The sequence below is a fragment of the Saccharibacillus sacchari DSM 19268 genome (assembly GCF_000585395.1).
GTDB classification, from domain to species: Bacteria; Bacillota; Bacilli; order Paenibacillales; family Paenibacillaceae; genus Saccharibacillus; species Saccharibacillus sacchari.
Genome location: NZ_KK073875.1, coordinates 2,423,873 through 2,479,916 on the forward strand (window position 1 = coordinate 2,423,873; position 56,044 = coordinate 2,479,916).

A 56,044-nucleotide genomic window follows, 5' to 3' on the forward strand; every position below is an offset into this window, starting at 1 on the left:
TCGGATCAACGCTCACTTACAGCTCCCCGAAGCACTATCGTGGTTCGTCACGTCCTTCATCGGCTCCTGGTGCCTAGGCATCCACCGTGCGCTCTTACTTGCTTAACCAAGTCGCTCCGTAATCACGCTGATCGCTCCGGTTGTTTTTCCTGACGGAAAAGCCAAAGGTCGCTCTCACCCTGATTACTTCGCTCTTCGATTTTATGAATCATTTCTTCATACACCCTCGCTGACAAGCAGCTTAGGTAGAAAGAAATATTCAAGACGCGAATTTATCGTTTCGGTATCCAGTTTTCAAAGGACAAATCTTGCAAATTGAAAGAGTTTCCTCTCTCAAAACCGAACAGTAAGTGAGTCTCTCATTTTTAACTCCCGAGAGAGACGGGACTGAATGCTTCCGTTGCAGGAAGCGATTCTCCATAGAAAGGAGGTGATCCAGCCGCACCTTCCGATACGGCTACCTTGTTACGACTTCACCCCAATCATCTACCCCACCTTCGGCGGCTGGCTCCTTTGCAGGTTACCTCACCGACTTCGGGTGTTGTAAACTCTCGTGGTGTGACGGGCGGTGTGTACAAGACCCGGGAACGTATTCACCGCGGCATGCTGATCCGCGATTACTAGCAATTCCGACTTCATGCAGGCGAGTTGCAGCCTACAATCCGAACTGAGACCGGCTTTCTGGGATTGGCTTCACCTCGCGGCTTCGCGACCCTCTGTACCGGCCATTGTAGTACGTGTGTAGCCCAAGTCATAAGGGGCATGATGATTTGACGTCATCCCCGCCTTCCTCCGGTTTGTCACCGGCAGTCACTCTAGAGTGCCCATCTTAAAATGCTGGCAACTAAAGTCAAGGGTTGCGCTCGTTGCGGGACTTAACCCAACATCTCACGACACGAGCTGACGACAACCATGCACCACCTGTCTGGCATGTCCCGAAGGAAAGGCCTATCTCTAAGCCGGTCATGCCGATGTCAAGACTTGGTAAGGTTCTTCGCGTTGCTTCGAATTAAACCACATACTCCACTGCTTGTGCGGGTCCCCGTCAATTCCTTTGAGTTTCAGTCTTGCGACCGTACTCCCCAGGCGGAGTGCTTAATGCGTTAACTTCGGCACCCAGGGTATCGAAACCCCGAACACCTAGCACTCATCGTTTACGGCGTGGACTACCAGGGTATCTAATCCTGTTTGCTCCCCACGCTTTCGCGCCTCAGCGTCAGTTATAGGCCAGAAAGTCGCCTTCGCCACTGGTGTTCCTCCACATCTCTACGCATTTCACCGCTACACGTGGAATTCCACTTTCCTCTCCTACACTCAAGCTTGCCAGTTTCGGATGCGAATCGGGGTTGAGCCCCGATCTTAAACATCCGACTTAACAAGCCGCCTGCACGCGCTTTACGCCCAATAATTCCGGACAACGCTTGCCCCCTACGTATTACCGCGGCTGCTGGCACGTAGTTAGCCGGGGCTTTCTTCTCAGGTACCGTCACTCCGGGTGCAGTTACTCACCCGGACGTTCTTCCCTGGCAACAGAGCTTTACGATCCGAAAACCTTCATCACTCACGCGGCATTGCTCCATCAGGCTTTCGCCCATTGTGGAAGATTCCCTACTGCTGCCTCCCGTAGGAGTCTGGGCCGTGTCTCAGTCCCAGTGTGGCCGTTCACCCTCTCAGGTCGGCTACGCATCGTCGCCTTGGTGAGCCGTTACCCCACCAACTAGCTAATGCGCCGCAGGCCCATCTCTCAGTGACAGCTTGCGCCGTCTTTCCTCATCCTCCGATGCCGGAAGATGATGTATTCGGTATTAGCATCCGTTTCCGGAAGTTATCCCAAACTGAAAGGCAGGTTGCCTACGTGTTACTCACCCGTCCGCCGCTAACCTCGGTGAAACAAGTTTCACCTTAGTCCGCTCGACTTGCATGTATTAGGCATGCCGCCAGCGTTCGTCCTGAGCCAGGATCAAACTCTCCATTAAGGTGGCGACCGAAGTCGCCGTTTAAAAGAAAGCACGATGTGCTCGTTTAAAACGTTGGCGATTCTTGATTGCTCAAGAATCTTATATTCTCACAATGATCTTCATCATCGCGACTCACTTACTGTTCAGTTTTCAAGGAGCAAACGGTGTTTCTCGTTTCTGCCGTTCAGCGTTTCGCTCGCAGCAGCAACTCTTATATATTAGCACGTTCGTTTTCGTTTTGCAAGTCTTTTTTGAAATCTTTTTTTCAGCTTCGTTTGAAGCTTCCTTTTCGATCTCCTGTTGACTCGCTCACTTGTTCGAACCGCACCGGCGCTCTCTCAAGGCCGTTCCTAGAATATATCATGCTGATATGCAGATAGCAAGCTTTTTTTCAAAAAAGATCTTCAAATACGTCCTTTTCTTATTATACCCCATATTTTCCGCCTGTTTCCCCAAAGCAATCGCTCCAAAAGCCCGATGAGGACAAGCGATTCCCACCCTCATAGCGTCGCACTCTGTTATTCGCACATACGGTTCACCGGTTTCTTCTATAGTTCCTTCCTTTATCTATGGCTCGTTTCTTCATTCGATTCTTCAAGCCTGCTGTTTGTTCTCCATCTTCTCGCTTTTCGGCCATAATGTATAACTAAAGCTGATCAGGAAGTCGACCCCTAGCACCACTCCCCATCTTACGATCCATGATCTCAGCGCTTGGGACTTGTCCGCATCCCCGATCAAGAAGATCATCCCCGCCAGCAAAATACTACCGATTGCCCAAGCCATTAAATGACGGTACCAACCCTGTCTTTGCAACGTCGCATGGGCATGTCCGGTCTTCGCTTTTTCAACCGGCTTTGGCCCATTCGCATAACGGTACGCAAAGCGTTCGTCGGCCCACTTGATCATTCCATGTCCGAACGCGACGGTACATCCGATATATACGGCGGCCAAACCGTGTACGAAACTCGCCGTCGCACCCTGCCTGATATCGACGATAGTCGCACTTAACAGAATCAGATCGATAACAGGCGTCATGGCCAGCAGGATAGCGCCCGCTTTCTTTTTCTTCCATACATAACGAGTCAACAGTCCCGCCAATACGATGACCCAAAACCCGACTTCGCAACTTACGATCAACCAACCGATCATTCCCATGCTCCTCACTCCTTTTTTAACACAAGTGTATGATATAAAATATACTAGCACAGTCGTATTAAAAAGAAAACTATTTTCGGCTTCGGTGCTATAATTGAGGCATGCCAAAAATCGTCGATCATGAACAACAAAAAATAAAAGTCGCTGAAGCTGCCTGGAGAGTCATTCGCCGGGCAGGCATCGAAAATGCTTCAGTTCGCAATGTCGCCCAAGAAGCAGGAATCTCGCCGGGATCGATGCGCCACTACTTTTCCACGCAAGCGGAGTTGTTTTCCTTTTCCATGAGTCTGGTGTCCGAACGGGTAACCGCAAGAATCACTTCTTTGAACTATGATCGTCCGATGCCGGATATCGCGCGGGACGCGCTGCATCAACTGGTACCCTTGAATGAAGAAAGCCGGGCGGAGATGGAGGTGTGGCTCGCTTTCGTTTCCAAGTCGTTGTCCGAACCGTCACTGCACGATCATGCGCAAAAGGTCTACGGAGAATTGAGATCCGCGATGCTGCTTGTGGTGCGGGGGTTGGTGGAATACGGCTTTGCTTCGAAAAAACTGGATATCGAGCAAGAAGCGGAGCGGATGCACGTATTCGTGGACGGGATCGCGTTGCACGGATTGACCTACCCGGATCGGATGCCGCCTGAACGAATGGGTCAACTGCTGGATGAGTATCTGGATATGTTATGTAAAAAGCAAGACTGAAACCTGTAAGACACACTTCTATGGACGAATAAAGGAGGAACACAAAAAGAGAAGGCGCAATTCGCGCCTTCTCTTTCGTTATTTCATAACCCTTACAGATTACGCATATGCGGGAACAGCAGCACGTCGCGGATCGATGGCGCGTTGGTCAACAGCATCACCAGACGGTCGATGCCGATACCCAGTCCGCCTGTAGGCGGCATGCCGAATTCCAGCGCACGGATGAAGTCTTCGTCCATTTCGTGTGCTTCGTCGTTGCCTTGTTCTTTCTCCTGAAGCTGCGATTCGAAACGCTCGCGTTGATCAATCGGATCGTTCAATTCGCTGAACGCGTTCGCATGCTCGCGCGCCACGACGAATAATTCGAACCGGTCCGTGAAGCGCGGATCTTGATCGTTCTTTTTCGCAAGCGGAGAGATTTCGAGCGGGTGGCCCGTTACAAAGGTTGGCTGGATCAGCGTTTCTTCGACAAACTGTTCAAAGAAAGCGTTCAGGATGTGACCGAACGTCATATGCTTCTCAACCGGCACTTTGTGTTCTTTTGCCAATGCGTGTGCTTCTTCGTCGGTCATGTGAACGCCGAAGTCTACGCCTGTTACTTCTTTAACCGCATCAACCATCGATACCCGGCGCCACTGCGGCTTGAGATCGATCTGTTGGCCTTGATACTCGATGGTCGTCGTGCCGAGCACTTCTTGCGCGATATGAGCGACCATGTTTTCTACCAGGTCCATGATGTCTTTGTAGTCGGCGTAAGCTTCGTACAGTTCGATCATGGTAAATTCCGGATTGTGGCGCGTCGATGTGCCTTCGTTACGATATACGCGGCCGATTTCGTACACTTTTTCCAAACCGCCGACGATCAGACGCTTCAGATGAAGCTCGATCGCGATTCGCATGTACAGTTCCATGTCGAGCGCGTTATGGTGCGTCACGAACGGACGAGCTGCCGCGCCGCCCGCGATGGAGTGCAGGGTTGGCGTCTCGACTTCGAGGTAGCCGAGCGAGTCCAGATAACGGCGCATCGATTGAATGATCTTCGAGCGCAGGATAAAAGTTTGTTGAACTTCCGGGTTCACGATCATGTCCACGTAGCGCTGACGGTAACGCAGTTCTACGTCTTTGAGGCCGTGGTATTTGTCCGGGAGCGGTTGGAGCGACTTGGTCAGAACGGTCAGTTCGGCCACTTTGATCGTCGTCTCGCCCGTCTTTGTCTTGAATACCGTTCCGCGCACGCCGACGATGTCGCCGAGATCAAGAATGGTAAACGCATCGTACTGTTCTTCGGGCACGCTGTCTTTACGTACATATAATTGAATACGGCCAGTCAGATCTTGAATATGCGCGAAGCTGGCTTTACCCATGGCACGCTTGGCCATGATGCGACCTGCCAGTGTAACTTCGATCGCTTTTTCTTCCAGCTCGTCTTTTTCGATCGTATCGTACTTGGCAATGATACCCGCCGCTGTCTCGTTGCGTTCAAACTTGGCGCCGAATGGATCGATGCCCAGCTTCGTCAATTCGCCCAGTTTTTCACGACGTACCTTGAGCAGTTCGCTCAGTTCGATTTCCTGGTTTTCTTGGTTTGTGTTTTCTTCAGACACTTGGGGTTCAGCTCCTGTCCTTATCGTCAACCTATATTATCGTTCCAAATCGCCTTGTTCGTCAACCGCGAAAGCCGCTTGACTACAGGGGGAATCCGCGTCTGTAGAGCTTTTTATAATAAAAGAACTTCCTGCTTCCGTTCAGGCGAAAGCCGAAACGGTCACAGGAAGCCGAGTACCCGAAGATGCCAAACGGCATCGGATCGGAAACGTCATTATTTTTTGATCTCGATAATTTCGTATTGAAGAACGCCTGCCGGAACAGTAACGTCGACTTTTGCGCCTTTGGACTTGCCGAGAAGTGAGCTGCCGACCGGACTTTCGTTGGAAATACGGTTTTCGAGCGGATTGGATTCTGCCGAACCCACGATCGTATATTCCATCTCGTCACCGAACTCCAGGTCTTTGACCAATACGGTCGATCCCACGCTAACGATATCCGTACCGATTTCGTCAGCATTGATGATCCGCGCATTGCGCAGCATTTTTTCCAATGTAATGATTCGACCTTCAATGAAGGCTTGTTCGTTCTTGGCGTCTTCGTACTCGGAGTTTTCGCTGATATCTCCGTAACCGATTGCGACTTTAATACGCTCCGCAACTTCGCGGCGCTTTACGGATTTCAGGTTTTCCAACTCGTCTTCCAGCTTCTTCAGCCCGTCCGGGGTGAGAATGACCTCTTTATCGCTCATCTGTACCGATTCTCCTGTCATGTGAATAGTAGATTTTCGCACTCTCACATCCGGTTAATTACGAAATCCCTTTGAAGACGGCAACGGCAAAATAGAAACGACCACGCCTTAAAGACATAGACGTGTTCCGTTTCTCGAATGAAGAAATATAGTGACGGGCAGCCAGGGCCAAAGCCGTTATATCTCCAAGAACGTCGGTGACTTCTATTGACCGATTGGTCAACGCAGACCACCACTCGCGTCTATCGAATGCCGCATCCAGACAAAGCGTGCATATTCCGCATTTTGGAATTTATGTTGCTGAGGCGAATTTTATACTGACAAATTATATGGGAAGGACTACGAAAAGTCAATGCGTTTCCTTGCTCAATTGTAACCGTTTTATTCCAACAAAAAAGGACCAAATACGCTGGCCCTTTTCGTCGAAAGTTCGAGAATTTTGCCTAAAGCTGTTCCACGGGGAGCATTTAAGCTTCCGCAGCGACCAATTCCGGAAGGTTGGCGAGATAATGATCCAATACTCCGATCATTTCGCTGCGGGTCGTGCCTTCCATAATGGAGTCTTTGATCCGCGACGAACCTTTCAGTCCTTTGAGGTACCACGACAGATGCTTGCGCATTTCGCGAATCGCTACATGTTCTCCCCGAAGCGCGATCAGACGATCCATATGCAGCACGGCAATCCGAATTTTTTCTTCCGGTTCCGGGTCTGCGATGAGTTCGCCCGTTTCCAGATAATGAATGGTGCTGTACAGCATCCAAGGGTTGCCCAGCGCGCCGCGTCCGATCATGACGCCGTCGCAGCCGGTCGTGTCCAACATGCGCTTGGCGTCTTCCGGAGTGTTCACGTCGCCGTTGCCGATGACCGGAATGTTTACCGATTCTTTGGCCAGCTTGATCCAACTCCAATCGGCCGTACCGGTGTACAGCTGTTCGCGAGTACGCCCGTGTACGCTGATCGCACTGGCTCCGGCAGCTTCCGCGGCTTTGGCATTTTGCTCGATAAAAATATGCTCGCTGTCCCAGCCGATCCGCATTTTCACGGTAACCGGCTTTTGCACGGCGGCGGTAACGGCGCTCACCATCTCGTAGATTTTTTCCGGATTGAGCAGCCAACGCGCACCCGCATCGCATTTGGTAACTTTCGGAACCGGACAGCCCATGTTGATATCGATGATATCGGCATTGGTGTCCTGATCGACGACTTTGGCCGCTTCGACGAGCGAATTACGGTCGCCGCCGAAAATTTGCAGGCTCAGCGGCTTTTCCCGATCGTCGACGAACAGCATTTCGCGCGTACGCTTGTTACCGTTCAGGATCGCTTTGTCGCTGACCATCTCCGCGCAGACCAGCCCCGTTCCGAACTCTTTGGCGATCAAGCGGAAAGCGGGGTTGCAGACACCGGCCATAGGAGCCAGCACGACGCGGTTTTTCAATTCGATATCGCCAATCTTTAGCATTGCGAAATCACCTCTTTAGATAGAAAAAAATAAAATGAATCAAATTTGAGATATAGGAGCTACTTGGATTGAAAAGTGGAGCTACGGGAACAACGGACTGCCAAAACGAATAATGCCTAGCGCTTCGCCAAGCTCAATAAGCGAATCGTCCACCAGCTTGCGCAAACCGGAAGGCTCATCCTGCGGCACGATATCGTCAAGCGGCACCAGTACAAAAAAGCGTTCATGCATCCGTGGATGCGGAAGCGTCAAATCTGTGCTCTCAATCGCAAGCCCATCCATCCACAATAAATCCAGATCTGCTGTACGTGGTCCGTAACGGATATCCCGGACCCGGCCAAGCCGATTCTCCACATCCTGCATCACGGCCAGCAGTTGATGAGGAGCGAGTGCTGTCCGAAGTACCGCGGCCATATTTAAAAAAGCAGGCTGGTCCGCGTATCCCACAGGATCCGTCTCATAGACATCCGAAGCGCGAAGCACATCAATCTCCGAATGTTCATTTAACATCCGGAGTGCTTCGCGCAACGTCTCTTCGCGGCGACCGAGGTTGGCCCCCAAAGCAATATAAGCCTCTGATCGCTCAGAGGTGAAATTTGGCGTCTTGTCTGTCATCATCTACCGGTCTCTCTTTCGGCTGCGTCGGATTTCTACCGTTACGCCTTCGAAGTGGATATCGAACGGCGGATGCGGCTTTGTTACGCGTACCGTCGCAGCGTCCACCCTAGTATACGTGCCGAGTACGGCGGATGCAATACGCTCAGCCAGCGCCTCGATCAATTGAACGGACTCTCCTTCAACGACCCCTTTTACCGTCTCGTGCACTTCTGCATAGTTAACCGCCTGAGTGAGATCATCCGTCAATCCGGCCGCGGACAAATCCATCTCAAGCTCCAATCCGATATAAAAACGCTGCCCCAATCGGCGTTCTTCCTCGAACACGCCGTGGCGTCCGTAATATTCCATGCGTGAAATGATCATTTTATCCATAGAGTGAGCCCCGCCTTTTCATAAAAAGTCATTGGTGATTTCGTTAAGTCCGCGCCGTGTAAGATCGACCGGACTCTGCATACAGCATGGCGTCGCACATCGCGACGGTACGCTTGATGGAAGACACGTCGTGCACGCGCACGATCTGACAGCCCTGGGCAATACCGAAAGCAACCGTCGCAGCCGTACCTTCAACGACGTCGTTGACCGGAAGATCGAGCACTTCTCGGATGAACCGCTTGCGCGAGGTGCCGAGCAACATCGGGAATCCCAGCTCCACAAGCGAGTCAAGCTGTGTCATCAGACGCAAATTTTCCGCACCGTTTTTAGCAAATCCGATCCCGGGATCGAGAATGATATGAGCATCCTGCACGCCGGCGGCGCGAGCGATTTGGACACTCTCCATCAAGTCGGAAGCAACATCCGCATACAGATCGGCGTAATCCGCTTCCGGCCGATTATGCGTCAGAATGACCGGACAACCTGCATCGGCGGCAACCTGTGCCATACGGGTGTCCGCTTTGCAGCCCCAGACGTCATTGATGATATGCGCGCCCGCAACCAACGACTGACGCGCGACCTCGGCTTTGTATGTATCGACCGATAACGGAATGCTGGGCAGCTCGCGACGCAGCGCTTCGACTACGGGCAGAATGCGCGACAATTCCTCGTCCAGCGATACCGGATCGGCTCCCGGACGCGTGGACTCTCCTCCGATATCGATCAAGTCGGCTCCGGCTAACACCATCTCTCGCGCATGCCGCACGGCCGATTCCACGTTCACGTAGCGGCCTCCGTCGGAGAAAGAGTCCGGTGTCGTATTCAAAATACCCATGATGCGAGTGGCGCGTCCCAGATCCAGACGAACGTCCTCCCAAGCGTAGTGGCGGATATGAAGGGTAGGCTTCATGTTCAATTCCCCGTTTCTTTCGTATAGTGGCGGTACTTCTCGGTCAGCTTGAGGGTAAGTGGGCCTGGGCATCCTTTGCCAATCAGCATTTCTGTACCCTCGGCGCCTAACCCTCGAAGCAGACGCACTGGAACGATCTCCTGCACCGAGCCGGTCAGGAAGATTTCATCAGCCTGCGTTAAGTCGTCCAACGCGTAAATTCCTTCTTCGGTCTCGATCCCCGTTTTGGCGGCAAGCTCTAATACGAAAGCTCGGGTGATGCCGGGCAAGATGCCGGTATCGATGGTCGGCGTGCATAATCTTCCGCTTTTCACAAAAAACAGATTGCTGACAATGCCTTCCGCGACATGTCCCTCGCGAGTCAGCATCAACCCTTCCGCGCCTTGCGCGCCGGGAATGCCGCTCAGTTCGCGCCGACCCAGGATGCCGTTCATATAATGGAGCGATTTTAATCGTTGCGCCCCTTCCGGCGTATTACGGGGCGTACGCAGCACCTGAAGAGTCCGCCCCTGGGCATACCAGGATTCCGGCGATTTCGGCAGCTCCTTGATATACACAATGCGAGTCGGCGATTCGTAGAGCGGACCTGTCGGCAGGCCCATCTCGTCTTCGCCCGCGGTGTAGGTCAGGCGGACATAGGCTTCGGCGAGCTGATTGGCTTTTAAAAGAGAGGCAATCTCGGCATGCAGTTCATCGGCGTCGACGTTCCATGCGATTCCCAGCTCGGCTGCCCCCTGCTCCATCCGATCCAAATGGCGTTGCAGCAGAAAGGGCTTGCCGTTATAGGTGCGAAAAGTCTCGAATAGCCCCATGCCGTACATCAGTCCGTGATCCATCACCGAGACGGACGCAGACGCGGCTTCGACGATCCGGCCATTTAGGCCGATAAGGTTCGCGCCTTTGCTCATAGCGGTGCGCCTGCCAAACGTTCACGTCCTAAAAAGCGGGCAAGCATCCGGTGTCCATGTTCGGTGACGATCGATTCCGGATGAAACTGAACGCCTTCGATCGGATATTCGCGATGGCGCAGTCCCATAATCTCGCCTTCCGCCGTCCAAGCCGTGATCTCCAGACAGTCCGGCAGACTGCTCCGCTCCACAATTAGCGAATGGTATCTTGCCGCGGTCAGCGGCGAAGGAAGCTTTTCGAAAACGGATGTACCGTTATGGAGTACAGGCGATGTCTTGCCATGCATCAAACGCTCGGCCCGAATGACCTTTCCTCCGAATGCCTGACCGATCGCCTGATGGCCGAGACATACGCCGAGAATCGGAATTTCTCCTTTGAACGCCTCGATAACCTCAAGCGTGATTCCGGCCTCATTCGGCGTGCAAGGACCCGGCGACAGCAAAAGGCGATCCGGAGCAAGCTCCCGAATACCGTCAAGATCGATCTCGTCATTACGCCGCACCGTCACCTTTTCGCCAAGTTCGCCCAAGTACTGCACAAGGTTATAAGTGAAGGAATCATAGTTGTCGATGACCAGAATCAATGTACTTTCCCTCCCTCATCAGCACCAGCCGCCGCACGTTCCGCACACCAGACGGCGCGACCTACAGACCTTGCTTTGTTATGACACTCCCGATATTCCCGATACGGCTCGGAGTCGATGACGATCCCCGCTCCGGCCTGCATATGACCTACGCCGTCTTGAACGACGAGGGTACGAATAATAATATTTAATTCCATATTGCCTGCGTAGTCAATCCAACCCATCGAACCTGTATACGGCCCGCGTCGTACCGGCTCCAGTTCTTCGACAATCTGCATGGTGCGAACTTTCGGGGCTCCCGTGATCGTTCCGCCGGGGAAGACTCCGGCGATGACGTCGTACGCCGTTTTGCCCGGCGCCAGATCCGCTTCGACTTGGGACACCAAATGCATCACGTGCGCGTAACGCTCAATCGTCATCAGCTCCGGCACGCGAACCGAACCGTAAGCCGCTACCCGTCCCAGATCATTGCGTTGCAGGTCAACGAGCATGATATGTTCGGCCCGTTCCTTTTCGCTGCCGCTAAGTTCTTCGGCCATGCGCCGATCTTCTTCTCCGTTAGCTCCTCTTCGTCTCGTGCCTGCAATTGGCCGGGCCGCCAAACGACCTTCCTCCAATCGAACGAGCAGCTCTGGCGATCCCGACACCAGTTGGAAATCCGGGAAGCGAAGAAAACCCATATATGGCGAAGGGTTCACGATACGCATCCATTCATAGATTTGCTCGGGCGAAGCTTCAAGTTTACGCTGTTTGCGGAGCGACAGATTGACCTGGAATACGTCGCCGCTGCGAATATATTCCTGAATACGAAGCACCGCGTCCTGAAACGCTTCTTGTCCGAAAGTCGTCTCGAAGCCGTCGACGTCACTGCGCCCGGACATATGTTGTTCCGCTTCGGCGATCACCTCGTCGCGGCGCGCCTCGTCCCACGGCAATTCTGCCTGTTCAAAGCTCCGCCAGCGGTCCAGCATATGCTGGGCTTCTTGGGCTGCGCGTTCATAAGCAGCGGCAAGTTCTTGTTCGCGAGAAATCGAGTCCGTTTGCGCAAGTTCGTTGATCGGCACGGAAACGCAGGCATATACCGTTTGCTGTTCGTGGTCGATTACCCACAACTGCCGCAGCCGCATAAAAGCATAATCCGGCAGCCCGGCCTGAGCCAGATCGTCATCTGCCAGCAGCGGCAGCTTTTCGAGCGAACGCGCTACGTCATACGCCAGGTAGCCGACTGCGCCGCCGAAGAACTTCGGTGCATCAGGCAGTCGCGGCGAACGGTGGGGTTCCATCCATTGACGAATCACATCAAGAGGAGCACCTTCGTTTTTTAACGACCCCGATTCGGAGTGAGTCTTCGGATTCTCTGCTCCCGATGTATGGTGTTTATATTCGTAATCCGTAACTTTCGCTTCTTCTCCCCGTCCGCGAAGCACAGACTCGGCTTCCAACCCCAGAAACGTATAACGGCCTTCTTTGCCGCTTTCCAGTACGAAGGCATGCGGAGAAGCTTCGCTCCAGGCCTTTAACCAAGACTCCGGCCTTCTTTGCAATTGATCACGCAATAGATAAGGAAAACGGGTATACCCCTGTTCCTTCCACTCTGCCCAGCGGGCAAGAGTTGTCAGATTCTCGCTCAATCTGTCCGCACTCCTTCGAATATCAGCTCAATGATCCGATTTGATTTTTGTTCATTATACGATGAAGGTGCCGGATACGGTAGCCGTAAACGAAAAGTGAAAGCCCCCGACTCATGCAATCGCACGAATCAGGGGCTTGCCATTCGATTTTGTATAACGCTGTTCGTCGGAAAACGAATTAAGCTTCGAAGTTGTACAACGGCGTGCTGAGGTAGCGTTCGCCGTTACTTGGCACGATCACGACGATCCGTTTGCCTTTGCCCAGTTCCTTCGCTACTTTGAGTGCCGCGAATACGGCTGCGCCGGACGAGATACCCGACAGAATGCCTTCTTCTTTGGCTACATTGCGCGCAGTCTCGAACGCTTCGTCATTTTCCACGTGCAGAATTTCGTCGTAGATCTTCTGATTCAAAATATCGGGAACGAAGTTCGCGCCGATCCCTTGAATTTTGTGCGGGCCCGGCTTGCCGCCAGCCAGAATCGGGGATGCTGCAGGCTCAACCGCGTAAATTTTCACTTCAGGGAAGCTTGCTTTCAACACCTCGCCGGCGCCGGAAATCGTACCGCCCGTACCGATACCCGCGATGAATGCATCCAACGTACCGCCGATCGACTGAATCGCTTCAACGATCTCGGGTCCTGTCGTCTCGCGGTGAATCTTGACGTTCGCTTCATTCTTGAACTGCTCCGCCATGAAGTAATCCGGGTTCTCCTTGAGCAGCTCTTCCGCTTTGCGTACTGCGCCGTTCATGCCTTCCGCTCCCGGCGTCAACACAAGTTCCGCTCCGTAAGCACGAAGCAAGTTGCGACGCTCCAAGCTCATCGTTTCCGGCATGACGATTACGGATTTGTATCCCTTCGCCGCTGCTACCATGGCCAGGCCGATCCCCGTGTTGCCGCTGGTCGCTTCAATGATCGTGCCGCCCGGCTTCAGACGTCCGTCCGCCTCCGCAGCTTCCACCATGCTGATCGCGATCCGGTCTTTCACGCTTGCGCCCGGGTTTTGGTATTCCAGTTTGACATAGATTTCCGCGCTGTCTTCCGGTACGATCCGGTTCAGTCGGACAAGCGGTGTATCTCCGATCAGATCGGTAATGCTGTTAACGACTTTGGCCATGGTAAATCCTCCTTCGGAATGGGTGAACTTGTACGCATCTTGTTTGTATTCGATACCTTTGCCAACTTAATCCGAGTGAAAAAGTAGGCTTTTAACTTTCTTTATATTAGCAAATCCCGACATAGGCTGTCAACGAACCTAAGGCTGTATCGGCGACGTATTTCAAACTTTATTCCATTTTGGATTTATTTATCGACGTTTAAAATCGGGAGCAGCGGGTAATTTTCCAATAAGAAATTCACGCAACCCAAATTATCCGTACGCAAAAGGAGGACGACAACATGAAACGGAAAAACACACTGCTTGGAGTCGCTGTCGGTCTGGGAGCCGCTTACCTGCTTCGCAACAAGGATTCTCGCGGCAAACTGATGAATCAGATTCAATCGATGGGTCGCAGCAAATCGGACAAGACCAGCGATAGTACGGTGATCTAAAATCAAGATATGTTTGATCGGAATAGTAAAAGACCGTTCCTTCCCGGGAACGGTCTTTTTGTATGTTCTCGATTTATGATCGTACAAACTTTCCTCCGTACCGCGTAAAAATAGGCTGCGGCGAGGTTAATCGGATATTTTTAAGCGCGAGTCTGTTCCAAAATATGCTCAAGGTCTTCGCGTTCGAATTGGTAGGCTTCGTTGCAGAAGTGGCAAACCACCTCCGCCACGCCCTGTTCGTCGATAATCGCCTGAATCTCTTCCGATCCCAGACTGATCAGCGTCCGTTCGACGCGTTCGCGCGAGCATTCGCACTTGAATTGGACGTCCATCGACTCCTGAATCTGCACGTCCGGCAGTACCCATTTGATCACTTCTTCCGGAGACAGGCCCTGGTCGATCAGAGCGGATACCGGAGGCAAGGTCGAAATGGCGCGCTCGATCGCGTCGATTTCGTCATCCGCCAATCCCGGCAACAGTTGGACGATCAATCCGCCCGAACTGATCACCGCGCCGTCAGGAGCAACCAGGACGCCGATTCCCACTGCGGAAGGCGTCTGCTCGGAAGCTGCGAAATAATAGGTGAAGTCTTCGCCCAGTTCGCCCGATACGATCGGCACGCTGCCGCGGTAAGGTTCTTTGAGACCCAAGTCCTTAATCACATACAGGAACCCTTCCGTACCGACTGCGCCTGCGACGTCCAGCTTGCCCATTGCATTACTGGGAAGATGTACATGAGGGTGATCGACATAACCGCGCACATCGCCTTTTGCATTGGCGTCAACGACGATCTGTCCGAGAGGACCGTTGCCTTTGACTTGAATGGTCAGCTTCTCTTCGCCCTTCAACATAGCTCCCATCATGGTTGCGGTAGTCAAAGTGCGCCCAAGCGCTGCCGTAGCGGTCGGGAACGTGTCATGCCGGCGGCGCAGCTCTTCAACCAACTTTGTACTGCGTACGGCAAAAGCACGAACCTTACCTCCAAGTGCCGTACCTCTTACCAAATAATCGCGCTCTTCCGTGTTCTCCGAACCGTCGTTATGCGTATGCTCCAGATTTTCCATCTATATTCTCCTCCATTCCGGTTACCGGCAGCTTTTCTCGCGAAGCTGCTCGGCAGCTAGATTTTTTGGTTTATGCTTTGACGATGCGATTACGCTCATAAATCAAACGCAGTCCTTCAAGGGTAAGCAGCGGATTCACTTCGCGAACGGATTCGGTCTCCGCACAAATCAAAGGGGCCAAGCCTCCCGTTGCGACGACCTTAAGATCCTCGGCATCCATTTCCTTGCGTATGCGTTTAACGATTCCGTCCACTTGTCCGGCATATCCGTAAATAATCCCGGCCTGCATGGCATGAACCGTATTGCGTCCAATGACCTTCTTCGGCTTTTCCAGCTCGATTCTCGGCAGCTTCGACGCGCGCTGATAAAGCGCCTCGGTAGAGATGCCGACCCCGGGCACGATCGCGCCTCCCAAGTAATTCCCCTGCGCGTCAACACAGTCAAATGTCGTTGCTGTACCGAAATCGACCACAACCAGCGGACCCCCATATAATTCGACGGCGGCTACGGCGTTGACGATTCGGTCTGCGCCGATCTCCCGCGGATTTTCGTAACGCAGGTTTAGTCCGGTTTTGATACCGGGTCCCACGATGAGAGGCGTCTTTTTCAAGTACTTCCGGCACATCTGCTCGATGACGCCGACAATCGGCGGTACGACCGAAGAGATCATCACGCCTTCGATCCTATCCGCATCCACGCCCGACATGCGAAATAGATTATGAATCATTACTCCATATTCGTCGCTCGTCGCCTGCCGACTGGTACTGAGACGAAAATGATGCAGCAGCTCACCGGCCTCGTACATACCGAGCACGATATTGGTATTCCCGATATCCACTACAAGAATCACGCGGTTGTTGTCCTCCTTCACGGTCACTTTGACCGCCTTCTGCATTGTACCATTATCCGGGGAAGGTGGCACTAGTGCCACCTTCCCCGGCATACGAAAAGACCGGAAAACGAGGGTTCGTTTTCCGGTCTTGCTTAATCATAACGCTGCACCTGGCTTGAGAAGAAGATCAGTATCCGAAATAGGGGCCAAGCGGCCAGTTCATTAGGATTGTGTCGTTCCGCCGCCGGAATCGCCGCGTTTATTCAACGGATCGTTCGGAATATCGCCGTCTTTGCCGAGGTCTACCGTATCGGATTCATCCAAACGAACTTTGGATTCACCGATACTATCGAATGTCGGTTCAGCAGCCGGCTCGGAGCCTTCGCCTTCCGGTTTGTTCGTTACGCCTTCCGGCGCTTCGAGCGAACCGTACTCGATCAGATTGCGGATCTGATCCAGTTCCAGCGTTTCGACTTCAAGCAGCGTATTGGCGATCAAATGAACTTCTTTCGCCCGTTCGGTCAGAATCTGGCGCGCTCTTTCGTACGATTCGTTGACGAAGCGCTGCATTTCCTGATCGATCTCGTGAGCTACGGCGTCGCTGTAATTCGGCTCGTGTCCAAGATCGCGGCCCAAGAAGACCTGACCTTGACCGGTTCCGAACTGCATCGGGCCGAGCTTCTCGCTCATGCCGTATTCCATGATCATGCTGCGCACGATACCTGTGGCTTGTTGGAAGTCGCTATAAGCGCCCGTACCGATTTCGCCGATGAAGATTTCTTCCGATACGCGTCCGCCCAGCAAGCCGGTTACGCGGTCAAGCAGTTCCTGCTTGGTCACGAGCATCCGATCTTCCTTAGGCATCATGATCACGTATCCGCCTGCGCGTCCGCGCGGGATGATCGTAACCTTATGCACGGTATCGGCATGTTCCAAGAAGTAACCCACGATGGTATGACCCGCTTCGTGGTAAGCCACGATGCGCTTCTCGCGATCGCTGATCACCCGGCTCTTCTTCTCCGTGCCGACGATTACGCGATCGATCGCTTCATCGATTTCGCTCATCGAAATATCTTTGCGGTCGCGGCGAGCCGCGATCAATGCCGCTTCGTTCAGAAGGTTCTGAAGATCCGCGCCGGAGAATCCGGTCGTGCGCTTCGCGATTTTGTCCAGCTGAACGTCTTTCGTCAGCGGCTTGTTGCGCGCGTGAACGTGCAGTACCGCTTCGCGTCCTTTCACGTCCGGACGGTCAACCGTAATTTGACGGTCGAAACGTCCCGGTCGCAGCAAGGCCGGGTCGAGGATATCTGCGCGGTTTGTTGCCGCGATGATGATAATGCCTTCATTTTCGCCGAAACCGTCCATCTCGACGAGCAATTGGTTGAGCGTTTGCTCGCGTTCGTCGTGTCCGCCGCCGAGGCCTGCGCCCCGCTGACGTCCTACGGCGTCGATTTCGTCGATGAAGATGATACAAGGCGCATTTTTCTTCGCATTCTCGAACAAGTCGCGAACACGCGAGGCGCCGACGCCGACGAACATTTCGACGAAGTCGGAACCCGAGATACTGAAGAAGGCTACGCCCGCTTCACCGGCTACCGCACGGGCAAGCAATGTTTTACCCGTACCCGGAGGACCCACGAGCAGCACGCCCTTAGGAATCCGTGCACCCAGCGCCGCAAATTTGCGAGGGTCTTTGAGGAACTCGACGACTTCGACCAGTTCCTGCTTCTCTTCGTCCGCACCCGCAACATCGTTGAAGGTGACTTTTTTCTTTTCTTCATTGTACAGTTTGGCTTTGCTCTTGCCAAAGTTCATCACTTTGCCGCCGCCGCCCTGAGATTGATTAAAGAGGAAGAAGAACAACACGAACATCAGAATGAGCGGAATGAACGAAGTGAACAAGGTTACCCAAATGCTTTGTCCCTTCATCGGCTTCCACGACACCTCTACGCCGTTCGTTTGCATTTGATTCGTGAGGCCGTCGACCACCGCTTCGGTAGATGGAATATACGTCGAGAACGTTTTTGGACCGTCTGCTTCCAACGGTTGTTTATACGTACCGGTTACCAAATAAGCATAGTTTTCGAATTGGAACGTGGCATCTTCCACGTTATTCGCTTCAACCTGCTGCACCAGTTCGTCGTATCTTGGAGCTTGGGCCGTATCCCGACCGCCGTTCAAAAATTGAATGATGCCTACCACAACAAGAAAAAGGATTAAATAAAAGCCAGAATTCCGGATGAACCGATTCATCCCCAACCTCCTCTCAAGACACTGAAGTTATTTTAACATAGTCGGTTCACACATCACAAATTCAGATATGGAGCGGACTTCGAAGAAAAAACATCTGATCCCGACACGCTGCTTGCCTTTGCATTCCGCCATTCGGAATAAAGCTGAATTCGAACGCCTGCCATTCTTTTATTTCGTGTAAATTTCCGGCTTGAGAACCCCGATGTAAGGCAGGTTCCGGTAGTGCTCCGCATAGTCCAGGCCGTAGCCTACGACGAATGCGTCCGGCAGAACAAAGCCCGTGTAATCCGCTTCCATGTTAACGGAACGGCCCGACGGCTTGTCGAACAGCGTCACGACCTTCACGCTTTTCGCGTTGCGGTTCTTCAGCAGTTCGATCAGATGGCTGAGCGTAAGCCCGCTGTCGATGATGTCTTCCACGATCAATACGTCGCGTCCTTCCACCGTCGTATCCAGATCTTTGATGATCTTGACCACGCCGGACGACTTGGTTGCCGCTCCATAGCTGGATACCGCCATGAAGTCGAGTTCGATCGGTACGGTAATGCGCTTGACCAGATCGGCCATAAAAATGAATGCGCCTTTGAGCACGCAAATCACGAGCGGGTCGCGATCTGCGTACTCGCTGCTAAGCAGCTCGCCCAGTTCCTTAATCTTGGCCTGAAGTTCCTCTTCGCTGATCAGTACTTCTTGAATGTCATTTTGCAACGTGCTTGACCCTCCTGTAATTATGATCTGAGTTAAAGCTTAAGCTTCTTCTATCTTATAAACCAAAACCGTCAACAAAGAGCCCGATCTATCCGAATATATAGAATCTTCTCGCTCTGCCCGTCGATCCAAGCCTGATTCGAACGCTTTAATCCCGCCAACCAAATGACGCGACCTTGCGCATCGCATACAACCGGAATCAGATTGCGTTCGGACGGAGCGACTTTTTCGTCGATCAGCAGATCCTTGACTTTCTTCGTGCCGGCTCCGCGCGGAAGCTCGATCCGGTCCCCCGGAAGGCGCGAACGCACGGTCAGCGGGTATTGCAGACGATCCGCATCGAAAAATACTTCTTCCCGATTCGAACGCAAAAGCGCCGAAGCGGCAGGCATCTCTTCGCTTTCCCTGAAGGTCAGTTCAAGACTTCCGAAATCCAGCGTGCGAATACCCGACTCCCTGCGGATCTCCTTGGCTTCCAAAACACCGGGCCGTGATCTGCCGAGACGGAAAAACGCACGAGCGTATTCGCGCGTACACGTCCGTCCGTATCCAAGGTCCAGCGTCCAGGTCGAATCGCTTGGGGAGAGAAGGTGTCGGCGTACCCGATCGACCTTCGCGAAATCGGTCTCCGCTCCCGGTTCCGACAGGTAATTTAATATTAATTTAATGAGCCTGCGTTGTAAAGCGAAGGGCTGTGCCGAAAAGCCTATTACATCCAGCTCAATGACTCCGGAAACCTTTTTGCAGGACCGTTCGTACGCTTGCACGGTCAGTTCCTGCAAGTAATCGTCCTCGGGACCCAATGTATCCGCTAGACGGTTCAGCGCTTGCGAAAGCCTTCCGTTATAGCTTTCCAGATGCGGAAGCGTCTCCAGCCGCAAGCGATTTCGGGCGTAATCCGTATGCGCGTTGCTGCTGTCGATCGCATAAGCAATACGATGACTTTCGCAAAAAGAAATCAAATTTTCCTTGTTCAGACGCAAAAGCGGCCGAACAAACCGAACGCCTTCCCACAACCGGACCCGACGCATGCCGCTAAGCCCGCTCGCCCCGCTGCCGCGCAGCATATGCAGCACGACCGTCTCCGCCTGATCGTCAGCGTGATGGGCCAACGCCACCGCTACAGCTTGATAACGTTGGGCAACCTCGCGCAGAAAGCGATATCGGAGTTCGCGAGCCGCCGCCTGCGTTCCGAGCTTGGCCTGCCTTTTATAGCCGCGCACATCGGGTTCTCCCAGTTCGAACGGAACGCCGAGTCGAGCCGCCGCCGCGCGCACCTCTTCAGCTTCGCCTCTCGACTCGTCGGGTCTTAATCCGTGATTCACGTGCGCACAGATCAATCTGAAGCCTTGTCGACCCGACAGGCTGTGCAGGAGGTACAGCAAGGCCATGGAGTCCGGACCGCCGGATACGGCTGCGACAACCGTCTCTCCGGCGGCCCACATCCCGTACTCCTCTGCTTCTTCCTCGATCTCGCGCAACCATGTATGTTCATCCTTCAACAAGGCCAAGCCTCCATTCCTCTTCGCCTCCGCGGTGTTACCACGACAAGGCCGCATACACCACGACGCCAAGCAGCAGCAACGATCCGCAAAAAGCAACGGCCAGCAACTTCGAAGCGCCTTTCTTCCCCTGCGGCGGGTTTAACCGACAAAGCACCTTCCACTGGGCATACGCTTCACGCGAGTTTACAAAGCCGCCTCGAAGCGCTCGGGCAAGCCAAGGCTCAAAAGGTTGCAGGGCTGGAATACGTCCGGCCAACTGCACAAGATCCTCTACGCTGCGCGTCTGCGGCAGCAAGGCTGCATCCACCCGACGTAATGACCGCTCGTCGAACACATGCAGGCAAAGCACGGCAAACGCGAACAGATCATAGCCAGGATCGGCTTTTCGGGTGCCGGCATTCCAGTATTTCCGGTCATACCAACCGCTGTATTGCTTCACGTTGGCTCCTATGCGACTTGCGCCGCCGTAATCGACCAACTCCACGCCGCCGCTCTCTTCCACCAACACATGACAAGGCTTCAAATCCCCGAAAATGAATCCCGCTTGATGCAATCCCGACAGCCTATCCAATAATCCGAGTCCTGTCGTTCCGATATGACGATAGCCGTATTTGCGGATATAAGCGTCTATAGGTACGCCTCGAACAAACTTCATCACATAAAAAGGAACGGAACGTCCATCCGTTTTATACCGGTCCGCGTCAAGCAGAAAAGAACGGCGATCGCCGTTTTCCAGCTCATGTTTTTTCAGTTCCGCCAACACTTCGACCTCCGCCTTCAATTCAGGCTTCTCGGGTCCAGCTTTCAACGCCGCCTGTTGTCCGCTCGCTGTCCGAACCAGATAAACGTTGCCGTTCGCCCCCCGGCCGATCAGGGATTGAATCGTATATTGCCCGCCCTGGGACGCGCCGGTTACGACCGTTCCCGGCCTAAATCCCGGCAAATCTGGTGCAGCCACTTCGCATCCCGTCCTTTCCGGTGTAGTTCCTTTCTAATTTCAAATATGGAATTAGTATCCAGCGTATCATAAGATCAAGACAAGTCCTTAGTTTGTTATCGGAAGACGAGAGTGTTTCGCTGAAGCCTTCGCGGAGCAAAGCAAAAAACCGCGAGCGGCTGAACTGAGCCATTCGCGGTATTCCAAGCTATAATTACGATCTTTTTGCGCCACGGCCTCCGCGCTTGGATTCCGTGTTTTTCTTGATCGAAGAAATTCGTTCTTCGCTATCCTTGAGGAAACGAGTCACTTTATCATCGAACGAAGGCTTACCGAATGCGGGCTTGCCAAATGCAGGTTTACCGCCGCCGCCCGGAGGTCTCGAAGGTCTTCCGCCGCCGCTACCGCCTCGGTTGAATCCGCCGCCACCACCGCCGCCGCTAAAGCGTTCGCCGCCACCGCTGCTAGGACCACGGTCTTGTCTAGGCGGACGTGAAGATGGCGCAGGGGCAGAACCGGCAGGTCTGTCCACGGTTTGCTTGATAGACAATCCGATCTTGCCGTCTTTGTCGACGTTGATGACTTTCACGGTCACCGTATCGCCGATCTTCAGATGATCATTCACATCTTTTACGTAGTTGTCGGCGATTTCCGAGATATGAACGAGACCCGTGACACCTCCGGACAAATCCACAAATGCTCCGAAATGCGTAATGCCTGTCACTTTGCCCTCTAATTTGGTGCCTACTTCAATTGCCATAGAATAAAATGATCCTCCCTTAAAAATATACAGCCGAAAAAGTCGAATTTCGGTCTGCGGTGATTTGATTATAACGGAAGCGCAAACGCCGGTCAACAAACAAAACCGCGTGAAACCGCGGAAAATCTACTCTCCGCCGCCTTCTCCGGTAACGCGGATCGGGATCTCTTCCGGTTTGTACATATTGTATTCTTTGCGGGCGATTTGCGAGATATATTCCGGATCCTGCAGACGCTTGATCTCGGCTTTTACTTCACCGAGCGTCTTCTCGCTTTCAGCCCGGACCGTCTGACTGGCTTCAAGTTTCGAAGCCTTGTCCGCGATCACGGAACTTTGCCCGAAGAACGTATACCCTGCCCAACCGAATAAAACGATCATCAGGACGGCCCATAGTCGAAGGCGTTTCTTACCGCTCTGCTGCCGATTTGACGATGTACGCCGGACCGAGGTCCGGGTTGTCTGGGGTGGTTGCTCAGGCTGATGTCTATTTGGTTTGGTTGCTGCGGAAGTCGCTCTCATGGAACCCTCCTTCACCGAACGTATTCACTCGCGTAAAAAGGTATCGCAGTGTGTCGGCTATTATGTAAAATTGCTACAGCGGACCGATGTTTTTAACAAATAAAGGCCGCTAAACATAACTACTCTAGTTTTTATCGGCATGTTAGTTGCCAAGCTCGATAGAACAACAGAACTATTCTTGCCAGAATTAGGGACGGTCAATAGTCTTTACTGCCTAACTTCAATACTTATCTTAAACATTAACACAATAAAATGCGAAATGACGCGGGAATCCGCAAATTTAGCCGAAAAAGGCGTTTCCGCATATTAAGCGGAAACGCCTTTTCCTATTTTCAAACAGCAATCAAAAGTTCAAACCTTCTTCGCGCGGAATAGGTTCTTCCTTCACGACGGTATACATGCCTGCCGCTTCATCTTTGCGGGTCGTGTCGGCGATGCGTTCGACGCGAACCGTGACGAGCTTCTGACCGAATTGTACGGTAATTTCGTCGCCGACTTTCACCGAAGCGCTGGGCTTGGCCTCGCGGCCGTTGATCAGCACGCGACCTTGCTCAGACACGTCTTTCGCTACGGTACGACGCTTGATGAGCCTGGACACCTTCAGGAATTTATCGACACGCATAATTACTTAACCGCTTCTTTAAGTTTGTTGCCCGCTTTGAATGCAGGAACACTGGACTCGGCAATGGTGATCGGCTCGCCCGTTTGCGGGTTGCGGCCTGTGCGACCTGCGCGTTTGCGAGTTTCGAAAGTGCCGAAACCGATCAGTTGAACTTTGTCGCCGCCTGCCAGTGCTTCAGTTACGCCGTCCATGAAGCCGTTCAGTACCGCTTCGACTTCTTTTTTGCCTACGCCGCTTTTTTCCGCGATGCTGTTGATCAGTTCTGTTTTATTCATTCGTTTCATTCCTCCCGGGATTTTAAGGTTGCGTTTGACGGCCCCCGAACGGGAAACCTAACGCTCAATTCAATAATGATAAGCGGAGTTCGGATTGAGTTCCTTGCTGCCGCGGTTATCCGTTGTCTGGGAACCTGTCCGTAAGCTTCTGTACGGCTTCAAACAGGTTCCGGCCATCGTTTCCGCATGCCCTCTTCCTCATATTCTGGATAAGGGGACATATTCCTTTCGCGTAAACGGCGGCTTTGAAAATTTTGTGCGAAGACCCAATTATTCCGCCGCCTTCGCTTCATTCCAGAGTGCATCCATCTCGTCGAGCGTGCTGGTTTGCGGGGAGCTTCCCCGTTCGCGCAAGCGATCTTCGATGTAACGGAAACGCCGGCGGAATTTGTCATTGACGAGCGATAACGCCTCTTCCGGATCAATCTTCAGGAAGCGAGCCGCATTGACCGCGGAGAATAACAGGTCGCCGAGTTCAAGCTTGAGCGCTTCGGAATCGGCCCCCTTGGCCAATCCTTCTCTTAACTCGCCCAGCTCTTCTTCGATTTTGGCAAAAGCACTGGAGACTTCGTCCCAATCGAAACCGACTTTCGCCGCCTTCTTCTGGATCTTGTAAGCCTTCATTAGCGCGGGAAGGTCTCTCGGAACGCCGTCCAGCAGCGAAGCTTCCGGCTCGGACAAGCCTTTGCGCTTCTTCTCTTCCTCTTTCATGGCATCCCAGTTTTTGAGTGCCTCCTCGGCGTCGCCGGCGGCGCTGTCGCCGAATACATGGGGATGGCGGAAGATCAACTTCTCGTTCAGGCCGCGGATCACGTCGTAGACGTTGAACGTCCCGACTTCCTCTTCCATTTGGGAATGAAGCATGATTTGCAGCAGCAAATCACCCAGTTCTTCCCGCATATGATCCGGGTCGTCTTCGTCGATGGTCTCCAACACCTCATAGGTCTCTTCGATCAGGTTCTTGCGGATCGAAGCATGGGTCTGCTCCATGTCCCAAGGACAACCGCCCGGACTGCGCAGGATATTGACGATTTCATGCAAGCGGGCAAAGCTGCCCGCCCTCAAAGCCTCGTCTTCGCTGCGCGGTATGTACACCAACGACAAATTGCCGTAGCCTTCCAGGCGATCCAGTTCGTACAGGGGAACGCGCAAAATGCGTTCTTCCCCTTCTACGCCGAGGGCATGCCCCACGACGACCGGATGGTCGTCCGGGTACACGTCCATCAATCCGAGTTTAACCTCAGATGCGGTCAGCGAATCGTAGACCTGGCCGATCAGCGTATGCAGCGAAGGCCGGATGTGCTCCGGCGTGACGTCGGAAGAGTCCAGCAGCTGGAATCCTTCGATCGGATCAAAGCCGAGTCGAACGAATGCCTGATCGAGGAAGCTTTCCCCGCCGAGCACCGTCAGGGATACGTCTGCCGCTTCCGCGTATTCGCGCAGCAGCAGCACTGTCTTCTCGGCCACCATCGGGTGTCCGGGAACCGCATAGACCAGCTCTCCCTGATCGGCCAGTTCGATGATCCGACGAGCAATACTCTCGTAAACGTCGCCGAAAGACTCATTGGCCTCGTAGACGGAGTCGAACGACTCGAAAGCGATCCCTTCGGCAGCGATCCGGTGCATGACCGGATGCTCCTTCGTTCGTACGTAAACCCGGCTTGCTCCCTGAAGAATTTTCCATATGCCCAGCGTGAGTTGATCCGGGTCGCCCGAACCCAGTCCCACGACCGTAATTGCCTTACTCATTGCCGTTCCTCTCCTTCCGCTGCACCTCGCATTTTACCACTATATCACGGGTTTCGACGAATTGCGAATCTAAAATGCGCACAAGCGTTCCCCGAAGCGGCATGCTAGCTCTCGCGGCGAAGCCGTCTTGCCAGGGCGGCGAGTTTCGCGCCGCCGGGCAGCGCGGACAGCTCCGCGTCCGAGACCGCGCGGGTATAGACCAGCGCGGCCGCGAAAGCGAGCACGCCGGCGGCGACGCCGAAGGCGCTGGTCAGCAGCGCGCCCGTGCGGCCGCCGAGTCCCGCGGCGGACAGCAGTTCGCTCGTCAGCAAGCGAACGCCGTAGGCGGCCAGCGCCGTCAGCCCGGCGAGCAGCAGGGGCTGAAGCAGCGTGCGGCGCACGCCGCCGCGCAGCCCGGTCAGGCGGGCGAGCAGCAGGACGCCGAGCAGCGCGGCGACGAGATAGGAGACGGCGCCTGCCAAGGCGGCGCCCGAAATGCCCATCAGCGGAACCAGCAGCAGGTTCAGCGTCAATTTGAGCGTTGCCGAGACCAATAGGAACAAGGCGGGCGCACGAACGGCTCCCATGCCCTGCAATAGCGCGGCAGAGACGATGCCGAGCGTGCCTCCGGCAGCGGACAAGGCGGTCCAACGCAGCGCGTCGGTGCCCTGCGCGTCCGCGTAGAGCATAATGTTGACCGGACCGGCCAGCGCGGCAAGGCCCGCGGCAGCCGTAAGACCGAGCAGCCAAAGCCAGCGCAGCGCCACGCCGGCGGAAGCGGTAATCCGTTCTTCTTGCCCCCGTGCTTTGGCTTCGGCAATGGCGGGCAGCAGCAGCGTGGACAGCGATGTCGCCAGCATGAAGACGAGTTGGACGATCGGAATCCCGCGGTTGTAAATGCCGAACTGCTCCATCGAAGCCAGATCGCCCCATCCCGAACCTTGCAACAGCCGGGGCACGGTCAGCGTGTCGACCAACCCGAGCAGCGGTTGGGAAAGGGAGCCGATGAACACGGGAACGGCGTAGATCAGAAGCCGTTTGACCCAGGTTCGCGATGAAGAGCTTCGCTGATCTTCCGTACGGGGTTCTGTGCCGAGTTCGCCGGAGACAGCCGTATCCGACGCCGCCTGCGCCAGCTTCGTCGCTGTCGAAGGCGCCGAGCGGCGCATTCGTCCGTAACGCCGCCAAAACAGCAGCATAGCTCCCAGACCTGCCAAGCCTCCGGCAAACGACCCCAGTGCTGCTCCCGCCGCAATCCGTTCATCGGCTGCTTCGAACGCATTTAACGTCAGAAGCAGCGCCACCATGACGGCAACGCGGACAATCTGCTCGGCGACTTGGGATACGGCTGTCGGCAGAGCCTGCTGCAACCCTTGAAAGAAGCCTCGCAGCGCCGCCATGGGCGGCACAACCAGCAAAGCAAGCGAGATCGCTCTAAGCGGCAGCAGCGTATGCTCGCTACCGATCCAGGCCGAGACCTGCGGCGCAAGAGACCACATCGCGAATGCCATCAGCAATCCTGCCGAGCAGGCCGTCAGCAGTCCTGCCCGCAGCACGCTGCGAACGCCCTGTTCGTCCGCGCTGGCCGTACGCTCGGCGACATACTTGGAGATGGCTGCCGGAAGCGCTGCCGTCACGAATACGGCCAAAAACGCATAAAACGAATAAATCGTGGTATAAATGCCGAATACGCCGTCTCCGCCGATGTTTTGCAGCGGAATTTTTTGCAGCGTGCCGATCAGCTTGGACAGGATTGCCGCGGCTCCGAGAATAAATGCGCCTCTTAGCAAGCCCGATCCCGGCGACTGGGATGTTTTCATGCCGCGACTTCCTTTCGTTGTCGGAATCATCCGTTTTTGACCTAAAAAAATAGCGCGTAAAACCGCGCTATTCAGGTACTCTCATATAGACAAGAAGGCGGACCCCAATCCGCCGCCTTGTCGTATCCTTTTGTCTTACTTGCCGTCCGTCGTCGTGTCGGTCGAAGCATCCGCATCGCCGGACTCGTCCGTCGTCGCGCCTTGATCGGTCGTGGTTCCTTGGTCCGCACCTTCGGTTACCGCGCCGTCGGTTCCTTCAACCGCTCCGTCCGTCGAAGTTCCTTCCGTACCCTCGGCAGGAGTCGTCTCCGTGCCTTCGGCCGCCGGAGCTTCCTCGTCCACGAATTCTTCCTTGCTCTTCGTGATGCCTTCCAGATCGTTTTCCATGAAGTCGTTCAGCTTGGTCGAAGCCAGGCCGCGACGAACCGTATCCTTCATTTCGTCCGTCAAGGTATCGTTTCTCTTCTCGACCTTGATGATGTGGTAACCGTAATCGGTTTTGACCGGATCGCCTACCACGCCGACTTCCTGCTCCAGCGTCGCTTTTTTGAACTCTTCTACCCAGCTGCTGACCGGTTGGTTCTCGTACAGGCCGCCGTTCGAAGCCGAACCCGGATCTTCCGAGTATTCTTCGGCCAGAGCAGCAAAGTCGCCGCCTTCGTCAATCTTCGTCTTCACTTCGTCCGCCAATTTCTTGGCTTCCGCATCGGTACGTTCCTTGCCTTCCGCATCGGCCAGACCGATCAGAATATGGCGAACGTCGGCCGTCACGTACGTTTCTTTGTTGGCGTCGAACTCTTTTTGCACTTCTTCGTCCGTCACTTGGTCGGACATGTATTGAACGGCCGTCATGACCTGAGTCATATAAGTCGTCAGGTCCGCTTCCGTAATGTTTTGCTCGGTCAGCATCGTTTCGAGCTGTTCCTGATCGACTTGCGCTTTCAACTGGTCGATCTGCTCGGTCGCCATTTTCGCGCCTTCGGTTTTTTCTTCTTCGGTCGCTTTGCCTTCCAGATAGTTATACGCGATCTGTTGGTCCAGCATGTAGTTCTTGATTTCGGCCGAATCCATCAACGTAGCATAGGTAGGCTGCAGGAATTTCATCACGTTCAGTTCTTTGTCGAACTGGTCTTGCGTTACGGTTCCCCCGTCGTAAGTAGCCAATACCTTGCTGTCGTCGGTCTTCGCGGTGTCGTTATCGGCTTTGTCGCCGCAAGCGGCCAGCACGGAAAAAGAAAGTACCGCGACCGCGCCGAGCGACGCCAATTTGCCCCATTTTTTATGACTTGACTGCATCATGAAGTTCTCCCTTCGATTTGAACGCTTCTTGGAGGGCGCTCAGAACCTGCTCCAGCGTCTCAAGACGTCCGGCCTCCGGCAGATTCTTGCCTTTGATTAGAATCGCAAAAGGCACACCCTGCTTAAATTGTACACTGCTTTCGAATTGATTTCCAATTTGCGCGAGTTTCTTGGCATCCGCGACTTTTTCCTGTCCGTCATAGAAGGTCACGAGCAGATCGTCGCCTTTTCGGGCAATGCTTTCGATCCCGTACAAGCGTCCGTAAATCTTGAAGCGCGCTACCTGCATCAGGCGCACGACCGCTTCCGGAAGCTCGCCGAAACGGTCCAGCAGCTCGTCTTCAAGCTCCAACACGTCGTCGAACGTCGTCGCGGAGGCCACCTTTTTGTAAATTTCGATCTTCTGGATGCTGTCGTAGATATAGTCCGAAGGCAGGTAGGCATCGATCGACAGGTCGATCATCGTGCTCCAATTCTTTTCTTCCGACGGCGCTTCGCCCAGCATCGAGATTTTGCGCTTCTGGATTTCTTCGGCCAGCATCTGCGAATACAGATCGAAACCGACCGACGCGATAAAGCCCGATTGCTCCGCGCCCAGCAGATTGCCCGCGCCGCGGATCGACAAGTCGCGCATCGCGATCTTGAAGCCGGAACCGAGTTCCGTGAATTCCTTGATCGATTGAAGGCGTTTTTCGGCGACTTCGGTCAGCACTTTGTCTTTTTGATAAGAGAAGTAGGCGTAAGCGATCCGATTGGAACGTCCGACCCGTCCTCTCATCTGGTACAGCTGCGACAGGCCCATTTTATCCGCGTCATGCACGATCAACGTGTTGACGTTCGGAATGTCGACGCCCGTCTCGATAATGCTGGTGCTGACGAGAACGTCCGATTCGCCTTCCAGGAAGTCGAGAATGGTCCGCTCCAGCTCCTGCTCGCTCATTTGTCCGTGACCCACGCTGACGCGCGCATCCGGCACAAGCTCGGAAATTTCGGCCGCTTTTTCATGAATGCCCTGCACGCGGTTGTAAAGGTAATAGACCTGACCGCCGCGGGCAAGCTCCCGTTCGATCGCTTCCCGCACCAACGTAGGGCTGTATTCGACGACATAAGTCTGCACCGGGAAACGGTTCTCCGGCGGCGTCTCGATTACCGACAGGTCGCGCACGCCCAGCATGGACATATGCAGCGTACGCGGGATCGGCGTCGCCGTCAGCGTCAGCACGTCCACGTTGGTCTTGAGGCGCTTCAGCTTCTCTTTGTGCGTCACGCCGAAGCGCTGCTCTTCGTCGACGATGAGCAAGCCCAGATCTTTGAATACGAGGTCCTGGGACAAAATGCGGTGCGTGCCGATAATGACGTCGATCGTGCCCTGCTTGACGCCTTTGATCGTCTCGTTCTGCTCTTTGCGCGAACGGAAACGGCTCAGGACGCCAATATTGAACGGATACCCTTCGAAGCGTTCTTTGAACGTCTCGTAATGCTGCTGGGCCAAAATGGTCGTCGGAACGAGAATCGCCACCTGCTTGCCTTCGATCGCCGCTTTGAACGCCGCGCGGATCGCGACTTCCGTTTTGCCGTAGCCGACGTCGCCGCACAGCAGCCGGTCCATCGGACGCGTCATTTCCATATCGCCTTTGATTTCTTCGATCGCCCGCAGTTGGTCGCGCGTTTCTTCGTAAGGGAACGTATTTTCGAACTCGTTTTGATCCGGCGTGTCTTTGTCGAAGCTGTACCCCGCGGAAGCCTGGCGCTCCGCGTACAGCTTGATCAGATCGTCGGCGATATCCTGCACGGACGAGCGGACTTTGGTTTTCACCCGCGTCCATTCGTTGCCGCCCAGCTTATACACTTTCGGTTCTTTATCCTCGGCGCCGACGTATTTCTGGATCAGGTCAATCTGTTCGATCGGCACAGACAGTTTATCTCCGCCGGCGTACATGATATGCATGTAGTCTTTGTGGATACCTGCAACTTCGAGCGTACCGATTCCCAGATATTTGCCGATACCATGATTCTGATGGACGACATAGTCGCCAACCTTTAACTCGGTGTAGCTCTTGATCCGTTCCGCGTTGTCGATCTGCTTGACGGCCGTAGTTTTACGAACTTTGCGTTGCTTCTGCGCGAACAGCTCGCCTTCCGTGATCACGACCAGATGCGCGGACGGAAGCTCGAAGCCGCCTTGAAGATGGCCTCGCATAATTTCCGGCATTTCGATCTCGTAATCTTCCAGCACGGCGCGGATCCGTTCGGCCCGTTCCTCGTCGCCCGCCAGCATGATGACGCGCATATTGGACTTTTTCCAACGCTCCATCTCGGCCTTCAGCACGTTCATCTGCCCGTGGAAGTCCTGCATGGTGCGGCTGACGACGTTGACCACCTGACCCGGATGCGTGCGCGGGATCTGACGGACGAACAGCGACAGGAACAAGGTTTGGAAAGGACGATGGTAGACGGCATTGTCGCCCTCAAGCGCAAGCGGCAGCTCCGGCAGGCTTTTTCCGCTTTGCAGCAGATGCAGATTCCACTCGGCTTCGTCGCGTTCGAGCTGCGCAGCCGTATCGAGCAATCGCGACGGTTCGTCCATCAGCAGCAGCGTGTTTTCCGGCATGTAATCGTACAAGGTACGGCGCTCAGGGTAGATCAGCGAGACGTACTTGTACATTTCCGGAAAATGAATCTGCTGGCGCAGCCATTCGATCTCGCGGCCGATTTCCTGCTGCATCGAAGCTTTGGCTTTGCGGTCGGTCATCTTTTCAAGCTGCTTCTCCAGCAACAATGCCGCCGCATCCGCCGCTTTGCGCATCCGCTCGCCGCTTGCGATCAGCTCGCGGCTCGGCATGATGGACACTTTTTTCACTTTATCGATCGAACGCTGGTCTTCCGGGTCGAAGGTACGGATCGAATCGATCTCGTCGTCGAACAGTTCAACCCGGTAAGCAAGCTGGGACGTCGTCGGGAAAAAGTCGACGATTCCGCCGCGGACGCTCATTTCTCCGCGTGTCTCGACACGTTCAACGCGCGAGTAACCAAGCTCGACCATGCGTAAAAGGAACGTCTCCAGGTCCAGCGTTCCGCCTTCTTCCAGCGTAAACCGGGCTTCGCGAATCGCGGACGGGTCCGGCACGAAACGGCGCAAGCCGGAAAAAGGTACGACCAATATGCCCTTGAATCCGTCCGCGCAGCGAGTCAGCACTTCGATACGCTGGGCGATCGTTTCCGGGCTGGAGATGGCGGATTCCGCCGCGACCAGTTCGTTGGCCGGGTAGAACATCACGCTGCCTTCGGGAAGCGCTTCCTGAAGATCATCTGCGATTTTTTGCGCCGAGAAAATGTTATGCGTCACAATCAGCAGCGGTCGTTCCAGCTCCTGATGCAGGCCCGCCATCATCAACTGGCGCGCCGAGCCCGACAAGCCCGCGACCAGTTGTTCCTTCATCCCCGCCGATACGGCGTCCTTGATCGAGATAAAGTCCTGATCCCGGGCAACTTCTTTGATAAGCGCGTTTAACAAAGGGGCACCTCTCTTATGCTTGTGTTGGTTCTATCCGTTAAACCGGGCCATCGTTTGTTCAAACGTATGATCCAGGCTATATTCGATGGAGTCGCATGTTTTTTCGATCATTTCGTCAAGCAGAGGCTGTTCGGCCTTGGTGAACGGCGCCAGCACGTAATCCACGACGGCCATGCCGTTTTGCGGACGGGAAATTCCCATGCGCACCCGGTCGAACGTCTGCGTGCCGGTATGCGCAATAATTGACTTGATGCCGTTATGGCCTCCCGCACTGCCTTGATAGCGCAAGCGAATCCGGCCAACCTCCGTATCCAGATCATCATACACGACGATCAGGTCTTTCAGTTCGACTTTGTAGTAGTCCATATAAGCACGCACCGATTCTCCGGACAAGTTCATGAAGGTCATCGGCTTAATGAGCGCGACTTTTTCGCGTCCTATGAAGCCTTCGCCGACCAGCGCCTTGCACTTGCTTTGCGTGATCGAAATGCCGTGCTTTTGCGCCAAGCGATCCAACGCCATGAATCCGACGTTGTGGCGCGTTTTTTCGTAATTTTTACCGGGATTCCCCAGCCCAACGATCCATTTCATCCGGTATGACTCCTCGCCTGCAATCGTTATGGTTCTGATGCGTATTTTTGTTACAATATAGGGATAAAGCACAAGTCGCCGCGGTACAGCCGCGACGCGCTTTTCCAGTACGTTCAGCAAAGGAGCTGTAAAGCGACATGTACGAATTCGGAGCCCTGCTCAAAGATAACCGTCACTTCCACGATCATATGAACGCCGGCGTTCCAGTCGAGGTCTATCACCAAGACGTTCCGGTCGATATCGGACTGGTGACGGGCATTCACGAAAGTTTTATCGAAATCGGTCAAGCCCTTTACCATCGCGGCAGATACGTTTTCCTTTCCCGTCCGGGGTACTGAATATCGTCCCTCTTCGCACGGGCATGACGGAAACGTTCACGCCGAGAAGGGTTACGTCTCCTTCCTTCCGGGAAGGAGGCGTAACCCGCGTTATTACCTTGAGCGAATTAAATCCAAGGCTAGTAGGCTTTGTCGCGATCGTAAACCTTAAATTTCAAACAGCTTGCTGATCGACAGTTCCTCGTGGACGCGAATAATCGCTTCGCCCAGCAGCGGAGCCACGGACAGCACTTTCAACTTGTTCGTCGGATTCGGATGCGTGATCGGAATGGTATCCGTCACGATAACTTCCTTAAGCGGCGAATTTTCCAGACGATCCATAGCCGGTCCGGACAGGACCGGATGCGTGCAGCAGGCATAGACTTCTTTCGCTCCGCCTTCAACCAATGCGTTGGCGCCCAGCACGATCGTGCCGGCCGTGTCGATGATGTCATCGATCAGAATGGCTGTTTTGCCTTCGATATTCCCGATAATGTTCATGACTTCGCTGACGTTCGGTTCCGGACGGCGCTTGTCGATGATCGCCAGCGGAGCGTTAAGCAGGTCCGCTAATTTGCGTGCCCGTACAACGCCGCCGTGGTCCGGCGAAACGACGATCGGATTTTCGATCTGCTTCGAACGGAAATATTGCGCCAGAATCGGCACGCCGAGCAGGTGGTCAACCGGAATGTCGAAGAAGCCCTGAATCTGCATGGCGTGCAAATCCATCGCAATGACGCGATGCGTCCCCGCTTTTTCGATCAGGTTCGCAACCAGTTTCGCCGTGATCGGATCACGCGAACGCGCTTTGCGGTCTTGACGTGCATATCCGTAATACGGAATCACGACGTTAATGCTTTTTGCGGAAGCACGCTTGAGTGCATCAACCATAACCAGCAGTTCCATCAGATTGTCGTTGACGGGCGCGCAGGTCGATTGGATGATGTACACGTGGCTGCCGCGAACGCTCTCGGACAATTTGACCTGAATTTCACCGTCGCTAAAGCTCGTCGTGTGCGATTCTCCCATTGGAATACCGATGTAGTCGGCGATTTGATTCGCCAGTTTGGGATTCGAATTGCACGTGAATATTTTCAGCTTTGAATCGCAATAAGTCATGTTTTGTAAACCCTCCGTGCTGGTCATTAGTGGTATGGCACGCTGAAAGCGCCCTGGCTCTGGGAATAACGATACAGCTCCTGCCATGCAATGTGCGGAGCCTTGCCTGCTTGTTCTTCGCATCTTGATTCAGCGGTCAGCCTTGGACGATGCCTCGGGTTGACCGCTGTTTTTTATTGCCCTTTACTTGCTTCCTTCTTCGCCTTGGCGCGGGCCTTGATCTTATCCGCATAGCCGGGCTTGTTTTCCTGACGGGCTCTGCCGATTGCAAGGTCGCCTGCCGGGACCTGCTTCGTAATCGTGGAGCCTGCTACGACATAAGCACCTTTACCGACATGAACCGGCGCAATCAGGTTCACATTGCTGCCGACAAAAGCATCGTCTTCGATCTCCGTCAGCGATTTGTTGAATCCGTCGTAATTGACAGTGATGGCACCGCAGCCGATATTGACGCGGCTGCCGACCTTAGCGTCGCCGACATAGCTCAGGTGGGAGACTTTCGAATCCTGCCCGATCTCGGCATTTTTCACTTCGACGAAATTACCTACCTTTACGCCCTCGGCCAAGCTTGCGCCCGGACGCAGGTGAGCGAACGGTCCAACCGATACATGGTCGCCGACTTTCGAATCGCGGACAACGGAGTGCGATACTGCCGTACCGCTGCCGATTACCGCATTCTCGATCTCGCTGTTCGGTCCGATCTTGCAATCTTCCCCGATCGTCGTTCGGCCCGTAATGACGGTCCCCGGATACAGCACGGTATCCGAACCGATCGTCACGTCCGCGCCGATGTAGGTGGAAGACGGGTCGATCACCGTAACGCCGCCCAGCATGTGCTCGCGCACGATACGTTCGCGCATCGCCGCTTCAGCCTGAGACAGCACGACGCGATCGTTGACGCCGATCGACTCATCGAGATCCTTCGTCGCATACGCAGCGATCTTGTCGCCGTCGCCGCGAAGGATACCGATCACGTCCGTGATATAGTATTCGCCCTGAGCATTGTTATTCGTAACTCGGGACAGCGCGTCGAACAATTTGCGGTTGTCAAAGCAGTACGTACCTGTGTTGATCTCGTTCACGGCCGCTTCTTCAGGCGTGCAATCTTTTTGCTCCACAATTCGAAGTACGCCTCCGTCTTCGCCGCGGATGATGCGGCCAAGTCCTGTCGGGTCTTCGGGAATTGCAGTCAAAATCGTGGCTGCGGCGCCTTCGCCTTCATGCAGAGCGATCATGGCTTCAATCGTCTCGGCGCGAACCAGCGGCGTATCGCCGCAGATCAAAATCGTCGTCCCTTCTTCTTTACCCAGAAGTTCTTCTGCCTGCTGCACGGCATGACCCGTGCCCAACTGCTCCGCCTGAAGCGCATACTCCGCCTGGTCGCCCAGGTAAGCTTGCACGTCTTCGGCGCCATGGCCCACGATAACTACTGTACGTTCACTGTTCGTCAGGCGAACCGTATTCACGACATGCCCAACCATCGGCTTGCCGCATACCGGATGCAACACCTTGTACAGCTTCGACTTCATTCGCTTGCCCTTGCCGGCGGCAAGAACAATCGCCATCCTCTTCAATGCTCCGCCTCCTCTTTGTTTACCCGGAAATAACCGTTGCCTGTGGAGGCGACGGTTATTTTGGGTTCGGCCCTTCGGCCGTTATTTCTGCGTCTGTTGCTGCGTCTATGTCATTCATCCGACCGCGACACTCGTTCGCGACCTTCACAAATGCGAGTTTCATCCTTCGAATCAACCTTTGCGCTTGATTTCATGATAAGCAATACCTGTATTGAATATATCGCATTCCCGGCAAAAAGAAAAGGGAACCGAATCCCCCGGCTCCCGCTTCCGTCTGATTATGTGTAACTTACGCGCCTTCCTCGATCGCTTCTTCGACTTCTGCGCCTTCCACGCCAGCACGTTCGTATTCTTCGAGAACGGCAGCCTGGATCTTCTCGCGCGTGCCGGAAGAAATCGGATGGGCGATATCCCGGAACTCTCCGTCCGGTGTACGCTTGCTCGGCATTGCGACAAACATTCCGTTGTTCCCGTCGATCACCCGAATGTCGTGAACGACAAACTCGTCGTCGATCGTAATCGAGGCGATTGCCTTCATTCTACCTTCGGAGTTGACGCGGCGGAGTCTCACAGCCGTAATTTCCATCTAGGTTCACCACCTTTATCATTAGAAGACTTGGTGTATTATTCCACACCGGCTTCCAAAATCCTTCTTTTTGCGGCCGCAAATTCAGGAATTCCGGAATTTTTTTTGCTTTTATTCACGAAATCGACAGATAACGCCGTTTTCTGCTGAAACTCGTTATCAATACGTTTTGTCGCATAAATAGTTCCAAAATTTTAGAAGCCGTTTTTAACTGTTCGCCTTCATTTTGAAGGAGAAACCTTTTCTATGCATTCAAACCACTCATTATGCAAAAAAAGCGCCTTCCCAAACGGGAAAACGCTGTTTCGATTTCTTATCGTTCAAAATAATTGCCCGGCTTAACGCCGACAACCCGATTCTTCGAATCCACCGTCTCCAGCGTAACCAAAGATACATACTCTTCCACTTGACGCTCTTCCGAGTCTACCGATCCGGAATCAAGCAGTACGCCCACGCCTGCAACCTCCGCGTCGAACTCGGCCAGCAGGTCGATCATGCCGCGCACCGTTCCGCCCGCTTTCATGAAATCGTCCACGATCAGGACACGCGACTTCTCTTTCAATGCCCGGCGCGACAACGTCATCGTATGGATGCTCTTATGCGAACCCGATACGTAGTTGATGCTGACCGCCGAACCTTCCGTTACCTGATGATCCCGACGTACCAATACGACAGGCAGGTTCAGCTTGGCACCCGTTGCATACGCAATCGGAATTCCTTTTGTCTCCACAGTCATGACCACATCGATATTCTTGCCAGCAAAGATCGTCGCAAAGATATCTCCGATCTCGTTAACCAAATGAGGCTGCCCAAGCAGATCGGACATATACAGATACCCACCTGGCAGAATCCGCCCTGGCTCTTCCAGCTTGATGCAGACTTTCTCGATAATGCCGAGCGCTTTTTCGTTCGAGACGCGCGGAATATACTTCACGCCGCCAGCAGCTCCCGCCAGCGTCTGCAACTCGCCCATGCCTTCTTCCTCGAACACTTCCTTGATAATCGCCAGATCCTCGCTGATTGACGACTTCGCCGCCCCATATCGCTCCGCGAACGTGGTCAACGGAATCAAAGAATGCGGTCTAGCCAGTAAAAACTGGGTTAACTCTACCAAACGTGCACTACGTTTTAATTTTTTCACTAGGGTTTCCTCGCTAAATCCGAATATTTTATAAAAAATATAACACCTTTGTACGTGATTGTACAAGTGAGTCTTTTATGAAATTTCCAAAATAGCGAGTTTTGATCAAAGAATTCAAGCCAAAACGGTTCAATTGGTTTGAATTCTATCCGTTTTGAGCGACTTAGATCCAATTTCATAAAACATGGAGTATTCTTTTCAGCAAATCTAATCTTTCAATCTCTAGGTGTAGATAGTTCTATTCCCACTACCCCAATGTCCGCACCGCATAAACTTCCTCGCAAAACCCTCTCAACCCGTTGCAAATCCGCTTCGCCTTCTCTTCCTTGCTCACCAGCCCGAACACCGTCGGCCCGCTTCCGGACATCAGCACGCCGTCGGCACCCAGATTCTCCATGACCTGCTTCAGCCGCGCCACGCCCGGATACAGCTTCAGCGTCACGTCCTCCAGCACATTGCCCAGACCGCCGCAGACGGCTTCGAACGAGCTTTGCTCCAGTGCTTCCCTCATGCCCGACGCCGAAGGATGAACTGCAATCTCTGCTGCCTTCAGGTTGCCGTACACGTCAGCCGTCGAGACATTGATCGGCGGCTTCGCCAATACGACCCAACAGCGCGGCGGACTCGGCAGCGCTTCCAGCTTCTCGCCCCGTCCCGTGGCAAGCGCTGTGCCGCCGCGTACGCAAAAAGGAACATCGGAACCAATCTCTCCACCTAACTCCTCTAGTTCCGCAGTAGATAGCCCCAGCTCCCACAATCGATTCAATCCACGCAAAGCGGCCGCCGCGTCGCTACTGCCTCCAGCTAACCCCGCAGCAACCGGAATTCGCTTCTCAAGATGCATATGCACGCCTCGATTGATCCCGAAACGCTGGCGCAGCAAACGTGCCGCACGCACCGCCAGGTTTTTGTCGTCCAGCGGAATGTAACCCGATTGGCTGGACAAAGAGATTCGGCTTGTACCCGGATCGTGGAGCGTGAGCCGATCGGCCAGATCCACCATCGTCATGACCATCTCTACTTCGTGAAACCCGTCGTTGCGTTTATGTAAAACGTCCAGCATCAGATTGATTTTCGCCGGCGCCTTTTCGTAAATAAACAAACTTTCCACCGCCCCTGCCTAGTCACCGGTATCCCGGTTTCTTTTTCCGAAAGAACTTAGGTTATTATATGCAAAATCCGACACGAAGTCTATTGAACGGCTGGCATTGACAAGCTACTACTGCCCTGTACGCAAACAAAGGCGGCCTTCACAAGTGCGAAGGCCGCCTTTCAAAAATAACGCGTCAATCAGGCGCCGGCATAGGCGATCGGAATCTCCGAATCGTCTTGCACTAGCGAAAGCTCAACCGTCTCTGTCAAAACATCGGCATAGCTATAAGATACTCGGCCCGAAGCGTGTTCGGCCTCTTCTTCAAGCATGACGGTAAATACCGCCGGGTAAGTTCCTTCGAGGACTCCTGTTTGCTCAACCGTCTTGCGTCGTCCTCCATTGGCACGAAGCATGACTCGGTGTCCTACATGAGCTTCGAGACTGCGTTTGATATCCGATAGCGTTTGATTTGCCATTCTTCTCAACCACCTCTCTCATACACTTAATTGTAACATTTTGAGAGGTTGATGTCAACCAAATATTTCATTATATCAGTAATATTTTAACGATGTCAACGGGGATTTTTTCGGAAAAACAGCCTTCTCTCCCGCCCTCGTTCGATACGCGAATTATGGCTACGATTCACGCTCTGTATCGTACGCTAAAGCTCTTCTTCGTCATGGCGCTACGCGCGTTTTTCAACTGGCTGTATCGGTTCTTAACGAAGTCCCTCACGAAGGAAGATACCGCTCAAACGCGCATACTCCTCCATCGACACGGTTTCAGCCCGGCGCGAAGGTTCGATCCCTGCTTCATGCAGCAACCCTTCCATACGCTCCCGTCCCTCTTGCGAAAAGTAACGTGCACGAAGGTTATTGGCGATCGTTTTGCGGCGTTGGGTAAACGAGGCCTGCACAAGCGTAAAGAAATGCTCCTCGTCCGCCACTTCGATCGGAGGCTTATCCCGTACCTTCAACCGAATAACCGCGGACTCGACATTCGGCTGCGGAATAAATACGGTGCGCGGCACGATGCAGACCAATTCCGGCTCGCTGTAATACTGCACGGCAATGCTGAGGCTCCCGTACTCTTTACCTCCGGGAGAAGCGGACATGCGCTCTGCCACTTCCTTTTGGATCATAACCACGATGTTCTCCAGCGGAAGCTTCTCTTCGAGCAGCTTCATCAGAATGGGCGTCGTCACGTAATACGGAAGATTGGCAACCACGCTGACCTTCTCGCTGCGAACGAATACTTCGTCGAACAACGCTTTCAGATCCACCTTGAGCACGTCGGCCTCGCGCACGGTCACGTTGCCGTACGGGCTCAGCACGTCCTTCAGGATCGGAATCAGACGGCGGTCGATCTCGACTGCCGCCACCTCTCCCGCGCCGAGCGCAAGCTTCTCCGTCAATGCTCCGATACCGGGTCCGATCTCAAGCGCTCCCTTGGTTGGATCGAGATCGGCCGCGGCTACGATTTTGCCCAGAATATTTTGATCGATCAGAAAATTCTGACCGAGGCTTTTTTTGAATGAAAAACGGTGTTTGTCGATAATTTCTTTGGTCCGCTTCGGCGAAGCAATACTTTCTCTTTCGTTCATGAACTCACGATCCTTCATTTTCGATTTGGGCCAGCGCGTCAGCGAACTCTTGCGGCGAGATCTGGAACATCCGTAATCGGTTGTGGAACTGCTTGCCGTTGCAATAGCCGATTCCCAGCAGATTTCCCATCGCCATACGGCGCGAAGCCGCGTTTTTATGCACGATCAGTCCGGCTTCGATCAGGTCTTGCCAGTCGATCATGCTTTCCCTGCCCGGCATCTCCGTGCGCACGCGCGCCAATGCAAGGCGAATCGCTTCGGGCGACGCGTTTTCCACGCCGATATCGCCTTTGCGCGTCGCGTCCGCTTCCGGGATAAAAGCATGTTTGCAACCGGGAACCTTCTGAGCGACAATCTTCCGAATTCGCTCGCCCGCAAAGTCGGGATCCGTCAAAATGATCACGCCTCGTCGTTCCATCGCCAGCTGAACCCGGCGAATCACCGCAGCTCCTATTGCGGACCCGCCCGTCTCGATCGTATCTGCCTCGACCGCGCGTTTGACTGCTACGGTATCGTCGCGGCCCTCCACGACAATCACTTCTTTAATCATGTGATATCCCCTTGCCTCTCATAACAAAAAGAAGGGTCAACGTAGTCTCCCCTTCTTTGATTTCGATCCTGCTTCAATATCGTTGATTATACCACTTCCGAGCCATCAGCGTAAACGACCGCTTTGACGAAAAGAATCCGGCAGCCCTCGTAAGGACTGCCGGATTCTTCGATCACGCACCGTATCACGGCTTGTTCGGTCCGATCACGTAAATCGTCAGACCGGATTTGCGGCCAAAGTTCAGCGCCGTGCTCAGTCTGTCATAATACATGTCGATTTTTTTGCCTTTGATCGCACTGCCTGTATCTTCCGCTTTGCGGTAACCATAGCCTTCGATGTATACCCACCATCCGAGCGGAATGACGTTCGGGTCAACAGCGATGGTACGCCCTTCGGCTACGGTTGTGCCTGTTGCGGTACGCGTGCCGATTCCCGGTTGTTCCGAAGAATAAGCGGTTGCGGCCACTCCGGTCAGTACAGTCTTATATTCAAATCCTTTGGCGGACTTCGACTCGGAAGACGATGTCGTTTTCGCGGCCGCGGCCGGAGCAAACGTCTTCTCGACGACCGGTTCTTTCGTTCCGACCGCGATAATCTCATCCTGCTTTTCGGTTTTTACTTTTTTGTCCACGACATACTTCGTCACGAACTCTCCATCTTGGTAGACCTTCTCGACCGTTTGAATCACGACGCCTTCGACGCCGGCTTGGATCGTTTTGGTTTTGCCTTTGAGCAGAGTCGAATCTTCTTTTTCCGTCGTGTTGTACGGCACCTTGACTTCAACGTCTGCCGTGAACTTGTTGATCCGGTATACGGAAACATCCATGTTCTCGGTCAGAGGCGTCGATGCGCCCGGATACACCTTGTCGCTATCTCCGACGGTGATGCCTTTGTCTTCCAGGACAGCCTCTACCGTTCTAGCCGTCGTGTAGGTTGCATTGCTTTCGCCGCCTACTTTCAGGTTAACCGGAATCGCGGTCGTGATCTCGATTTTGCTATCTGCTTCGACTTCCGAACTCAGGGGCACCGAAATTTTGTCATGCGCGCCGAACTCAATGTCCCAACCCGCAAGTGCAGAAGCTACGGTCGATTCAGCCGTGTAGGCTTTCTTGCTTTTGCCGTCGACCGACAAAGTTACAGGAACAGCCGAAGTGATTTCGACCTTGCCGCCGTTTTGCACAGCCGAGCTAACCGGTACCGAAATCTTGTCGAACTGTCCAAGCTCCACGTTCCAGCCTTCAAGCGCAGCCGCGATTGTCTTCGCGGTGGTGTACCGCTGTTCGCTTTTGCCGTCGACTGTCAGAGTGATCGGCAACGCCGTCGTGATCGCGATGCGATCGCCGTCCTGAATCGAAGCGCCAAGCGACTTGGAGACATCATCCTGCGGTTTAAAGCTGAGCGAATGCTCGTCCAGGAGTTCCTGGAAGCTGCCCTTGTGCGTGGTCAGCGTTTGTTCTTTCCCGTCTACGATCAGCACGATCTGCTTCTCGGCCTGCGCATACAACCCGAGGAGCACCATCGTCACGACCGCGACGACGAATAATGCGACACCCAAAATTTGGAGCCCGTTCTGGCGCTTCCAACGCAAAGCGTAAGTCATGCTGGATGATCGTGAACCATGGGTGTCTTCTTTCGTGAAAATGCCCACTCTTCCGTCCTCCTCCATAGCCCCGCCGTCAAGTACGTACATGAAAAGATTGACGCGACTACTTGCTATTTTTTCGTAGAAACGCGCAGCACAAGAATCGTGTTTGCCCGAACATGCCGGTTGCGCCGTCTCTACGTTCATCCCGTTCTAAAAGCCCAGCCCGACCTTGTGGAATTCATCCGGCTTAATCGCCCGAGTCGTCCAACAACCGATCTTGCGCTTATGTACGCCATTCCTTTCGAAGCAAACCTGCCGTAAAACAAAAGAAGCCTGGGGAAAGAGGACTTAAGGAATCTTAAGAGGTCTCTTCCGCGGGCTTCCCTCTTAAAAAATCGACAAGTTGACGATCTGAGGAAAACATAAGGCGCGTGGCTGCCTCTCTCTTGTTATTGCGCTTACGAGGTTAGCTGTCGGGTTCGGACGAAGAGAGTCGTCCTATGGCGATTCTTCCGCTCATGGCGAGAAGATCTCCAATTCACCCCGTAGACCCAGTGGAAAAGGAATCGGCCACGGCCGCTTTTTCCGGAACTTAAGTTTCGGAATTTGAAACAAGCATGCCGCTTCGGGTTCCCCCGTTCTCCGTTATGTATGACGAAGATTCAGCGAGACGGTACATGAATTTGTCGGATTAACCGAACATACGGCCGGATTAATCACTGACAAGATAATAGCTTTTTTCGAAGGGGTTTGTAAAGCAGCGCAATTTCACGTTTATCGGATTAAAAGGTTAAAACTTTGTAACATTCTCTTCTTTTTTCGGGCAAAGAGATTAATTTCTCGTAAATACTCCCTTTTTCGGCCGATTTGCTCTCTTTCTTAGCTGATACCAAAAAGCTTATTTGCATTTTTCATCGTCTGTTCGGCAATTTCTTCCAAAGAAACGCCTTTTAGCTGAGCCGCCATCTCGGCGACGAGGCGAACATAAGCCGTCTCGTTTCGCTTCCCTCGATAAGGATGCGGAGTCAAGTAAGGGGCATCGGTTTCGATCAGCAAACGGTCCATCGGCGTCTTCTCCAAGACCTCTTTCGGCTGCTTCGCGTTTTTAAAAGTGACCGGTCCGCCGAAGGAGAGATGGAAGCCCATATCCAGACAGATTTTAGCCGTTTCCCAACTGCCCGAGAATGCGTGCATGATCCCGCCGACCTCGCTGGCATTTTCTTCTTTCAGAATCCGAATCGTATCTTCATGCGCTTCACGATTGTGGATCACGATGGGCAGCTTGACCCGCTTCGCCAATGCGATTTGTTCGCGAAGCACGCGGTGCTGCACGTCTTTGGGCGACTTGTCCCAGTGGTAATCCAGTCCGATTTCGCCGATGGCGACCACTTTCTCATGGCTGCACAGCGATTCGATCCATTCCAGGTCTCCCTCTTGCATATCGATCGCATCCACGGGATGCCAGCCGATCGCCGCATAAACGAAATCGTACTTTTCCGCCAATGCCAACGTCGTCGGAATTGTTTCGCGATTGAACCCGATGTTCACCAGTCGGCTAACTCCGGCTTCAACGGCCCGAGCCATCGCCGCATCGCGATCTTCTTCGAATTCCGGCGCGTCCATATGAGTATGAGTATCAAATAACATGCGTTCAGCTCCTTTTCATAAAACACCGACAACCAAGCAATGGCTGCCGGCTTGTTTTTCATCTTCTTCATTTTGCAAAAAATAGCTTCAAAATCCGTTTAATCGGCTGAAATCGGGAAAATTGACGCAATTTCCTGCGGAAGGCGCGAAATGACCTCTGCCAATTTATGATGCGGGTAATAGAGATGATATTTTCCTCGATGCAATCCGGTGATCGATCTTACGATATCGGAAATTTCGGAAATTTCTCTCAATTTATCCTGTTTGGACAGCAATAAAATTTGACTCCCGCGCTTCGTGTTATCGGGCAACAAAACGTCATACGGAAGATCTGTCGGGAAGTCGATTTCGAAGTCGTATTCCGGGTTCAAACCAACTTCTTCGAAGCTGCTTCGAATCTTGTCCACCGTCTCCTGATCGATCGAATCAACCTCTACATATTTATACAGCCTACGATGAAGGAATCGGCAGCAAAGCTCGCTAAGAATGGAATCCTTCTCGTCGCTCCACTGCATAAACGTCGTTTGGATCAGAGATTCATCGAGCTTCAGGTACTCTTTTACGGTTAGCTCGTTCGTGAATAATCCCGGAAGCGGCTGCGGCAGAAAAGCAAACTCGTAGCCTTCCTTGTACAGCTCGCCCGCCCGTCTGAAAATTTGTCTTAAAATGATCTCCGAACTGCGCGTAACCGGATGGAAATAGACCTGCCAATACATCTGGTAACGTGACATCAGATAATCTTCGACAGCGTGCATCCCCGACTCTTTCACCACGATTCTTCCATTATAGGGGCGCAACATGCGAAGAATCCGGTCGATATCGATCGTGCCGTAATTGACGCCGGTAAAATAAGCATCTCTAAGCAGATAATCCATACGATCCGCATCGAGCGGGCTGGTAATCAGATTCACGACGATTTCCTGTTCGTAGTCCTTGCGGATGACCGCTGCGACTTTGTCCGGCAGGTCTTCCGACACTTCCCGCAGCACGCGGTTCACATCGGTATCGCCCAAAATGATTTTGCAGGTCCAGTCTTCATGGTCCATATGGAACGCTTCTTCGATCGAATGGGAAAAAGGACCATGTCCCAGGTCATGCAGCAGAGCTGCGCACATCGCAACCATGTTCTCTTCGACCGGCCAGTCCGGATAATTGTTGCGCTCGAATTGGGAAATGATGCGCCGAGTGATCTCATACACGCCGAGCGAGTGCGAAAAGCGGCTGTGCTCGGCTCCGTGGAAGGTGAGGTACGTTGTGCCCAACTGCCGAATACGACGCAAACGCTGGAATTCAGCCGTATTGATCAAAGACCAGATCGTTCGATCCTGTACGTGCACATAGTTATGTACGGGGTCCTTGAATACTTTCTCCTCGCGCAGTGGCTTGATATAGTTCGGCATGTTTTCACTCCTTTAATTTGTTTTGATATCGAATTTTGTCGCACAAGGCGTTCTCTTCATTTCCAAACGTTTTTATTGTTTTTTATCGGAGATATGAAATGTATTCCGTTGATTTTACAGACAAATTTCGGTCACATTTCATTTTTTATCAAAATTTAAGGAAATCTTCAGCCTTCTTGGGTTGACTGTTCTGGGAAACATTGTTATTATGAGGAGCATAAAAGCTAGAACAATGTCGAATAATGACACTGGTTGTATAAATGGGCAGTTTCGCCATTAACGTGTACAACTGCTAACCTTTTAAATTCACACTTTGGGAGGCAATATATTATGATGAAATCAACGGGTATTGTAAGAAAAGTAGACGAACTGGGCCGCGTTGTAATCCCAATCGAACTTCGCCGCACACTCGGGATCGGCGAGAAGGATGCGTTGGAAATTTATGTCGACGGCGAACGGATTATGTTGAAAAAATACGAGCCTGCTTGTATCTTCTGCGGCAATGCGGATAACGTGACTTATTTCAAAGGCAAAATCGTCTGCTACGACTGCGTCTCGGAAATTCCTGCACCAATTGCAAAATAAGACGATAATTATATCGTATTCTTTTGCAATCAAGTGACGAAGTAAGCGGAGTTTATTTTCTCCGCTCACTTCGTCACACCAGATCCAAAACAAAAGGAACGCTCCAACCTTTTATTTTGGATCTGTACCATTAAGCTTTTACGCTTTAAATTTTAAGCTCTGCTCCCCCAATGGTTCCAATTCTGTTACCCAATATCAGCCGTTTCCGTTATAATAAAAAGACCAATAGAAAAACCGATCCAATCGGGGATCGAAGAAGTCTTAACGATGTTAATTCTAACCTTTTTTATATCTCCTTGCACCTCTGAGCGTCCGGCATCGGCGCTCAGAGGTTCTTTTTATGTTTTTATGCCTTATTTTCGTCTTTTTGTCTAGGGCGTGTACGCAAACTCAACGCCATGCATCTTGACCTGCCTTTTCTCCCTCTGCGGCGTCATTTTCCCTTGACGTGCCCCGGCACGCCTTCAGAAAAATTCCTTGCCGAGAACGAAAATTCAGCTCAATCTGCTCCTGGCGGAGTTTGCGTACACGCCCTAATCGAGCAGCGCATTATACACATCGCGCTTCGACAATCCGCGATCCGTCGCGACCTTTTTCATCGCATCTTTGCGCGACAGGCCTTCCTGCCCCTCATAATGAGTCACATGAGCTTCCAATTCCAAGTCCTGCCACCAGGCATCCTTCCGCTCTTGAGCCTGCTCCCGACTTTCCCCTTCTACGGCAATGCAATATTCGCCGAGCGGCGGATATTCATTCAACAACCCCAAAAGTTCTTCCAACGTCCCCCGCGCAACCTCTTCGTGCCGCTTCGTCAGCTCTCGTGCCAACACCGCGTTTCTGGGCCCCCAAGCTTCCAACATCGCCTCGATCGTTTTCGCGACCCGATGCGGCGATTCATAGAACAGCAAAGTATCTTCGAGCTGCCCGAGCGACTCCAAAGCGAGGCGACGATCCTTATTTTCACGCGGTAAAAATCCGGCAAACGTAAATCGTTCCGTCGACAATCCCGAGACGATTAAAGCGGATAACGCCGCATTGGCTCCAGGTACCGGAACGACAGCAATTCCCGCTTCGATCGCCAGTTTGACGAGGTCCGATCCAGGATCGGAAACGGCCGGCAAACCGGCATCGCTGACGATCGCCAGATTTTTTCCTTCTATTATATAACGTATCAGTTCAGGGCCGCTGGCGGCCTTGTTATGCTCGTGGTAACTGAACAGTTTCTGCGGCACGATCTCGAAATGCGTCAGCAGCTTGCGCGTCTGCCGGGTATCCTCGGCCGCAATCAGCTCGCATTCGCGCAGCGTCCGAATCGCCCGGTACGTCATGTCTTCCAAATTGCCGATCGGCGTGGCTACGAGATACAGGGTGCCGGCGCCGTTCGAGTTCGGTTCGAAGCTTTTTTGCACCTGCATCTTAGGCTTCTCCTCCCGGTTTTCCGTAATAGATCGTCATGATTTCCTCACAATATTCGCCTTGCTCGTTATACACGATCAGCGGCGGCATAATTCTCATCTCCGGCTTGCCGTCGCGCAGACCTTCCACCAACACCATATTAGCTTCCATGCCTGCACGCGGATGAACAAATCGAATTCGCTTCGGTTCGATCCGGTATTTGCGCATTAACGTCAAAATATCCGCTAACCGATGCGGACGATGCACCATCGATACTTTACCGCCCTGTTTGACCAACTTTCCACAGGCCTGTACCACATCTTCCAACGTACAGTGGATCTCATGCCGAGCGATCGCCTCATGGATATTGGCTTTGATATCGCTTCCGGTCAATGCGGCATACGGAGGATTCACGGTAACCGCATCATACATACCGTGTCCGGCCGTTTCATGAAATCCTTTTAAGTCGGCGTTATGAATGATAATCCGGTCTTGCAGATTATTCATTGCAATACTACGCTCTGCCATTCCGGCCAAGCGCTCCTGAATTTCCACGCCTTCAATCTTCGCTTTAGTCCGTGTGGATAGGAGCAAAGGGATCACGCCGTTCCCCGTACACAGATCCAGTACGCGTCCGCGCGCAGGTACGGAAGCAAAACGCCCCAAGAGGACCGCATCCATCGAAAAGCTGAATACCTCGGGGCTTTGAATGATATGCAGATTTTGCGTGAGCAGGTCGTCGACCCTTTCACCTTCGTACAAAGGGACTTCATTTAACGATTTTTCCATTGTTCCAAACGCTCCTCTTTCAAAAAAAAGCCGCAGGCAAAATACGCCGCGGCTCTCAGACTGGTACGTTGACCGAATTATTTATTCAAAAAAGACAGGCAGAACAAGCAGTCGCCTTCCGTGCGCAAATGACCGTAGTACACATTGCAAATATGGAATCCTTCATGGTACAAACGAGCCAAGTTATCGTATCCTTCGCCAACCGTGTCGCTCGATTCCTCATCTTTCCTTTTCGGTTCGCTGAGGACGTTGAACGGTTCGCTGCGAGCGCCGGAGACCGATTCGACTTGGACTTCCCTTTTCAAAATCTCTCGCAGGCGTTCATTTTCCGTAATGAGCCGGTGGTTATCCTCCATCAGCTCCTTGACCGCCTGTTTCATTGTGCCAAGTTCATCTTTGAAGCTTTCTACTTGCGTTTCCATCTCGTGTATTTGCGCGAAAACATTTTTCTTCTCCAAGTAAACTCCACCCCAGAGCGGTTCCGATTGACTTACTTGACGACAATGTCGTCCATGGCTAATTCTTTTACCTTGCCGATCTCGAACAACTGTACGTGTACCATGCGTTTGCCGGTATTGAGTCCGACTACCTTGCCTTCACCAAGCGACGTAACGACCATCTTGCCGATAGCAGGAAGTTCTTCCTTCGAGCTCTCGTAGTTGTCATGTTCGAATTTCAAGCAACACATTAATCTGCCGCAAAGTCCGGAAATCTTCGTCGGATTCAACGATAAATTCTGATCCTTCGCCATCTTAATCGATACCGGTTCGAAATCGCCCAGCCACGACGAGCAGCACAGTACCCGTCCGCATGGCCCGATTCCTCCCAGCATCTTCGCTTCATCCCGAACGCCGATCTGCCGAAGCTCGATACGTGTCCGGAAAATGCTGGCCAGATCCTTGACCAGTTCACGGAAGTCGACCCGGCCTTCGGCCGTGAAGTAGAAAATGATCTTGTTGCGGTCAAACGTGTATTCCACGTCCACCAGCTTCATTTTCAACCCGTGATCCTTGATTTTATTCAAACAGGTTGCAAACGCCTTGCGGGCTGCATCCTTGTTCTCCTCTACCACGCGCGCATCCGTGTCGCCAGCGATGCGAATAACCCGCTTGAGCGGAAGCACGACGTCGCTCTCTTGTACTTGTTTCTTGCCTACGACGACCTTACCGTATTCGACACCCCGGGCCGTTTCCACGATCACGCACTGTTCCTGCTCGATCGGAAACTCCAAGGGATCGAAATAATACACTTTGCCCGCCTTTTTGAAGCGGACTCCGACTACACTGTACAAAGCTAAACCTCCCTTGCGCGCATTCAAAACGTTAGGTCCTTGCCACACCTGACCTCATGCTTAAAGTCCCGGCTGCCCCGGCCTAATGAACGCGTTGACGGTTCCTTTGTCAGGAACCCGCCCGAACCCGTGCGTCGATCGCATTAACGGTTGCTTTCGAAGTCCGAAAACGCGCCCGGTCAAGGGCCCAGCCTTACCAAAAACTGCTCAAGACAAAGCTGTGTGTTCATGTTGGATTTGAGCTTTTTTTTGCTCTCTGCGGCAATGGACATGCACGATATCCAATATTCCGCACTGCGGGAACCTGCCACTTGGGAGATAAACTCCAACTGATCTATGAAAACGATGTGCTCGCGCCGTTCGGAAAGAACGTAAATCATATCTCTAAACCACAAATGGAAAAGATCGAACAGACTGTCCAGGTGCTCGCCGAGTCCCGCCTTGAAGACTTGCTGTTGGGCGGTAACGAGGCTTGCGCCGCTTCGGCCGATCGACTCCTTCCCTAATTGTATCACTACATTTCTTATTTCTGCAAACCAATTCTCTGCCGCGAGCGCTTTGCATTCTTCCGGTCCCGGCGTGAGTTGAGCAGCGCAACGCGCGGCCGGAGTCGCCAGACCTTCTACAGCCAACTCGCTTAGAATCAATTCGGCCCCCATTGCGGTAAAAGGGACAAGCTGCACGCGCGAACGAATGGTCGGAAGCAGCGTCTGGGCATTTTCCGAAAGAAGGATGGCGACGGCAGGAGCCGGCGGTTCTTCCAGAAATTTGAGCAGACTGTTGGAAGCTTGCACGGTCATTTTATCGGCTTCGTCGATGATATAGACTTTTCGGCCGCTGGAACCCGAGCGATAAGAGAACATCTTTTGCAGCTCGCGGATCTGTTCGATTTTGATCGATGCGCCGTCCGGTCCGATGGCCTGCAAGTCGGGATGGTTTCCGTGCTCGACCTTACGGCAGCTCAAGCATTCGCCGCAGGCGTCGCCCAACTCCGTGCCGCGTTCGCACAGCAGCGCTTTGGCGAACGCGTCTGCCGCTTTGCGGCGCGCTCCGCCGCCGGGGCCGCTGAACAGGTAGGCGTGCGAGATTCGTTCACTGCGCAGGCTGCTGCCGAGCAGCCGCTTGGCTGTTTCCTGGCCGCTGATCGTTTGTAAAGACATGGTTTGGCTCCTTAAGGCGCTCGCCGTGTTCGAAATCGCTCAGCTCGTTTTCCTACGGAAAGCCGAAAGTCGCTCTTTCGAACACGGCTCGCTACGTATGTGGGGGAAGGGAGTAAAAACCGACCCTTGGTTTGGTTAAAAGAATGACGCCGCATAGCGGCGTCGAAGTACGAAATTAAAATAACAAGTTCATCAACAGACCGCGTACCTCGCCCAATTGTTCGAGCAGGTCGATCCGGCCTTCCTCGCTGGCGAGCAGTTCGTCGGCCATGACGAGCAGTTTGCCGTCGATCTCGTCGATCAGCTTGTAACGCTTGGTGCGACCGAGGCGGTCCCAGCCTTTGGTGTCTTTCATGCCGACGCCGCGGCGTACGGTGTCTTCAAGGAAACGCTTGACCATCGTGCGGTAAGCTTTCAGCTCGCGGATGGTCATGGAGCGTGCCAGGCGATCGCCTTGCTTGTTGATCTCCTGCATGCGGCGGCCGAGTTCGTCTTGGGTCGCTTGCGCCTCCTGGTTGCGGATCGTATCCGCGAAGCTGCGCTGCTCGACCGGACGAGCGCCGGTATCCGGCGTAATCGGCGTATTGTTTAAAGGGCGAAAGCCCGGATTGATTTTCATCCCTGATTCCTGCCTTCTTTATCCATAAAGACGAGCGGTCTCCCTGAGGAGACCGAACCCTTCTTCAGGCCGGCTGTCCGCCGGTAAAATGGGTCGTGCAAACGGTGACTGACCATTACCTTGTCAACGCTATCTGATTAAGAGTTGACAAGCTACTATGCACTTCGCTTATTTTTCGACGGACGGCAAGGCAGCTCGCTTGTTGTACGCCTCCTGATCAGGAAGCATACGGCTTAGAAATGCTCGAAACGGTCGACCGGAAGCACGAATACCGTCGCGCCGCCGACTTGTACTTCGACCGGAAGCGGCAGATAGGAATCTGTCGTTCCGCTCATTGGCGTAACCGGCGTCACAAGCTGCTCGCGTACTTTACAGCTGTTGCGAATCACGCTCATTACGGCTTCGACCTGGCTGTCATCCACGCCGATCAGAAAAGTCGTGTTCCCCGCTCGCAGGAAGCCGCCTGTACTTGCCAGCTTCGTTGCCCGGAAATTCGATTTAACCAGCTCGCCCGACAGTCGGTTGCTGTCTTTATCCTGCACGATCGCGATAATCAGTTTCATCCGTGGTCCCTCCCTTTCGATTGGCTGATTGTCCATACGGACAAAAAAAGCCGTGTGCCTTTTATTCGACGTCGATAGGTCAAATTCCTGCTTTTATGGAGGGCCTTAGAAAATAAGCTTTTCCAGCACTCCTTTTATATCGGCAAAAACAGCCTCTTCATTACGCGAAGCGTCAATCATGGTGAACTGTCCTTCATACTCGTCCTTCAACTTTAAATACCCCTCGCGAACCCGACGGTGAAAATCTTCAGCCTCCAGGTCCAAACGATTGATCTCACGATCCGCATGCTTCGCATGAATGCGCTGAAGGCCAACCTCCGGCGTTACGTCCAGGTAAATGTTCATGTTCGGCCAGTATTCGACGCCATCCACATTGATCGCGCGCTTATTGATGTCCAGCACCGCCTCACCCAATTCACGGCCATAGCCCTGATAACTGAGCGAGGACATCACGTACCGATCGCAGATCACGATCTTACCTTGTTCCAGCGCCGGAATGACCTTTTGCATCAGATGCTCCCGACGTGCTGCCGCATAGAGCAAACATTCGGTCAGACCGCTCATCGCGTTGTCGACATCCAGAATGACGCTGCGGATTTTTTCCGCCACTTGCACGCCACCCGGCTCGCGCGTTGAAATAAAATCCGCTCCGCGCTCGCGAAGATAGGTTTCGATCCGGCCGATCTGCGTCGTCTTGCCGCTTCCGTCCGGACCTTCCAGTACTATAAATTTACCCGAATGCTCCATGTTTGTTTACCGCCTTCTATCTTTTTTCTGCCGAGATTCAATCATTTCGTTCTTGGCTTGACGCTGCGGGGAACTCGTTTGTACGCGCAGCGTCTTTAATGAAGCATCCGACGCTCCCTGGAAGCGGGCGCCGGTGTCTCGAAGCCGAATCAGATGGGCCACGGCAGACTCGGTCATTCGCTCTCCCGCGTACACCAGGGGGATACCCGGCGGATAAGGAACGATCATCTCCGCCGCGATCCGTCCCGCCGCAGTCTCTGTAGGCACGGTCTCGTGAGCTGCCGATTGACGTAAATCGAACCCTACAGGCTCGGAGATTGCGGGCGGCATGTCCCGAGCAATCGACGATGCCGAAGCAAAATCTGCATTTTGTTCAAACGGCGATTGCTCTCGGATCTGCTGTTCCAGCGCGATATCCGTCTTTTTTTCCTCAGCCTCTTCCTGTAATTCTCGAAGTGCCGCAATCAATCTTACCGCATCATCCATCCCAGTCCCCGGGCCGAGCGCTAATACCGTCCGCCGCTCGTCGCTCATCTCCGCCACGCAGCCTGCATCCGCGATCCGCTGCTGAAGCTCGTAACCGCTCAACCGTTCTTCAACGTCTTCGACCGAAATCTTAAACGGATCTTGTTCCGAATAACGACTATCCATATTGCTGCTGATTGTTCGGCTGTTATCCTGATCCGACCGAATCGGCCGCACATAGCTGAACCGCGGCAGTTGTTCCAACTCCGTACGAATATAGGCCGCCGCCTCCAGTGCATCATTCCAGCCCTCTTCTCCTCGCTGCTCTGCCGCACTACGCGCCAGATCCAGCGAAGCCATGATCGGATATGACGGACTGGAACTTTGTACCATGGCTAGACGCTTGCGCAGCAGGTCGCGATCCAATCGTTCTCCCTGGACATGCAGCATTGCCCCCATCGTCATCGCGCCCAGCATTTTATGCGTAGATTGCACCACGCCGTCCGCTCCTTCCGCAAGCGCCGACGCCGGAAAAGCGGAATGAAGCCCGTAATGGGCCCCATGCGCTTCGTCTACCAGCAAAGGAACTTCGTAACGGTGGCACAGCCCGGACGTTTCGCGAATGCTGCGTCCCATCCCGTAGTAATTAGGTCGGGTTAGCAGCACTCCCTTGGCTTCGGGATAACGCTCCAACGCTTGTTCCAGCAAAGCTGTTCCCGGAAGCATCGCCAGTCCGCTCAACAATTCATGCTCGGGTGAGACGAACACCGCACGCGCTCCCGCCAACATCAAACCGTTTAACACGGACTTATGCACGTTGCGCTGTACGATCAAAATATCTCCAGGCTCCGAGCAAACGGTTAGAATCAACGCGAGATTGCCGACGGTGCTCCCACCAACCAGAAAAAAAGTCTCCTCTGCCCCGAAAAAAGCGGCCGCCTTCTCCTGAGCTTCCCGAATGACGCCTTCCGGATCGTGCAAATCGTCCGTTCCTTCGATCTCCGTCGCATCGATAGACAACACCTCGGCAAACCCGTAAGGTGCTTTTCCTTCTATATCCCGATAAAAGTTCCCGTCTTTGTGACCGGGCACATGAAAAGAAGCTTCCTGACGTGCAGCGTAACGCAGCAGTTCTGCATAAAGCGGAGCGTCCTTATGGTTCAAGTCCTTCATGCCGCGCCTCCTGTACCCTGCATTTTTCCTTATCTATTGTACCTGATTTAGTGCCGTCGCTGAACTACATTTTATATCCGGTTAGCAAGCGTGACTTTTCAACCTTCCGATTACTGGCAGTTTGCGTTATGATAATAGCAGCTTGATTCCCAATTTCGGGAATGCTTGATCTGGAAAAGGAAGGAAGGTCGGACATGCTGGAGCAACAGCGCGAGAACGGCAACGCCACGATCTATCAATATCAGCTCATACGTAAGTTTCATATCCCTCAGCTTTTGCTTTTGAGTTATTTACTAGTGCCCATTCCTGTCCTGCTTGTCGGAACCTTTTTATTCTCCTGGCATGCACTTTTCTATATGCCCGCTGCTTTTCTTATTGTTCTTTGGATTCATTTTGTCGTTTCTCATTCCGTCTTGCTAATTCGTGGTCCTATGTATCGAAAAAAATGGCGTTTGCGCTTCTCCGGCATCTGGTTCGGTTTCCTGCCTGACCACCATATGGGTTATTCCGTTCTTCAACAAGTTTTGCTGCAAAGCCTTTGGATCGGATTCGTCTTTATCGGAGTGCTCGTTGCCTGGCTCCCGCTGCCCTTCACGTTAGCGCTGTTGTTCTGGCATTTCTGGTTCATGGCGCCGCGGATGTCGATCCTGCTCAGCATGAGAGGCCAGAGCAAAGACGTTATGATCAAACTCAATCCGCAAGACGTCTCGTATTATGTCCAATGATTGATTTTTCCCCTATAATCAAAGAAAGACCGGGCCCGACTTTATTGTCGGTGTACCGGTCTTTTTATTAAACTTCCCAATTCTATGCGTTTTCCGTCTCCGCCGCCCTTAATTTTCCTTCGGGACCAGCACCGTCAAATAACTGCCTTCCAGTGATAAATGTACCGTCGTTCCGCCCTTTGCAAAAATGAGGATCGGATTCGGCTCTTCGAGGTTTTCCTGATCCGTTTTTTCGGTCCAGCCCCACGCTTTGATGGCATCCAAGTAAGCTTCCGGAATTTGGTCCAGGCTATCAAGTCCCGGTACCGAATAGCGTATATAGCTCATTTTCGTGTTATCGGCTGTCACTTCTGTTTTACTTGCTTCTTTAGGCACGGGAAAACTTTCTTCAATCGTTGCACCATCGTAGACTGCCCAAGATGAAGGCTCTTCCGATGAGCATCCCGTTAGAAGAAGAAGTGAAGTGCAGAATAGGCAAAAGGCAAAAGACATCACCTTCCGCTTCATATTCAATTCCCCCTTACATCGTTCTGCGCAATTCTGTGAAACCCCCATATAGTTCTTCTCTCCCGGTTCTAAATTCCCTGCTTAAAACCGAAAGTCCCCTAGAAAAACTGGTGATTGTTGTGCAGACTTTGACTTTTCCCTGGATTAAATAGCGATTAGGGCTGATTAATCCATTTCATCATTATACCGAGGATAGTTTGGGGAACGGTTACAAAAATGTTACCGAGGGAGCGTGAGCCGGTTTCGACCTGCGCTTCGTTGTGTTTTCCCCTTTTATTAGATAAATGCTACAGCGGTAAGGGGAAAATACAAAGGCGCTTCGGTTCGAAACCGACTCCCGCTCCAGGCAAGGGGGTGTGGAGAGGGCATCTCAAGCCCTGTTTGCTTGAGATATTGGGGGAAAACTTCAAAAGATGCGGCTTTGGTTAGCCAATGGAAAGAGGTAGCGGCGTTGCCGGCTACGGGGACAAGTCGGATAGGGAAAAGAAAAAGAAGAGGATAGAATTGGATGCAATTATTGTGATTTAACAAGATTGGAAAGGAATTTTATCTGATTCTTAGTCCCTGGTTTTTTATTATTTTATTTTTCTATAGGGATCGACGATTTTGGTGATGAAGGATTTCATGGCAACTTTGCCTATAGCGTTTGGCTTGAAAACCAAACGCACTTGCTTTATACATCTCAACCATGAGCACCGCAGCGACCTCCCACGTGTGTGTCGACTCCGAACATAAGAAAAAAAGCCTTCTCCGTTAAGAGAAGACTTCTTCGTTGGCTTGGCAGCTTCCTACTCTCCCGGGACCCTGCGGTCCAAGTACCATCGGCGTTAGAGGGCTTA

General features: G+C 53.2%; 52 protein-coding genes, 1 rRNA gene and 1 riboswitch. Of the genes, 5 read left to right on the forward strand and 48 right to left on the reverse strand.

What is annotated here, in order from left to right; genetic code table 11:
• Positions 1-423: 423 nt before the first annotated feature.
• Positions 424-1,976, reverse strand: a 16S ribosomal RNA gene (locus SACSAC_RS10365).
• 576 nt (positions 1,977-2,552) lie between these two features.
• Positions 2,553-3,113: a hypothetical protein gene (locus tag SACSAC_RS10370; protein WP_342666456.1), complete on the reverse strand. Its 561-nt coding sequence runs from the start codon at positions 3,111-3,113 to the stop codon at positions 2,553-2,555.
• 101 nt (positions 3,114-3,214) lie between these two features.
• Here SACSAC_RS10370 and SACSAC_RS10375 point away from each other — a divergent pair, with 101 nt between their 5' ends.
• Positions 3,215-3,814, forward strand: a complete 600-nt coding sequence (locus SACSAC_RS10375; RefSeq protein WP_037285978.1) for a TetR/AcrR family transcriptional regulator — start codon at positions 3,215-3,217, stop codon at positions 3,812-3,814.
• Positions 3,815-3,906: 92 nt separating this feature from the next.
• On the opposite strand, the gene lysS is transcribed toward SACSAC_RS10375, so the two are convergent.
• The 10 genes from lysS to cysK all read right to left on the reverse strand — a co-directional run bounded on the left by lysS (position 3,907) and on the right by cysK (position 13,710).
• On the reverse strand, positions 3,907-5,418 hold the full coding sequence (gene lysS, locus SACSAC_RS10380; protein WP_037285982.1) for a lysine--tRNA ligase: 1,512 nt from the start codon (positions 5,416-5,418) through the stop codon (positions 3,907-3,909).
• A gap of 215 nt (positions 5,419-5,633) precedes the next feature.
• A complete protein-coding gene (greA, locus tag SACSAC_RS10385; protein WP_037285985.1) occupies positions 5,634-6,110 on the reverse strand; it encodes a transcription elongation factor GreA in 477 nt (158 codons plus the stop codon).
• 467 nt (positions 6,111-6,577) lie between these two features.
• A complete protein-coding gene (dusB, locus tag SACSAC_RS10390; RefSeq protein WP_037285987.1) occupies positions 6,578-7,570 on the reverse strand; it encodes a tRNA dihydrouridine synthase DusB in 993 nt (330 codons plus the stop codon).
• Between the two features lie 81 nt (positions 7,571-7,651).
• Complete coding sequence (folK, locus tag SACSAC_RS10395; RefSeq protein ID WP_245608619.1) at positions 7,652-8,188, reverse strand: 2-amino-4-hydroxy-6-hydroxymethyldihydropteridine diphosphokinase; 537 nt, start codon at positions 8,186-8,188, stop codon at positions 7,652-7,654.
• Positions 8,189-8,560 (reverse strand): dihydroneopterin aldolase, encoded by a 372-nt coding sequence (gene folB, locus SACSAC_RS10400; RefSeq protein WP_037285990.1) that lies wholly within the window; start codon positions 8,558-8,560, stop codon positions 8,189-8,191. It lies immediately after the preceding gene.
• 43 nt (positions 8,561-8,603) lie between these two features.
• Positions 8,604-9,470, reverse strand: coding sequence for a dihydropteroate synthase (folP, locus tag SACSAC_RS10405; RefSeq protein WP_425414803.1), 867 nt, complete (start codon positions 9,468-9,470; stop codon positions 8,604-8,606).
• Positions 9,471-9,472: 2 nt separating this feature from the next.
• Positions 9,473-10,378, reverse strand: a complete 906-nt coding sequence (locus tag SACSAC_RS10410) for an aminotransferase class IV (protein WP_037285996.1) — start codon at positions 10,376-10,378, stop codon at positions 9,473-9,475.
• Positions 10,375-10,962 (reverse strand): anthranilate synthase component II, encoded by a 588-nt coding sequence (locus tag SACSAC_RS10415; protein WP_037285999.1) that lies wholly within the window; start codon positions 10,960-10,962, stop codon positions 10,375-10,377. The genes SACSAC_RS10410 and SACSAC_RS10415 overlap by 4 nt, the downstream gene beginning before the upstream one ends.
• Positions 10,959-12,593, reverse strand: coding sequence for an anthranilate synthase component I family protein (locus tag SACSAC_RS10420; RefSeq protein WP_037286001.1), 1,635 nt, complete (start codon positions 12,591-12,593; stop codon positions 10,959-10,961). Before SACSAC_RS10420 ends, SACSAC_RS10415 begins: the two co-directional genes overlap by 4 nt.
• 178 nt (positions 12,594-12,771) lie before the next feature.
• Positions 12,772-13,710, reverse strand: a complete 939-nt coding sequence (cysK, locus tag SACSAC_RS10425) for a cysteine synthase A (RefSeq protein WP_037286004.1) — start codon at positions 13,708-13,710, stop codon at positions 12,772-12,774.
• Positions 13,711-13,991: 281 nt separating this feature from the next.
• On the opposite strand from cysK, the gene SACSAC_RS28220 reads away from it, so the two are divergent.
• Complete coding sequence (locus SACSAC_RS28220) at positions 13,992-14,144, forward strand: hypothetical protein (protein WP_169833768.1); 153 nt, start codon at positions 13,992-13,994, stop codon at positions 14,142-14,144.
• A gap of 140 nt (positions 14,145-14,284) precedes the next feature.
• Here SACSAC_RS28220 and hslO read toward each other — a convergent pair whose 3' ends face one another.
• The 15 genes from hslO to pth form a co-directional block, all read right to left on the reverse strand.
• Positions 14,285-15,208, reverse strand: a complete 924-nt coding sequence (gene hslO, locus SACSAC_RS10430) for an Hsp33 family molecular chaperone HslO (RefSeq protein WP_051507030.1) — start codon at positions 15,206-15,208, stop codon at positions 14,285-14,287.
• A gap of 70 nt (positions 15,209-15,278) precedes the next feature.
• The gene (locus SACSAC_RS10435; RefSeq protein ID WP_037292621.1) at positions 15,279-16,058 is read right to left on the reverse strand and encodes a type III pantothenate kinase; all 780 of its coding nucleotides are present in this window, start codon (positions 16,056-16,058) and stop codon (positions 15,279-15,281) included.
• 204 nt (positions 16,059-16,262) lie between these two features.
• Entirely contained in the window at positions 16,263-18,293 is a 2,031-nt protein-coding gene (ftsH, locus tag SACSAC_RS10440) for an ATP-dependent zinc metalloprotease FtsH (protein ID WP_037286007.1), read from the reverse strand.
• A gap of 168 nt (positions 18,294-18,461) precedes the next feature.
• Positions 18,462-19,001 (reverse strand): hypoxanthine phosphoribosyltransferase, encoded by a 540-nt coding sequence (gene hpt / locus SACSAC_RS10445; protein WP_037286010.1) that lies wholly within the window; start codon positions 18,999-19,001, stop codon positions 18,462-18,464.
• A 71-nt stretch (positions 19,002-19,072) separates the two neighbouring features.
• Positions 19,073-20,506, reverse strand: a complete 1,434-nt coding sequence (gene tilS, locus SACSAC_RS10450; protein ID WP_051507031.1) for a tRNA lysidine(34) synthetase TilS — start codon at positions 20,504-20,506, stop codon at positions 19,073-19,075.
• Positions 20,507-20,540: 34 nt separating this feature from the next.
• Positions 20,541-21,464 (reverse strand): protein kinase domain-containing protein, encoded by a 924-nt coding sequence (locus tag SACSAC_RS10455; protein ID WP_037286012.1) that lies wholly within the window; start codon positions 21,462-21,464, stop codon positions 20,541-20,543.
• A 193-nt stretch (positions 21,465-21,657) separates the two neighbouring features.
• The gene (locus SACSAC_RS10460) at positions 21,658-22,203 is read right to left on the reverse strand and encodes a S1 domain-containing RNA-binding protein (RefSeq protein ID WP_037286015.1); all 546 of its coding nucleotides are present in this window, start codon (positions 22,201-22,203) and stop codon (positions 21,658-21,660) included.
• Between the two features lie 126 nt (positions 22,204-22,329).
• Entirely contained in the window at positions 22,330-22,722 is a 393-nt protein-coding gene (locus SACSAC_RS27660) for an FtsB family cell division protein (protein ID WP_084778002.1), read from the reverse strand.
• A 343-nt stretch (positions 22,723-23,065) separates the two neighbouring features.
• Complete coding sequence (locus SACSAC_RS10470) at positions 23,066-23,344, reverse strand: RNA-binding S4 domain-containing protein (RefSeq protein ID WP_037286016.1); 279 nt, start codon at positions 23,342-23,344, stop codon at positions 23,066-23,068.
• A gap of 2 nt (positions 23,345-23,346) precedes the next feature.
• Positions 23,347-23,619: an HU family DNA-binding protein gene (locus SACSAC_RS10475; RefSeq protein ID WP_037286019.1), complete on the reverse strand. Its 273-nt coding sequence runs from the start codon at positions 23,617-23,619 to the stop codon at positions 23,347-23,349.
• A gap of 270 nt (positions 23,620-23,889) precedes the next feature.
• Positions 23,890-25,368: a bifunctional methyltransferase/pyrophosphohydrolase YabN gene (gene yabN, locus SACSAC_RS10480; protein ID WP_037286022.1), complete on the reverse strand. Its 1,479-nt coding sequence runs from the start codon at positions 25,366-25,368 to the stop codon at positions 23,890-23,892.
• Positions 25,369-25,472: 104 nt separating this feature from the next.
• Positions 25,473-27,167, reverse strand: coding sequence for a putative polysaccharide biosynthesis protein (locus SACSAC_RS10485; RefSeq protein WP_037286026.1), 1,695 nt, complete (start codon positions 27,165-27,167; stop codon positions 25,473-25,475).
• A gap of 135 nt (positions 27,168-27,302) precedes the next feature.
• Positions 27,303-28,466, reverse strand: coding sequence for a peptidylprolyl isomerase (locus SACSAC_RS10490; RefSeq protein WP_084778003.1), 1,164 nt, complete (start codon positions 28,464-28,466; stop codon positions 27,303-27,305).
• A complete protein-coding gene (mfd, locus tag SACSAC_RS10495) occupies positions 28,447-31,980 on the reverse strand; it encodes a transcription-repair coupling factor (RefSeq protein WP_037286030.1) in 3,534 nt (1,177 codons plus the stop codon). The genes SACSAC_RS10490 and mfd overlap by 20 nt, the downstream gene beginning before the upstream one ends.
• Positions 31,981-32,010: 30 nt before the next feature.
• Positions 32,011-32,571 (reverse strand): aminoacyl-tRNA hydrolase, encoded by a 561-nt coding sequence (pth, locus tag SACSAC_RS10500; RefSeq protein ID WP_037286032.1) that lies wholly within the window; start codon positions 32,569-32,571, stop codon positions 32,011-32,013.
• 137 nt (positions 32,572-32,708) lie between these two features.
• Here pth and SACSAC_RS10505 point away from each other — a divergent pair, with 137 nt between their 5' ends.
• A complete protein-coding gene (locus SACSAC_RS10505) occupies positions 32,709-32,909 on the forward strand; it encodes a hypothetical protein (protein ID WP_037286034.1) in 201 nt (66 codons plus the stop codon).
• Between the two features lie 147 nt (positions 32,910-33,056).
• On the opposite strand, the gene SACSAC_RS10510 is transcribed toward SACSAC_RS10505, so the two are convergent.
• The 11 genes from SACSAC_RS10510 to SACSAC_RS10560 form a co-directional block, all read right to left on the reverse strand.
• A complete protein-coding gene (locus SACSAC_RS10510) occupies positions 33,057-34,007 on the reverse strand; it encodes a ribose-phosphate diphosphokinase (protein ID WP_037286036.1) in 951 nt (316 codons plus the stop codon).
• Between the two features lie 173 nt (positions 34,008-34,180).
• Entirely contained in the window at positions 34,181-35,572 is a 1,392-nt protein-coding gene (gene glmU / locus SACSAC_RS10515; protein ID WP_169833805.1) for a bifunctional UDP-N-acetylglucosamine diphosphorylase/glucosamine-1-phosphate N-acetyltransferase GlmU, read from the reverse strand.
• Between the two features lie 298 nt (positions 35,573-35,870).
• Positions 35,871-36,167, reverse strand: coding sequence for a septation regulator SpoVG (gene spoVG, locus SACSAC_RS10520; protein ID WP_037286039.1), 297 nt, complete (start codon positions 36,165-36,167; stop codon positions 35,871-35,873).
• A gap of 313 nt (positions 36,168-36,480) precedes the next feature.
• Positions 36,481-37,308, reverse strand: coding sequence for a pur operon repressor (gene purR / locus SACSAC_RS10525; protein ID WP_037286041.1), 828 nt, complete (start codon positions 37,306-37,308; stop codon positions 36,481-36,483).
• A gap of 247 nt (positions 37,309-37,555) precedes the next feature.
• Positions 37,556-38,410: a 4-(cytidine 5'-diphospho)-2-C-methyl-D-erythritol kinase gene (gene ispE / locus SACSAC_RS10530; RefSeq protein WP_037286042.1), complete on the reverse strand. Its 855-nt coding sequence runs from the start codon at positions 38,408-38,410 to the stop codon at positions 37,556-37,558.
• Positions 38,411-38,598: 188 nt separating this feature from the next.
• The gene (locus SACSAC_RS10535) at positions 38,599-38,877 is read right to left on the reverse strand and encodes a Veg family protein (protein WP_037286044.1); all 279 of its coding nucleotides are present in this window, start codon (positions 38,875-38,877) and stop codon (positions 38,599-38,601) included.
• A gap of 242 nt (positions 38,878-39,119) precedes the next feature.
• Complete coding sequence (gene rsmA, locus SACSAC_RS10540; protein WP_037286047.1) at positions 39,120-40,004, reverse strand: 16S rRNA (adenine(1518)-N(6)/adenine(1519)-N(6))-dimethyltransferase RsmA; 885 nt, start codon at positions 40,002-40,004, stop codon at positions 39,120-39,122.
• A gap of 4 nt (positions 40,005-40,008) precedes the next feature.
• Complete coding sequence (gene rnmV, locus SACSAC_RS10545) at positions 40,009-40,554, reverse strand: ribonuclease M5 (RefSeq protein WP_037286049.1); 546 nt, start codon at positions 40,552-40,554, stop codon at positions 40,009-40,011.
• A gap of 184 nt (positions 40,555-40,738) precedes the next feature.
• Positions 40,739-42,202 carry a ubiquitin-like domain-containing protein gene (locus SACSAC_RS27025; RefSeq protein ID WP_051507033.1) on the reverse strand — a complete coding sequence of 488 codons (1,464 nt, stop codon included), beginning with the start codon at positions 42,200-42,202 and terminating at the stop codon, positions 40,739-40,741.
• A 377-nt stretch (positions 42,203-42,579) separates the two neighbouring features.
• A riboswitch (cyclic di-AMP (ydaO/yuaA leader) is annotated at positions 42,580-42,817 on the reverse strand.
• A gap of 201 nt (positions 42,818-43,018) precedes the next feature.
• Entirely contained in the window at positions 43,019-43,786 is a 768-nt protein-coding gene (locus SACSAC_RS10555) for a TatD family hydrolase (RefSeq protein WP_037286051.1), read from the reverse strand.
• A gap of 98 nt (positions 43,787-43,884) precedes the next feature.
• Complete coding sequence (locus tag SACSAC_RS10560) at positions 43,885-45,186, reverse strand: HD domain-containing protein (RefSeq protein ID WP_037286053.1); 1,302 nt, start codon at positions 45,184-45,186, stop codon at positions 43,885-43,887.
• Positions 45,187-45,516: 330 nt separating this feature from the next.
• Between SACSAC_RS10560 and SACSAC_RS10565 the strand changes: the two genes are divergently transcribed.
• Positions 45,517-45,771 carry an AbrB/MazE/SpoVT family DNA-binding domain-containing protein gene (locus SACSAC_RS10565; protein ID WP_037286055.1) on the forward strand — a complete coding sequence of 85 codons (255 nt, stop codon included), beginning with the start codon at positions 45,517-45,519 and terminating at the stop codon, positions 45,769-45,771.
• Between the two features lie 533 nt (positions 45,772-46,304).
• On the opposite strand, the gene rsmI is transcribed toward SACSAC_RS10565, so the two are convergent.
• From rsmI to SACSAC_RS10610, 9 genes are all read right to left on the reverse strand, one after another.
• On the reverse strand, positions 46,305-47,186 hold the full coding sequence (rsmI, locus tag SACSAC_RS10570; RefSeq protein WP_037286057.1) for a 16S rRNA (cytidine(1402)-2'-O)-methyltransferase: 882 nt from the start codon (positions 47,184-47,186) through the stop codon (positions 46,305-46,307).
• Between the two features lies 1 nt (position 47,187).
• Positions 47,188-47,955 carry a tRNA1(Val) (adenine(37)-N6)-methyltransferase gene (locus SACSAC_RS10575; RefSeq protein WP_037286059.1) on the reverse strand — a complete coding sequence of 256 codons (768 nt, stop codon included), beginning with the start codon at positions 47,953-47,955 and terminating at the stop codon, positions 47,188-47,190.
• Between the two features lie 77 nt (positions 47,956-48,032).
• The gene (locus SACSAC_RS10580) at positions 48,033-48,413 is read right to left on the reverse strand and encodes an initiation-control protein YabA (protein WP_037286062.1); all 381 of its coding nucleotides are present in this window, start codon (positions 48,411-48,413) and stop codon (positions 48,033-48,035) included.
• A gap of 32 nt (positions 48,414-48,445) precedes the next feature.
• Positions 48,446-49,246, reverse strand: a complete 801-nt coding sequence (locus tag SACSAC_RS10585) for a PSP1 domain-containing protein (RefSeq protein WP_037286063.1) — start codon at positions 49,244-49,246, stop codon at positions 48,446-48,448.
• A 179-nt stretch (positions 49,247-49,425) separates the two neighbouring features.
• Entirely contained in the window at positions 49,426-50,406 is a 981-nt protein-coding gene (holB, locus tag SACSAC_RS10590) for a DNA polymerase III subunit delta' (protein ID WP_037286065.1), read from the reverse strand.
• Between the two features lie 175 nt (positions 50,407-50,581).
• Complete coding sequence (locus SACSAC_RS10595) at positions 50,582-51,025, reverse strand: YaaR family protein (protein ID WP_037286067.1); 444 nt, start codon at positions 51,023-51,025, stop codon at positions 50,582-50,584.
• Positions 51,026-51,258: 233 nt separating this feature from the next.
• Positions 51,259-51,588 (reverse strand): cyclic-di-AMP receptor, encoded by a 330-nt coding sequence (locus SACSAC_RS10600; protein ID WP_037286068.1) that lies wholly within the window; start codon positions 51,586-51,588, stop codon positions 51,259-51,261.
• A gap of 105 nt (positions 51,589-51,693) precedes the next feature.
• Positions 51,694-52,335: a dTMP kinase gene (gene tmk, locus SACSAC_RS10605; protein WP_037286070.1), complete on the reverse strand. Its 642-nt coding sequence runs from the start codon at positions 52,333-52,335 to the stop codon at positions 51,694-51,696.
• Positions 52,336-52,341: 6 nt separating this feature from the next.
• A complete protein-coding gene (locus tag SACSAC_RS10610) occupies positions 52,342-53,973 on the reverse strand; it encodes an aminotransferase class I/II-fold pyridoxal phosphate-dependent enzyme (RefSeq protein WP_051507034.1) in 1,632 nt (543 codons plus the stop codon).
• A 194-nt stretch (positions 53,974-54,167) separates the two neighbouring features.
• Between SACSAC_RS10610 and SACSAC_RS10615 the strand changes: the two genes are divergently transcribed.
• The gene (locus SACSAC_RS10615) at positions 54,168-54,698 is read left to right on the forward strand and encodes a hypothetical protein (RefSeq protein ID WP_037286072.1); all 531 of its coding nucleotides are present in this window, start codon (positions 54,168-54,170) and stop codon (positions 54,696-54,698) included.
• Positions 54,699-54,806: 108 nt separating this feature from the next.
• Here the strand turns inward: SACSAC_RS10615 and SACSAC_RS10620 are convergent, their stop codons facing one another.
• Positions 54,807-55,205 carry a hypothetical protein gene (locus SACSAC_RS10620; RefSeq protein WP_037286073.1) on the reverse strand — a complete coding sequence of 133 codons (399 nt, stop codon included), beginning with the start codon at positions 55,203-55,205 and terminating at the stop codon, positions 54,807-54,809.
• Positions 55,206-56,044 lie beyond the last annotated feature (839 nt).

What these genes read in the sequence shown, in the direction of transcription:
- SACSAC_RS10595 (WP_037286067.1), bottom strand. Translation starts at nt 51,025, where the DNA reads ATGAAAATCAATCCGGGCTTTCGCCCTTTAAACAATACGCCGATTACG.
- glmU (WP_169833805.1), bottom strand. Translation starts at nt 35,572, where the DNA reads ATGGCGATTGTTCTTGCCGCCGGCAAGGGCAAGCGAATGAAGTCGAAG.
- SACSAC_RS10510 (WP_037286036.1), bottom strand. Translation starts at nt 34,007, where the DNA reads ATGACTTATTGCGATTCAAAGCTGAAAATATTCACGTGCAATTCGAAT.
- SACSAC_RS10560 (WP_037286053.1), bottom strand. Translation starts at nt 45,186, where the DNA reads ATGCCGAACTATATCAAGCCACTGCGCGAGGAGAAAGTATTCAAGGAC.
- holB (WP_037286065.1), bottom strand. Translation starts at nt 50,406, where the DNA reads ATGTCTTTACAAACGATCAGCGGCCAGGAAACAGCCAAGCGGCTGCTC.
- dusB (WP_037285987.1), bottom strand. Translation starts at nt 7,570, where the DNA reads ATGCTAAAGATTGGCGATATCGAATTGAAAAACCGCGTCGTGCTGGCT.
- folB (WP_037285990.1), bottom strand. Translation starts at nt 8,560, where the DNA reads ATGGATAAAATGATCATTTCACGCATGGAATATTACGGACGCCACGGC.
- SACSAC_RS10470 (WP_037286016.1), bottom strand. Translation starts at nt 23,344, where the DNA reads ATGCGTGTCGATAAATTCCTGAAGGTGTCCAGGCTCATCAAGCGTCGT.
- SACSAC_RS10375 (WP_037285978.1), top strand. Translation starts at nt 3,215, where the DNA reads ATGCCAAAAATCGTCGATCATGAACAACAAAAAATAAAAGTCGCTGAA.
- SACSAC_RS10485 (WP_037286026.1), bottom strand. Translation starts at nt 27,167, where the DNA reads ATGAAAACATCCCAGTCGCCGGGATCGGGCTTGCTAAGAGGCGCATTT.
- SACSAC_RS10575 (WP_037286059.1), bottom strand. Translation starts at nt 47,955, where the DNA reads ATGGAAAAATCGTTAAATGAAGTCCCTTTGTACGAAGGTGAAAGGGTC.
- SACSAC_RS10615 (WP_037286072.1), top strand. Translation starts at nt 54,168, where the DNA reads ATGCTGGAGCAACAGCGCGAGAACGGCAACGCCACGATCTATCAATAT.
- folP (WP_425414803.1), bottom strand. Translation starts at nt 9,470, where the DNA reads ATGAAGCCTACCCTTCATATCCGCCACTACGCTTGGGAGGACGTTCGT.
- SACSAC_RS10600 (WP_037286068.1), bottom strand. Translation starts at nt 51,588, where the DNA reads ATGAAACTGATTATCGCGATCGTGCAGGATAAAGACAGCAACCGACTG.
- yabN (WP_037286022.1), bottom strand. Translation starts at nt 25,368, where the DNA reads ATGAGTAAGGCAATTACGGTCGTGGGACTGGGTTCGGGCGACCCGGAT.
- SACSAC_RS27660 (WP_084778002.1), bottom strand. Translation starts at nt 22,722, where the DNA reads ATGAGAGCGACTTCCGCAGCAACCAAACCAAATAGACATCAGCCTGAG.
- SACSAC_RS10410 (WP_037285996.1), bottom strand. Translation starts at nt 10,378, where the DNA reads ATGAGCAAAGGCGCGAACCTTATCGGCCTAAATGGCCGGATCGTCGAA.
- ftsH (WP_037286007.1), bottom strand. Translation starts at nt 18,293, where the DNA reads ATGAATCGGTTCATCCGGAATTCTGGCTTTTATTTAATCCTTTTTCTT.
- SACSAC_RS10565 (WP_037286055.1), top strand. Translation starts at nt 45,517, where the DNA reads ATGATGAAATCAACGGGTATTGTAAGAAAAGTAGACGAACTGGGCCGC.
- folK (WP_245608619.1), bottom strand. Translation starts at nt 8,188, where the DNA reads ATGATGACAGACAAGACGCCAAATTTCACCTCTGAGCGATCAGAGGCT.
- greA (WP_037285985.1), bottom strand. Translation starts at nt 6,110, where the DNA reads ATGAGCGATAAAGAGGTCATTCTCACCCCGGACGGGCTGAAGAAGCTG.
- cysK (WP_037286004.1), bottom strand. Translation starts at nt 13,710, where the DNA reads ATGGCCAAAGTCGTTAACAGCATTACCGATCTGATCGGAGATACACCG.
- SACSAC_RS10460 (WP_037286015.1), bottom strand. Translation starts at nt 22,203, where the DNA reads ATGGCAATTGAAGTAGGCACCAAATTAGAGGGCAAAGTGACAGGCATT.
- SACSAC_RS10620 (WP_037286073.1), bottom strand. Translation starts at nt 55,205, where the DNA reads ATGAAGCGGAAGGTGATGTCTTTTGCCTTTTGCCTATTCTGCACTTCA.
- SACSAC_RS10610 (WP_051507034.1), bottom strand. Translation starts at nt 53,973, where the DNA reads ATGAAGGACTTGAACCATAAGGACGCTCCGCTTTATGCAGAACTGCTG.
- SACSAC_RS10490 (WP_084778003.1), bottom strand. Translation starts at nt 28,466, where the DNA reads ATGATGCAGTCAAGTCATAAAAAATGGGGCAAATTGGCGTCGCTCGGC.
- SACSAC_RS10475 (WP_037286019.1), bottom strand. Translation starts at nt 23,619, where the DNA reads ATGAATAAAACAGAACTGATCAACAGCATCGCGGAAAAAAGCGGCGTA.
- rsmI (WP_037286057.1), bottom strand. Translation starts at nt 47,186, where the DNA reads ATGCAGGTGCAAAAAAGCTTCGAACCGAACTCGAACGGCGCCGGCACC.
- rsmA (WP_037286047.1), bottom strand. Translation starts at nt 40,004, where the DNA reads ATGAACGAAAGAGAAAGTATTGCTTCGCCGAAGCGGACCAAAGAAATT.
- pth (WP_037286032.1), bottom strand. Translation starts at nt 32,571, where the DNA reads ATGAAATGGATCGTTGGGCTGGGGAATCCCGGTAAAAATTACGAAAAA.
- SACSAC_RS10505 (WP_037286034.1), top strand. Translation starts at nt 32,709, where the DNA reads ATGTACGAATTCGGAGCCCTGCTCAAAGATAACCGTCACTTCCACGAT.
- SACSAC_RS10535 (WP_037286044.1), bottom strand. Translation starts at nt 38,877, where the DNA reads ATGGCAAATCAAACGCTATCGGATATCAAACGCAGTCTCGAAGCTCAT.
- SACSAC_RS10555 (WP_037286051.1), bottom strand. Translation starts at nt 43,786, where the DNA reads ATGTTATTTGATACTCATACTCATATGGACGCGCCGGAATTCGAAGAA.
- SACSAC_RS10370 (WP_342666456.1), bottom strand. Translation starts at nt 3,113, where the DNA reads ATGGGAATGATCGGTTGGTTGATCGTAAGTTGCGAAGTCGGGTTTTGG.
- SACSAC_RS28220 (WP_169833768.1), top strand. Translation starts at nt 13,992, where the DNA reads ATGAAACGGAAAAACACACTGCTTGGAGTCGCTGTCGGTCTGGGAGCC.
- rnmV (WP_037286049.1), bottom strand. Translation starts at nt 40,554, where the DNA reads ATGATTAAAGAAGTGATTGTCGTGGAGGGCCGCGACGATACCGTAGCA.
- spoVG (WP_037286039.1), bottom strand. Translation starts at nt 36,167, where the DNA reads ATGGAAATTACGGCTGTGAGACTCCGCCGCGTCAACTCCGAAGGTAGA.
- tmk (WP_037286070.1), bottom strand. Translation starts at nt 52,335, where the DNA reads ATGGAGCATTCGGGTAAATTTATAGTACTGGAAGGTCCGGACGGAAGC.
- hslO (WP_051507030.1), bottom strand. Translation starts at nt 15,208, where the DNA reads ATGGAAAATCTGGAGCATACGCATAACGACGGTTCGGAGAACACGGAA.